54 protein-coding genes and 1 tRNA gene (1 of these 55 running past the window's edge) are annotated in these 48,834 nt (G+C 58.3%); 27 read left to right on the plus strand and 28 right to left on the minus strand.

The genetic code is table 11. The features are described from left to right. On the plus strand, nt 1-73 hold the 3' portion of the coding sequence (locus AC2FGC_RS13990) for an amidase (protein ID WP_496723313.1). It extends 1,322 nt beyond the left edge of the window; 73 of the gene's 1,395 nt are visible here — the last part of the coding sequence; the start codon falls outside the window, past its left edge; it ends in the stop codon at nt 71-73. Nucleotides 74-106: 33 nt separating this feature from the next. Beyond that, complete coding sequence (locus AC2FGC_RS13995) at nt 107-889, plus strand: DUF2189 domain-containing protein (protein ID WP_496723311.1); 783 nt, start codon at nt 107-109, stop codon at nt 887-889. Between the two features lie 5 nt (nt 890-894). On the opposite strand, the gene AC2FGC_RS14000 is transcribed toward AC2FGC_RS13995, so the two are convergent. From AC2FGC_RS14000 to AC2FGC_RS14010, 3 genes are all read right to left on the minus strand, one after another. Further along, complete coding sequence (locus tag AC2FGC_RS14000) at nt 895-1,629, minus strand: helix-turn-helix domain-containing protein (protein ID WP_496723309.1); 735 nt, start codon at nt 1,627-1,629, stop codon at nt 895-897. Nucleotides 1,630-1,918: 289 nt separating this feature from the next. Further along, entirely contained in the window at nt 1,919-2,479 is a 561-nt protein-coding gene (ilvN, locus tag AC2FGC_RS14005; RefSeq protein ID WP_496723307.1) for an acetolactate synthase small subunit, read from the minus strand. 67 nt (nt 2,480-2,546) lie between these two features. Then, complete coding sequence (locus tag AC2FGC_RS14010; protein ID WP_282120496.1) at nt 2,547-4,298, minus strand: acetolactate synthase 3 large subunit; 1,752 nt, start codon at nt 4,296-4,298, stop codon at nt 2,547-2,549. A 422-nt stretch (nt 4,299-4,720) separates the two neighbouring features. On the opposite strand from AC2FGC_RS14010, the gene AC2FGC_RS14015 reads away from it, so the two are divergent. Both AC2FGC_RS14015 and AC2FGC_RS14020 read left to right on the plus strand, forming a co-directional pair. Beyond that, entirely contained in the window at nt 4,721-5,566 is an 846-nt protein-coding gene (locus AC2FGC_RS14015) for a HalD/BesD family halogenase (RefSeq protein WP_496723304.1), read from the plus strand. Nucleotides 5,567-5,614: 48 nt separating this feature from the next. After that, the gene (locus tag AC2FGC_RS14020; protein WP_496782645.1) at nt 5,615-5,998 is read left to right on the plus strand and encodes a bleomycin resistance protein; all 384 of its coding nucleotides are present in this window, start codon (nt 5,615-5,617) and stop codon (nt 5,996-5,998) included. 83 nt (nt 5,999-6,081) lie between these two features. Here the strand turns inward: AC2FGC_RS14020 and AC2FGC_RS14025 are convergent, their stop codons facing one another. Both AC2FGC_RS14025 and AC2FGC_RS14030 read right to left on the minus strand, forming a co-directional pair. Beyond that, nucleotides 6,082-6,729, minus strand: coding sequence for a response regulator transcription factor (locus AC2FGC_RS14025; RefSeq protein ID WP_496767020.1), 648 nt, complete (start codon nt 6,727-6,729; stop codon nt 6,082-6,084). Beyond that, nucleotides 6,726-8,159 (minus strand): cache domain-containing protein, encoded by a 1,434-nt coding sequence (locus AC2FGC_RS14030; RefSeq protein WP_496767021.1) that lies wholly within the window; start codon nt 8,157-8,159, stop codon nt 6,726-6,728. The genes AC2FGC_RS14025 and AC2FGC_RS14030 overlap by 4 nt, the downstream gene beginning before the upstream one ends. 248 nt (nt 8,160-8,407) lie before the next feature. Between AC2FGC_RS14030 and AC2FGC_RS14035 the strand changes: the two genes are divergently transcribed. The 3 genes from AC2FGC_RS14035 (at nt 8,408) to AC2FGC_RS14045 (ending at nt 12,910) form a co-directional block, all read left to right on the plus strand. Beyond that, nucleotides 8,408-9,490: a TRAP transporter substrate-binding protein gene (locus tag AC2FGC_RS14035; protein ID WP_109311369.1), complete on the plus strand. Its 1,083-nt coding sequence runs from the start codon at nt 8,408-8,410 to the stop codon at nt 9,488-9,490. A 121-nt stretch (nt 9,491-9,611) separates the two neighbouring features. Next, a complete protein-coding gene (locus tag AC2FGC_RS14040) occupies nt 9,612-10,538 on the plus strand; it encodes a TRAP transporter small permease subunit (protein WP_496723297.1) in 927 nt (308 codons plus the stop codon). Between the two features lie 17 nt (nt 10,539-10,555). Further along, complete coding sequence (locus AC2FGC_RS14045; protein ID WP_496723295.1) at nt 10,556-12,910, plus strand: TRAP transporter large permease subunit; 2,355 nt, start codon at nt 10,556-10,558, stop codon at nt 12,908-12,910. Between the two features lie 134 nt (nt 12,911-13,044). On the opposite strand, the gene AC2FGC_RS14050 is transcribed toward AC2FGC_RS14045, so the two are convergent. The 4 genes from AC2FGC_RS14050 to AC2FGC_RS14065 form a co-directional block, all read right to left on the minus strand. Continuing rightward, nucleotides 13,045-13,434, minus strand: a complete 390-nt coding sequence (locus AC2FGC_RS14050; protein ID WP_496723293.1) for a VOC family protein — start codon at nt 13,432-13,434, stop codon at nt 13,045-13,047. Nucleotides 13,435-13,440: 6 nt separating this feature from the next. Beyond that, complete coding sequence (locus AC2FGC_RS14055; protein WP_058274522.1) at nt 13,441-14,265, minus strand: arginyltransferase; 825 nt, start codon at nt 14,263-14,265, stop codon at nt 13,441-13,443. A 77-nt stretch (nt 14,266-14,342) separates the two neighbouring features. Beyond that, nucleotides 14,343-14,774, minus strand: a complete 432-nt coding sequence (locus tag AC2FGC_RS14060) for an RDD family protein (protein WP_058274521.1) — start codon at nt 14,772-14,774, stop codon at nt 14,343-14,345. A 65-nt stretch (nt 14,775-14,839) separates the two neighbouring features. After that, on the minus strand, nt 14,840-15,262 hold the full coding sequence (locus AC2FGC_RS14065) for a DUF2852 domain-containing protein (protein ID WP_282151432.1): 423 nt from the start codon (nt 15,260-15,262) through the stop codon (nt 14,840-14,842). Nucleotides 15,263-15,346: 84 nt separating this feature from the next. Here AC2FGC_RS14065 and AC2FGC_RS14070 point away from each other — a divergent pair, with 84 nt between their 5' ends. Genes AC2FGC_RS14070 through AC2FGC_RS14090 form a run of 5 tightly spaced genes read left to right on the plus strand, consistent with a single transcriptional unit; the run spans nt 15,347 to nt 20,624 of the window. Continuing rightward, nucleotides 15,347-15,799: a DUF4440 domain-containing protein gene (locus AC2FGC_RS14070; protein WP_496782646.1), complete on the plus strand. Its 453-nt coding sequence runs from the start codon at nt 15,347-15,349 to the stop codon at nt 15,797-15,799. Next, nucleotides 15,796-18,585: a [protein-PII] uridylyltransferase family protein gene (locus AC2FGC_RS14075; protein WP_496782648.1), complete on the plus strand. Its 2,790-nt coding sequence runs from the start codon at nt 15,796-15,798 to the stop codon at nt 18,583-18,585. The genes AC2FGC_RS14070 and AC2FGC_RS14075 overlap by 4 nt, the downstream gene beginning before the upstream one ends. Continuing rightward, complete coding sequence (locus AC2FGC_RS14080; RefSeq protein WP_496782650.1) at nt 18,572-18,844, plus strand: hypothetical protein; 273 nt, start codon at nt 18,572-18,574, stop codon at nt 18,842-18,844. Before AC2FGC_RS14075 ends, AC2FGC_RS14080 begins: the two co-directional genes overlap by 14 nt. Nucleotides 18,845-18,882: 38 nt before the next feature. Continuing rightward, nucleotides 18,883-20,085: an RSP_2647 family RNA methyltransferase gene (locus tag AC2FGC_RS14085; protein ID WP_496723283.1), complete on the plus strand. Its 1,203-nt coding sequence runs from the start codon at nt 18,883-18,885 to the stop codon at nt 20,083-20,085. Beyond that, nucleotides 20,082-20,624, plus strand: coding sequence for an RSP_2648 family PIN domain-containing protein (locus tag AC2FGC_RS14090; RefSeq protein ID WP_496723281.1), 543 nt, complete (start codon nt 20,082-20,084; stop codon nt 20,622-20,624). The genes AC2FGC_RS14085 and AC2FGC_RS14090 overlap by 4 nt, the downstream gene beginning before the upstream one ends. Before the next feature lie 71 nt (nt 20,625-20,695). On the opposite strand, the gene AC2FGC_RS14095 is transcribed toward AC2FGC_RS14090, so the two are convergent. Further along, complete coding sequence (locus tag AC2FGC_RS14095) at nt 20,696-21,382, minus strand: M48 family metallopeptidase (protein WP_496723279.1); 687 nt, start codon at nt 21,380-21,382, stop codon at nt 20,696-20,698. 191 nt (nt 21,383-21,573) lie between these two features. Here AC2FGC_RS14095 and AC2FGC_RS14100 point away from each other — a divergent pair, with 191 nt between their 5' ends. Together AC2FGC_RS14100 and trhA are read left to right on the plus strand one after the other, a co-directional pair. After that, a complete protein-coding gene (locus tag AC2FGC_RS14100) occupies nt 21,574-22,044 on the plus strand; it encodes a hypothetical protein (protein WP_496782652.1) in 471 nt (156 codons plus the stop codon). Between the two features lie 149 nt (nt 22,045-22,193). After that, nucleotides 22,194-22,862 carry a PAQR family membrane homeostasis protein TrhA gene (gene trhA, locus AC2FGC_RS14105; RefSeq protein WP_496767032.1) on the plus strand — a complete coding sequence of 223 codons (669 nt, stop codon included), beginning with the start codon at nt 22,194-22,196 and terminating at the stop codon, nt 22,860-22,862. 3 nt (nt 22,863-22,865) lie between these two features. Here the strand turns inward: trhA and AC2FGC_RS14110 are convergent, their stop codons facing one another. The 5 genes from AC2FGC_RS14110 to AC2FGC_RS14130 all read right to left on the minus strand — a co-directional run bounded on the left by AC2FGC_RS14110 (nt 22,866) and on the right by AC2FGC_RS14130 (nt 27,003). After that, nucleotides 22,866-24,050 carry a vWA domain-containing protein gene (locus tag AC2FGC_RS14110; RefSeq protein ID WP_058274514.1) on the minus strand — a complete coding sequence of 395 codons (1,185 nt, stop codon included), beginning with the start codon at nt 24,048-24,050 and terminating at the stop codon, nt 22,866-22,868. Between the two features lie 3 nt (nt 24,051-24,053). Continuing rightward, nucleotides 24,054-24,224, minus strand: a complete 171-nt coding sequence (locus AC2FGC_RS14115) for a hypothetical protein (RefSeq protein WP_186437468.1) — start codon at nt 24,222-24,224, stop codon at nt 24,054-24,056. A 3-nt stretch (nt 24,225-24,227) separates the two neighbouring features. After that, complete coding sequence (locus AC2FGC_RS14120) at nt 24,228-25,595, minus strand: DUF2927 domain-containing protein (protein ID WP_496723269.1); 1,368 nt, start codon at nt 25,593-25,595, stop codon at nt 24,228-24,230. Next, on the minus strand, nt 25,592-26,041 hold the full coding sequence (locus AC2FGC_RS14125) for a GNAT family N-acetyltransferase (protein WP_496723267.1): 450 nt from the start codon (nt 26,039-26,041) through the stop codon (nt 25,592-25,594). The genes AC2FGC_RS14120 and AC2FGC_RS14125 overlap by 4 nt, the downstream gene beginning before the upstream one ends. Before the next feature lie 116 nt (nt 26,042-26,157). Continuing rightward, on the minus strand, nt 26,158-27,003 hold the full coding sequence (locus AC2FGC_RS14130; protein ID WP_496723264.1) for an AAA family ATPase: 846 nt from the start codon (nt 27,001-27,003) through the stop codon (nt 26,158-26,160). A 372-nt stretch (nt 27,004-27,375) separates the two neighbouring features. Here AC2FGC_RS14130 and dksA point away from each other — a divergent pair, with 372 nt between their 5' ends. After that, on the plus strand, nt 27,376-27,798 hold the full coding sequence (gene dksA, locus AC2FGC_RS14135) for an RNA polymerase-binding protein DksA (protein ID WP_058274529.1): 423 nt from the start codon (nt 27,376-27,378) through the stop codon (nt 27,796-27,798). A 70-nt stretch (nt 27,799-27,868) separates the two neighbouring features. After that, complete coding sequence (locus AC2FGC_RS14140; protein WP_496782654.1) at nt 27,869-29,020, plus strand: FAD-dependent monooxygenase; 1,152 nt, start codon at nt 27,869-27,871, stop codon at nt 29,018-29,020. Nucleotides 29,021-29,024: 4 nt separating this feature from the next. On the opposite strand, the gene xth is transcribed toward AC2FGC_RS14140, so the two are convergent. Together xth and AC2FGC_RS14150 are read right to left on the minus strand one after the other, a co-directional pair. Further along, entirely contained in the window at nt 29,025-29,804 is a 780-nt protein-coding gene (gene xth / locus AC2FGC_RS14145) for an exodeoxyribonuclease III (protein WP_496723260.1), read from the minus strand. A gap of 60 nt (nt 29,805-29,864) precedes the next feature. After that, nucleotides 29,865-30,188 carry a HesB/IscA family protein gene (locus tag AC2FGC_RS14150; protein ID WP_496723258.1) on the minus strand — a complete coding sequence of 108 codons (324 nt, stop codon included), beginning with the start codon at nt 30,186-30,188 and terminating at the stop codon, nt 29,865-29,867. Between the two features lie 76 nt (nt 30,189-30,264). On the opposite strand from AC2FGC_RS14150, the gene AC2FGC_RS14155 reads away from it, so the two are divergent. Beyond that, a complete protein-coding gene (locus AC2FGC_RS14155) occupies nt 30,265-31,407 on the plus strand; it encodes a deoxyguanosinetriphosphate triphosphohydrolase (protein WP_496782656.1) in 1,143 nt (380 codons plus the stop codon). On the opposite strand, the gene AC2FGC_RS14160 is transcribed toward AC2FGC_RS14155, so the two are convergent. Beyond that, a complete protein-coding gene (locus AC2FGC_RS14160) occupies nt 31,408-31,959 on the minus strand; it encodes a putative pterin-binding protein (protein WP_496782658.1) in 552 nt (183 codons plus the stop codon). It lies immediately after the preceding gene. A 131-nt stretch (nt 31,960-32,090) separates the two neighbouring features. Here AC2FGC_RS14160 and argS point away from each other — a divergent pair, with 131 nt between their 5' ends. The 6 genes from argS to AC2FGC_RS14190 all read left to right on the plus strand — a co-directional run bounded on the left by argS (nt 32,091) and on the right by AC2FGC_RS14190 (nt 37,659). Next, nucleotides 32,091-33,836, plus strand: coding sequence for an arginine--tRNA ligase (gene argS, locus AC2FGC_RS14165; RefSeq protein WP_496782659.1), 1,746 nt, complete (start codon nt 32,091-32,093; stop codon nt 33,834-33,836). A gap of 39 nt (nt 33,837-33,875) precedes the next feature. After that, entirely contained in the window at nt 33,876-34,988 is a 1,113-nt protein-coding gene (locus AC2FGC_RS14170; RefSeq protein WP_496782660.1) for an SPOR domain-containing protein, read from the plus strand. Further along, nucleotides 34,985-35,992, plus strand: coding sequence for a beta-N-acetylhexosaminidase (gene nagZ, locus AC2FGC_RS14175; protein ID WP_496723248.1), 1,008 nt, complete (start codon nt 34,985-34,987; stop codon nt 35,990-35,992). Before AC2FGC_RS14170 ends, nagZ begins: the two co-directional genes overlap by 4 nt. Next, a complete protein-coding gene (locus AC2FGC_RS14180) occupies nt 35,982-36,776 on the plus strand; it encodes a segregation and condensation protein A (protein ID WP_496723246.1) in 795 nt (264 codons plus the stop codon). The genes nagZ and AC2FGC_RS14180 overlap by 11 nt, the downstream gene beginning before the upstream one ends. Beyond that, the gene (gene scpB, locus AC2FGC_RS14185) at nt 36,769-37,425 is read left to right on the plus strand and encodes an SMC-Scp complex subunit ScpB (protein ID WP_496723244.1); all 657 of its coding nucleotides are present in this window, start codon (nt 36,769-36,771) and stop codon (nt 37,423-37,425) included. Before AC2FGC_RS14180 ends, scpB begins: the two co-directional genes overlap by 8 nt. 63 nt (nt 37,426-37,488) lie before the next feature. Continuing rightward, on the plus strand, nt 37,489-37,659 hold the full coding sequence (locus AC2FGC_RS14190) for a hypothetical protein (RefSeq protein ID WP_159089934.1): 171 nt from the start codon (nt 37,489-37,491) through the stop codon (nt 37,657-37,659). Nucleotides 37,660-37,711: 52 nt separating this feature from the next. Here AC2FGC_RS14190 and AC2FGC_RS14195 read toward each other — a convergent pair whose 3' ends face one another. The 8 genes from AC2FGC_RS14195 to AC2FGC_RS14230 form a co-directional block, all read right to left on the minus strand. Beyond that, the gene (locus AC2FGC_RS14195; RefSeq protein WP_496723242.1) at nt 37,712-38,791 is read right to left on the minus strand and encodes a 2'-deoxycytidine 5'-triphosphate deaminase; all 1,080 of its coding nucleotides are present in this window, start codon (nt 38,789-38,791) and stop codon (nt 37,712-37,714) included. A gap of 61 nt (nt 38,792-38,852) precedes the next feature. Next, nucleotides 38,853-38,929: transfer RNA gene (locus AC2FGC_RS14200), tRNA-Pro, on the minus strand. Nucleotides 38,930-38,990: 61 nt separating this feature from the next. Next, nucleotides 38,991-39,623, minus strand: a complete 633-nt coding sequence (locus tag AC2FGC_RS14205; RefSeq protein ID WP_496723240.1) for a MerR family transcriptional regulator — start codon at nt 39,621-39,623, stop codon at nt 38,991-38,993. 18 nt (nt 39,624-39,641) lie between these two features. Further along, nucleotides 39,642-39,944 (minus strand): integration host factor subunit alpha, encoded by a 303-nt coding sequence (ihfA, locus tag AC2FGC_RS14210; protein WP_496723238.1) that lies wholly within the window; start codon nt 39,942-39,944, stop codon nt 39,642-39,644. 96 nt (nt 39,945-40,040) lie between these two features. Next, on the minus strand, nt 40,041-41,012 hold the full coding sequence (locus AC2FGC_RS14215) for a beta-ketoacyl-ACP synthase III (RefSeq protein ID WP_109311337.1): 972 nt from the start codon (nt 41,010-41,012) through the stop codon (nt 40,041-40,043). A gap of 21 nt (nt 41,013-41,033) precedes the next feature. After that, on the minus strand, nt 41,034-42,122 hold the full coding sequence (gene plsX / locus AC2FGC_RS14220; RefSeq protein WP_496723236.1) for a phosphate acyltransferase PlsX: 1,089 nt from the start codon (nt 42,120-42,122) through the stop codon (nt 41,034-41,036). A 24-nt stretch (nt 42,123-42,146) separates the two neighbouring features. Then, the gene (gene rpmF, locus AC2FGC_RS14225; RefSeq protein ID WP_037316137.1) at nt 42,147-42,353 is read right to left on the minus strand and encodes a 50S ribosomal protein L32; all 207 of its coding nucleotides are present in this window, start codon (nt 42,351-42,353) and stop codon (nt 42,147-42,149) included. 206 nt (nt 42,354-42,559) lie between these two features. Continuing rightward, nucleotides 42,560-43,096, minus strand: coding sequence for a YceD family protein (locus AC2FGC_RS14230; protein ID WP_496723234.1), 537 nt, complete (start codon nt 43,094-43,096; stop codon nt 42,560-42,562). Between the two features lie 84 nt (nt 43,097-43,180). Here AC2FGC_RS14230 and AC2FGC_RS14235 point away from each other — a divergent pair, with 84 nt between their 5' ends. The 3 genes from AC2FGC_RS14235 to AC2FGC_RS14245 all read left to right on the plus strand — a co-directional run bounded on the left by AC2FGC_RS14235 (nt 43,181) and on the right by AC2FGC_RS14245 (nt 46,363). Then, nucleotides 43,181-43,654: an outer membrane protein assembly factor BamE gene (locus tag AC2FGC_RS14235; RefSeq protein WP_496723232.1), complete on the plus strand. Its 474-nt coding sequence runs from the start codon at nt 43,181-43,183 to the stop codon at nt 43,652-43,654. A gap of 98 nt (nt 43,655-43,752) precedes the next feature. After that, nucleotides 43,753-44,487: a GNAT family N-acetyltransferase gene (locus AC2FGC_RS14240; RefSeq protein WP_496723230.1), complete on the plus strand. Its 735-nt coding sequence runs from the start codon at nt 43,753-43,755 to the stop codon at nt 44,485-44,487. Nucleotides 44,488-44,554: 67 nt separating this feature from the next. Next, nucleotides 44,555-46,363 (plus strand): ABC-F family ATP-binding cassette domain-containing protein, encoded by a 1,809-nt coding sequence (locus tag AC2FGC_RS14245; protein WP_496723855.1) that lies wholly within the window; start codon nt 44,555-44,557, stop codon nt 46,361-46,363. Here AC2FGC_RS14245 and AC2FGC_RS14250 read toward each other — a convergent pair. Then, entirely contained in the window at nt 46,360-46,911 is a 552-nt protein-coding gene (locus AC2FGC_RS14250; RefSeq protein ID WP_496723228.1) for a sugar O-acetyltransferase, read from the minus strand. The two genes, AC2FGC_RS14245 and AC2FGC_RS14250, sit on opposite strands and share 4 nt — an antisense overlap. Before the next feature lie 9 nt (nt 46,912-46,920). Then, complete coding sequence (locus AC2FGC_RS14255; RefSeq protein ID WP_496723226.1) at nt 46,921-47,676, minus strand: 3-hydroxyacyl-CoA dehydrogenase; 756 nt, start codon at nt 47,674-47,676, stop codon at nt 46,921-46,923. Between the two features lie 499 nt (nt 47,677-48,175). Between AC2FGC_RS14255 and AC2FGC_RS14260 the strand changes: the two genes are divergently transcribed. Continuing rightward, nucleotides 48,176-48,834: hypothetical protein (locus AC2FGC_RS14260; protein WP_496782663.1), on the plus strand; the 659-nt coding region annotated here is incomplete at its 3' end.

Below are 48,834 nucleotides of genomic sequence, written 5' to 3' on the forward strand. Positions count from 1 at the left end.
GGATGCGGATATATTGTCAATCGGGGTCGCGTATCACGACGCAACAAGGTGGCCCCAAAAACAACCGGCTTGAGGAGAGCGCCGGAAACAGGAGGAGAAACAGAGCATGGAAAAACCCTTTGGGGTTCCGGATATGGGACCTGTGGATACCGGAATGCTGCGCGAGGCGTTGCGCCGTGCCTGGGCTGATTTTCGTCGGGCACCAGTTTTTGGCCTGTTGTTCGGTGGGTTCTATGTTTTGGCTGGCTTGGCCATGGCGTGGGTCACGGTGCAGACGCAGACGTCATACTGGCTGGTGTTGGCCACCATCGGCTTTCCACTACTCGGCCCCTTTGCGGCGGTGGGGTTGTATGAGGTGTCACACCGGCTGGAACAGGGTGACCCATTGAATTTCAAAGAGGTTTTCGGCGTGGTCCTGCAGCAGAGCCGCCGTCAATTACCGTCCATCTGCGCGATCATCGTGGTGATTTTTCTGTTTTGGTTTTTTCTTGGCCATATGATCTTTGCGTTGTTCATGGGGCTGTCGACCATGACCAACGTCTCCAGTTCGCTAGAGGTCTTTATGACGCCCAATGGCCTGATTATGCTGGCCGTCGGCAGCGTTGTGGGTGCCATTTTTGCGCTTATTCTATACATGATCACGGTTCTTTCGATCCCGATGTTGCTGGACCGGGAACTGGACTTCGTGACCGCGATGATCGCCAGTTTCAGCTATGTCCGTTCGAACCCGAAAATCATGCTGGGGTGGGGTGTGTTCGTGGCTGTCGTGACATTTTTGGCCATGATCCCGTGGTTTTTGGGGTTGTTGATCCTTTTGCCGTTGCTGGGGCATGCCAGTTGGCACCTGTATCGTCTGATCACTCTGGCAGGAGCCGGGAAAGACGCTTGAAGAGCCTATGCAGCGCTTTGCTTGAGCCGTTTGGCAGCGCGCGCCGCAGGAAGGGCGGCCTTTGCCTGATTGCCCAAATAGTTCAGCGAAATCCGGCGCATTGTGGTCGCCTGAGCGTTGGTCTTGGACAGGCAAATTGCAATGCCACGCCATCGCTCGGAGTTTTCTTCAGCGCCGCGCGTTACAAGGTAGATACGGCTGTTTTGGGCTGCGCGGCTGGACATAAGGATAAAAATCTGCCGTCCGGCGCAAGCCGCGATGCCTTGTACTTCACGTCTGGTGGTGTCGGCCGGTATCCCCTCATTTTCGGGCTCATAGCTGCGCACCAGGGTGCATTGCGGCAAACGGCGCGTGTGGATCAGCCGGTGTCTGGTCATGGGAGATCCGTCCAGTCCCGTTTCCGTCGCATAATAAAAGCCCGCCGGCAGCAGGTTTTCGGTTAGCGTCGAGGGGCCGGACCCCAGGAATTCAGTCAGGGCCGAAGCCGCCGGATGTTCCGGTGGCGTTTCAATTTCCTCCAGAGGCCGCAACAGGATACGGGCGTCGACCTCGAAAAACCGGCACATGCGATCCAGAACATCGGGGCGGGGAAAGCTCTCACCGGCCAGATATCTGTTGAATTGGGTCCTGTTGATGCCCAGCTGGCGGCACAGCTCGGACACGGACGAATATTGCCGCGACAATTGTCGCAGATTGTCGCCGAACATCCGGCGCAATTCATCAGGACTGCGGATACTCATGGTCATTTCTGTCCCAGGTTCCAGAGTGTCATTTCAAAAAGTGCGACGCACCCGACCTTTTTGGCCGTGCATGCATTCACAATCGTACTGGTGACCCCAGCTGGCGCATCCCAACACCACGCTACGCCCCCGAAGTTAACGTAGGGGCAGGCAAACGCAATAGGCTTTACGTCAATTTGTATGATCTTTTTGGGTAACCATGCTCATAAGCAACATACAGCAGTATTGTTTGAGCATGTCCTGGGACTGCGCCTCGCCCCGGTACCAAAAGGGGGGCGAGGCGAAAAAGTCAGTCGCCGCGCAGCAGGGCGGCCACGCCGGTGCGTGCAATCTCGACAAGGCCCAGCGGGCGCATCAGATCGGCAAAGGCATCGATTTTGTCCGGGGCACCGGTGAGTTCGAAGATGAACGAATTCAACGTGCTATCGACAACGCTGGCGCGAAAGATATCGGCCAGACGCAGCGCCTCGACCCGCTTGTCGCCCGCGCCGACAACCTTGATGATCGCCAGTTCCCTCTCGACCGAGGGGCCTTCGACAGTCAGGTCGTGAACATCGTGCACCGGAACGATACGGCCCAATTGGGCTTTGATCTGTTCGATCACCTGAGGGGTGCCGGTGGTGACGATGGTGATGCGGCTTAGGTGGCCAGTGTGATCCACCTCGGCGACTGTCAGGCTTTCGATGTTGTAACCCCGGCCCGAAAACAATCCGATCACCCGGGCCAAGACACCCGGTTCGTTTTCGACCAGGACAGCAATCGTATGGCGTTCCTGCACGTCCGAAAACGTGGGGCGTAGGTTATAGGCGGAATGGCGCGTTGCGCCTTGTTTGATATGTAGGGCAGACATTTATGTCCCTTTCATAATCCTGTGATGGCCGGGTGCCAGAGCACCCAACAAAATCCGTCGAATTGTGTTAGACCAGAACCGAGCCTTTGGAATCGATCACGCCCTGCGTCTCGGCTTCGCCCAGCAGCATCTCGTTATGCGCCTTGCCCGATGGGATCATGGGGAAGCAGTTCTCGTGCTTTTCGACCAGACAGTCGAAGATCACTGGACCGTCATAGTTGATCATCTCCATGATCGCGTCATCCAGATCGGCCGGATCGGAACACAGGATACCCTTGGCCCCAAATGCCTCGGCGAGTTTGACGAAATCGGGCAGGGCTTCGGACCAGGAATGCGAATATCGTTCGCCATGCAGCAGTTCCTGCCACTGACGCACCATACCAAGGCGTTCATTGTTCAGAATGAACTGTTTCACCGGCAGGCGGTACTGCGCCGCAGTGCCCATTTCCTGCATGTTCATCAGCCACGAAGCCTCGCCTGCGACGTTGATGACCAGTGCATCCGGGTGCGCCATCTGCACGCCGATGGAGGCGGGGAAGCCGTAACCCATGGTGCCCAATCCGCCCGAGGTCATCCAGCGGTTCGGATCTTCGAACCCCAGATACTGTGCGGCCCACATCTGGTGCTGACCGACCTCGGTGGTGATGTAACGGTCGTGCTTTTTGGTCAGCTCTTCCAGCCGTTCAAGCGCGTATTGCGGTTTGATCGTCTTTTCGCTGTTGGTGTAGGCCAGACAGTTCACTTTGCGCCATTCGGTGATCTGATCCTGCCACTTGGCAACCGACGCCTCATCTGTCTTGCGGCCACGCGCTTTCCAAACCTTCAGGATGTCCTCCAGCACATGTGCAACATCGCCAACAATCGGGATGTCCACGCGGATCACCTTGTTGATCGAGGACGGGTCGATGTCGATATGGGCCTTTTTCGAATTGGGCGAGAACGCGTCGATCCGCCCGGTGATCCGGTCATCGAACCGCGCACCGATGTTGATCATCAGGTCGCAGTCATGCATTGCCAGATTGGCCTCATAGAGTCCGTGCATGCCCAGCATGCCCAGCCAGTTCTTGCCCGACGCCGGGTAGGCGCCCAGACCCATCAGGGTTGAGGTGATCGGGAAGCCTGTCGCATCAACCAGTTCACGAAGCAACTGGCTGGCCGCTGTGCCGGAATTAATAACGCCGCCGCCGGTGTAAAAGACGGGTTTCTTGGCGGTCTCAATTGCGGCCACCAGTTCGGTGATCTCTTCCAGATCGCCTTTCAGGACCGGCTGGTAATGCGAGGTCGAAGGCTTCGGCGCGCTATATTCGCCCGAGGCGAACTGAACGTCCTTGGGGATATCGACCAGAACCGGACCAGGGCGGCCGGAGGTGGCGACATGGAATGCCTCGTGCATCGTGTCGGACAGCGAGTCGGTATCCTTGACCAGCCAGTTATGCTTGGTGCAGGGGCGGGTGATGCCAACGGTATCGGCCTCTTGGAACGCGTCCGAGCCGATCATGAAGGTTGGAACCTGTCCGGTCAGAACCACAATCGGGATCGAATCCAGCAGCGCATCCGTCAGGCCGGTCACGGCATTTGTCGCGCCGGGGCCAGAGGTCACAAGGGCAACGCCGGGCTTGCCGGTCGAACGGGCATAGCCTTCGGCTGCGTGAACCGCGCCTTGTTCATGCCGCACCAGAATGTGACGAATATCGTTTTGCAGAAAAATCTCATCATAGATCGGTAGCACAGCACCGCCGGGGTATCCGAATACCGTGTCCACGCCCTGATCCTTGAGGGCCTGAACTACCATCTTTGCGCCGGTCATCTCACGTGTCATCTGCTTTGCTCCGTTCGCGACATGTGTCTTGCGTTTGACAAAAAAAAGCCCCCGAGATTTTCGGAGGCGCATGGGTTCGATTATGGTTTACCGTTACCGGCCCATGCGCGTGGTTCCTACGATTACGACTAGCGTTCTCATCGCCAGAGGCTCCTTCTTTGCGTGCAGGGACATTATGAGCCGGGGGAAGGGGCGTCAACAGGCTTTTGCACCAATTTTCTAACTCTGAGGGTGAAATTTGCGACATTTTATTGCGCAGATTGACGCATGCAGGGAATATTCAGGAAAAATACCCCCTTTGACCTCCGGATTTCTGACTTGAGGGTAGTCAAAAAGCGGCATCGCGATGTCCGAAACAAGCATGATGAGCAGTTTTGACTGCGGCACGCTGAGATTGACCGAACAAAAAAGGGAGGCGGAGGATGATCCATGATCTGATAGATCTGGGGCGGTATCCGATCGATTGCCCGGGCTCGCGCGCATATGATCGGTTGATCGGTGATCTGCGCCGCGAGTTGGATCAGGACGGTTGTGCCGTTTTGCCCGGTTTTATCCACCCCGAAGGTTTGGCGCAGCTATTGAAAGAGGCGGATGCCGTGGCCGACCGCGCGCATCGGTCTTTCAACCGCACCAACGCTTATTTCTCAAAGGACGATCCACGGTTGGACCTGAACCACCCGAAACGCAGATTTTATGACCGGTCGAACGCCTTTGTTCCCGCGGACAATTTCCCCAAATCGGGTCCACTGCGCCGAATCTATGAATTCGAGGGCTTCTTGCCGTTCATACGCGATGGGCTGGATGAGCCGGAGGATCGGTTCTTTCGCTATGATGATCCGCTGGCGGATGTGATCGTCAACGTGGTCGAGGAAGGGCAGGGCTTTCCCTGGCATTTCGATACAAACAACTACACCGTGACACTGGCCATCCAGAATGGCGAGACGGGTGGGGCCTTTGAATATGTGCCGAACCTGCGCAGCGCCGAGGACGAGAATTTCTTGTCCGTGGCCTCTGTGCTGGATGGAAACCGGGCACTGGTCAGGACGCTGGAGTTGCAGCCCGGAGACTTGCAGATCTTCAAGGGCAGATACGCCTTGCACCGGGTCGCCCCGGTCCAAGGGGCGCGTAGCCGGTATGTCGGTATCTTTTCCTTTGTGGAAGCCGAAGGCATGTGTGGTGGGATTGAACGTACCAGGCAGCTGTATGGGCGGGTTCTGCCGCATCATCACCAGCGAGTGGGATTGCGCAAGGATCAGTTGTTGGATTGACCGGCTGCAGGTTACAATCGAGAGCAGAGGCTACCGTGGGAGGGGCATATGCCGGAATTGCTACAGCTTACGCCTTTTGTTCTGTGCTCGTCACTGCAAAAGCAGATTGACTTCTATTGCGACCGGTTGGGATTTACCTGCGGTTTCAGGCAGGACAATTATGCCTTTCTGTCGAGTGGTAGGGTCGCCATCCGCTTACTTGAATGCCCGCCGCGCGATGATGGGCGTGCTTTAGGGGATGATCAGTCCTTCTATATCGATGTTGCAGGGATTGATGATCTGTATGAAACCCTCAGGGCAGGGTTGGCTGATTTACCAGAGGGGCGCGTGCGTCCGCCGTTTGATCAGCCGTATCAGCAACGCGAGTTTCACGTCCTGGATGAGGATGGAACACTGGTTTTTTTTGGTGAGGACATTCGGCCAAGGCCCTGAAATCAAAAGCTCCCGCCCGTCGTCGATGCGCCATTGGCGCACCTCCTCCGGTTGGGCCGGGCAGCGCGTTCCGCGCTGCGGGATCAAAAGCCGGGGCTTGTGCCCTGCAAAACGCCATGTTCAAGCGCATAACGGGTCAGGCCGGCGGTGGATGAAATCCCCAGTTTGCGCTTGATGTTCTTGCGGTGCGTTTCAACGGTTCTGACTGATATATCCAGCGCCGCGGCGACTTCCTTGTTGGATTTGCCCTGCGCCAGTTCCAACAGGATTGTCTGTTCACGCGTGGTCAGCGCCTCGCGGGCGCTATCGCCTTTGGGCTGAAGCGATCCGCTGGCCCCGGTGCACAGGTACTGCTCGCCGCGCATCACCGCGTCGATGGCCTGTTTGATCTCGTCCGTGGGAACGTCCTTGAGAACGTAACCGCTGGCGCCGTGGCTGAGCGCGGTCGAGATGTATTCGCGGCTGTCGTGCATGGATAGGATCAGGATGCGCGTCTGGGGCAGTCGTTCCAGAATGATCTCGGTCGCGCTGAGCCCACCAAGACCGGGCATGTTGAGGTCCATCAGGATCACGTCCGGTGCCAGATCGGCGGCCCGATCAACGGCCTCTTGTCCGCTGCTTAGCGTCCCAACCACCTCGATCTCGTCATAGCTTTCAAGGATCGACTGAATCCCTTCGGCGACCATCGGGTGGTCGTCGACGATAAGAACCCGGATTGTCTGATCGCTCATGTACCGGCCTTTCGGTTAGGCGTTGCGTCTTCTTGCGGCGGCAGCATGTGGCTGAGGGGCAGGCTGACCTCAATCACCGTTCCGCTGCGTGGGGCGCGTGATGACAGAATGCGCAACGATCCGTCAAGCTGTTCGATCCGTTCCTGCATGTTGCGCAGGCCGATACCGGGGTTAGCCGGATCAGGAGTGGTGCGTAACCCACGGCCATTGTCGGTTATCCGCATTGTTGCGCCTTTCTTGTGGCCGCGCAGGTCGATTGTAACACGGGTCGCGCCGGAGTGGCGTTCAATATTGGTTAATGCCTCTTGGGCAATACGGTAGAGGGCGATCTTGCTATCCTGATCCAGCCGATTGCGGAACACCACGGTTGAGAATTCGGTCTCGATCCCGGTGCGTTCACAGAAATCGTCGGTCAGAGCCTTGAGGGCAGGGCCAAGGCCCAGATCGTCCAGAACGCCGGGCCGTAGATCTCGGCTGATGCGGCGGACTTCGGTAATGGCGGACCCAAGCGTATCGATCCCCTTGTCCAGCGGCTCGCGCGCACCGTCGTCATCACCGCGCGACAAACGGCGGCGCGCATTATCCAGGGTATAGCGCACGCCTACGAGTATCTGGCTGATGCCGTCATGAAGTTCGCGCGCCACGCGGCCACGCTCTTCTTCTTGCGCGTCGAAAACCCGCTGTGTCAGTTCCTTGAGTTTGGCATCTGCCAGACGGCGTTCGCGGACGTTCAGCAACATGCCCGAGGCGAAGACGACCAACACCGCAGCAAGAACAATTGCGCCAATATACGAGAACGTCCGTTGCACGCGGGCCTCGACCTCGGCCCGCGCGTTGGCGACTGTTGCGACGATATCGTCGATGAAAACTCCTGTGCCGACAGCCCACCGCCAATCTTGCAGGCCGACCACATAGGCGATCATTTGCGCCTCTTCGCCTGTCGAAGGTTTTTGCCACATGAAACTGTGCCAGCCCGCACCTTGACGGGCCAGGCTGATGAATTCGTCCACAACAGGGGTGCCGTCGCTATCGGTTAGCCCCTCCCAGTTCCGGTTGATGAATTCGGTCTGGCGCGGGCTGACGAGATTGTTGCCGTCATAGTCATAGACAAAAAAGAACCCGTCCTTGCCGTAGATCATCGCTGACAGGATTTGCGTCACAAGGTTCTGCGCAACCTTATCCTCTGTGGATGCCCGTCCGTAGATATAGGCAAACCCGTTTCGAGCCTGCGTGACATAGTTCTTAAGCTCTTCTTTCTTGGCTTCAATCAGTCGCCGCTCAAGCGCTTCAATTTCGCGTTCGGCGGTTGCACGGGATTCCTGAACCACAAAGAAAGCAATCGCGGCCACTGCGACGACCAGAGGGATCGCCGCCACAAGCGACAATTTCTGGCCATAGGTCAGCGAGATCAGGTTCCGGAATCCCCTCATAGGCGAATCGATACGCAAGCAGGCGGGAAATTGCAAAATTTTTGGTGAATTGGCGCATATGAGAGGGCCGACGCGCAGAATTATTTTGCATTTGTCACGGTTTGCACCCGGTAAAACACCAAAAACGCGATGCCCTACGTAGTACTAGGTATTCACATTCACATCTTGGTCATTAGGCTGACGCGCACTGAAAACGACTACGCCCGGCAATCGCTCGGGTTTTGAATATGTAGGGGAGGAACACTCATATGGATCGTCGTTCATTTCTGAAAACATCTGCTCTGGGCGGCTCGGCAGCTGCAGCCACCACGCTGGCGGCACCGGCATATGCGCAGGGCAAGCGCACGCTGACCATGGTAACCTCGTGGGGTCGCGGCCTGGCGGGTGTTTTCGACAGCGCACAGCGTTGCGCCGACAGCATCACTGCGATGTCGGACGGCAACCTGACCGTTGACATCAAGGCTGCCGGTGAACTGGTTGGTGCGTTTGAAGTCTTTGACGCGGTTTCGTCGGGTCAGGCCGACATGTATCACGCGGCGGACTATTACTTTGTTGGCCAGCACCCGGGCTATGCCTTCTTCACCGCTGTTCCGTTCGGCATGACCGCTCAGGAAATGGTGAACTGGTACTATCAGGATGGCGGCATGGAGCTGCATGACGAGCTGGGCCAGATCTTTGGTCTGAAGTCGTTCCTGGCAGGTAACACCGGCGCGCAGGCGGGTGGCTGGTACTCGAAAGAGATCAACGGTCCAGAAGACTTCCAAGGTCTGAAATTCCGTATGCCCGGTCTGGGTGGCCAAGCTCTGGGTAAACTGGGCGCGTCCGTGCAGAACATTCCGGGTTCGGAAGTGTATCAGGCGCTGTCGTCCGGCGCGATCGACGGTACCGAGTGGATCGGTCCGTGGGCTGACGAAAAAGCCGGTTTCCAGGAAATCACCAAGGTGTACTACACCGCCGGTTTCCACGAGCCGAACGCAGGCCTGTCGCTGGCAACCAACCGCGACGTGTTCGACAGCCTGACACCTGCTCAGCAGAAGATCATCGAGATTGCCGCTGCCGAAGCACACCAGTGGAACCTGGCACAATTCCTGGCCAACAACGGTGCCGCTCTGCAGCGCCTGCAATCAGGCGGCGTCAAGGTCATGGAATTCCCGGACAGCGTTTGGGATGCGTTTGGTGCGGCCAGCCAGGAAGTGCTGGACGAAAACATGGGCGACGAGCTGTTCAAGAAAATCCACGACAGCGCCATGGCGTCGTCGGCCTCGTCGGCTGGATGGCTGGACCTGTCGTCGGGTGTTTACACCACGCAGCGTAACCGCGTCCGCGGCTAAACGTTTTCCAAACGTTCCATTGGTTTCCCCGCCTTTGCGGGGAAACCTTTCTCTGTTGCGTATGCGCGGACCCATCAAACCGCTATAATCAGCAGTGCAACTGATACGACCTGGGGACAACATGCAGGACGAAAACGGTATCTCGTTCTTCGGCGCCCTGTGGAACGGACTTGTGTGGTTCGTTCAAAACATTGCCGAAGCCTTCTATAATTTCGGATACGCCATAACGCATCCGCAACTCTGGCTGAACTGGTCGGACAAAGAAGCCATCATGCGCTTTGTCTACTATGGCGGCTCGGTCGAGTTCTTCTTTGTGGTTTTCACCCTCTTTCTGGTTCTGACGGCCATCGGGCTGTACTACCGGAATTTCATGTGGGGGATGGTGCGGGGCCTGGAAGGGTTCGCCAACACCACCGGGCGCTTCTTTGCATGGGCCGGTTTGCTGATGGTCATTCAGCAGATCGTTATCGTTTTCATGCAACGCGTGTTTACCCGCCCGGATATGTCCTTTGGTCTGGGTATCCCGTTTCAAATGGATATCAGTTGGTTCGCCGAAGAGCTGAAGCTTTATAACGCGATGGTCGTCTGCCTGTGTTGCACCTACACATTTGTGCAGGGCGGCCATGTCCGTGTTGATCTGATTTATGCCGGCATCAGCCACCGCGCCAAGCGTGTGGTGGACATGTTGGGCGCGCTTTTGTTCATGATGCCGATGGCCGTGCTGACGTGGATGTATGGCTGGTATTTCATGTGGCGGCACCTGATCGTACCGAAACCGTCGGCCAGTGACACGCTGGATCGTCTGGTGATGAAATCCCGTGCGCTGCGCTGGAACATCGAAACCATCGGGTTCAGCCCAAATGGGTTCAACGGATACTTCCTGTTCAAGATCCTGCTGATTGCATTTGCCGGAATGGTGTTCCTGCACGCAATCGCATTCCTGTACCGCTCGTATCTGGAATACGTCGAAGGGCCGGACAGCGTTGGAAAATACCTCGACAAGGACAGCCTTGGCGAGGGTGAAGAAGCCTACGAAGGCGCACATTAGGGACGGAGACCCAGACTATGTTATTCGGACTTGATGGCGTCGAGATAGGCCTCATTATCGTATTCTTCTGCCTCTTCGGGGGCATCCTTTCCGGCTTTCCGGTGGCCTTTGCCATCGGCGGCGCCGGTATCATTTCATTCGGGATCATCGCGGCGCTGGATAGCGCCGGTCTGTTAATACACCAGGCAATTGATACCAGTTCCCAAGCATACCGAGACCTTGTGAATTCGGGCGTCAAACCGGACACGGTGTCGGTGTTCCGCTTCCCGGATTTACCAAGGATCGCCGAGCCGGTGTTTGTGCAAGGCTGGGAAACCGCGCTGGATCGCAACGTGTCGTTCATCGTGAACCGCATGAACGAACGCGTTCTGGCGGGGCAGTCTATTGAGACCCTGCTGGCCGTCCTGATGTTCGTTCTGATGGGCATCACGCTGGAACGCTCAAAGATCGCGAACGATCTGCTGACAACAATGGCGCGCGTCTTTGGACCGTTGCCGGGTGGTCTGGCCGTGTCGATCGTGGTCGTGGGTGCATTCCTGGCGGCCTCGACCGGAATTGTTGGCGCGACCGTGGTAACCATGGGCCTGCTGGCGCTGCCGACTATGTTGCGCAACAACTACTCGCCTGAACTGGCGACGGGTGTGATTGCGGCATCGGGCACGTTGGGGCAGATCATTCCGCCGTCCATCGTGATCGTTCTGTTGGGCACCTTGGCGGGTGATCTCTATTCAACTGCGCAGGAAACGCGCGCTCAGGACGCTGGCTGTACCGATGCGCTGACTTATCTGGGGGAACCGGCTGTGGTTTCGGTCGGGACGCTGTTCCAGGCCGCCTTGTTGCCAGGGATCATGTTGGCCTTGCTCTATGCGCTGTATGCCTTTGGCTATGCGCTGCTGAACCCTGAGAAAGCACCGGCGGTGCCAATGTCGGGTGGCAGTGGTGAGCCGATCACGCGCGGCGAAGGTCTGACCTGGTTGCTTGGTGCACCTGTTGCTCTGATCGTTGGCGCAGTTCTGCTGAGCAGCTCGGGCGTCATTGGCAGCCAGAATATCAACGTCTCGGCGTTCTCGGACATCGGTGAGGGCGCGTCGTTGCGGACCAATGTGTCCGAGCAGTGCAAGGCCTCGATGATCGAACTGCATGGGCAATCTGCCTGGGATCAAGCCGTATCCGAGCAGGAGGCGATTGACGCCGCAGGTGGTGTCGCCAACGCCGAACGACTGAGCGAAGAGGCGCTGGTCGAGGCGCGCGAGGCCAAGATCGCCGCTGCGGCGCCGATTGGTACTGGTGTTGCGGTGATTGTGGTTCTGCTGGGTCTGACACTGGTCATGGGCCGCGGCATTGCGCCGTCCAAACCGACGCAACCGTTAATCCTAGGGGCTATCGGTCTGCTGTTGATGTTGCTGGTTGATGTTCTGTTGATTGCACCAACAACGTCTTCGGGATTGACCTTCGTCCTTCTGGCTTTGCCCTTTGCCTTGGCAATGTACGGCTGCAAGGAGGCGGCAGCCCGGTGTGCCACGAACGATCTGATCCGGGTGGTCTTCCCGCCATTGGTTCTGATTATCGCGGTGCTAGGATCAATTCTGGGTGGTGTGACCAACCCGACACCAGCGGCCGCGTTGGGAGCGGGCGGAGCGATCATGCTGGCAGCCTATCGCAAGCTGCAGGACCAAGAGCGCTCGGGCAAGGTGATCATCTGGGCCACTTTTGCCGTGATCATTGCGCTGCTGATGGGCGTGAACTTTGATTTGCGCATCAATCAGAGCAATGTGAACTTTGAGACCTGGGTCGCCTTCATAATTGCTTACGGTGCTTATCTGTATGCTCTGTTCGGTCTGTTGTTTGGGTGCTGGGTTTTGTTCACCAGCGGTGTTCTGACGCCCGTGGTGCGCGAGACGGCCAAGGTGACCTCGATGGTGTTCACGATCCTGATCGGATCGCAACTGCTGAACCTGGTGGTGATCTCGTTCGGAGGAGAGCACTATATTCAGCAGTTCCTGCGCAGCTTTGACAACGAGTTCACGGTCTTCCTGATCGTGATGCTGGTTCTGTTCATTCTGGGCTTCGTGCTGGATTTCCTCGAGATCATCTACATCGTGATCCCCATCGTGGGACCGGTGATTTACGGTGGCTCGTTCGATCCGAAATGGGTGACGATCATGGTGGCGGTGAACCTTCAGACGTCGTTCCTGACGCCGCCCTTCGGGTTTGCGCTATTCTACTTACGAGGGGTCGCGCCCAAAGAAGTCACAACAGGCCACATCTATCGTGGGATCATTCCGTTCGTGATCATTCAGGTGGTCGGGATTGCGATCCTGTGGTTCTTCCCGTCGATCGTGACCATCGTTCCGGATCTGATCCCGAATTGATGCGACGTTCATAACCAAATTGAAAAGGGGGCCTGTGGGCCCCCTTTGCTTTGGTGTTGGGGGAAGGGGCGCTGCCCCTTCTTGGTCTGCGACCAATTCAACTCCGGGGTATTTTTTGCGAGATGAAGTGCGGATCAAGTGAACTGGATCAGGTCCCAGCGATTGCCGAACGGGTCGCGCCAGACGGCGACGGTGCCATAGGGCTCATTGCGCGGGTCTTCTTCGAAATGGACGCCTGCTGTGACCATTGCGTTGTGGTCACGTTGGAAATCATCTGTTTGAAGGAAAAAGCCGACGCGCCCCCCGGTTTGGTTTCCAACGGCGGCGGTCTGGCTTGGGCCATCGGCCTTTGCCAGCAGCAGGGATGCGTCACCCGAACCCGGCGGGGCAACCCGGATCCAGCGTTTGCCGCCGCCGAGGTCAATATCCTGCAGCAGGGTGAAACTGAGTGTTTGGGTATAGAAGGCGATCGCGTCGTCGTAGTCCGGCACCACGAGGGTGACGGCGAAAAGACTTTGGGTCATGGGGTGTCAGCCCTTGGTGGGGTGGCGGTCGGGCAGTTGAATGCTGGCAACCTGTTCCGCGATTGGCGCGGTGGACAAAGGGTGGCGGCTGGAATCCGTCAGTTCAGATGGATTGTTTACGCTGATCCATTCGCCCTGGTAATAGGCTTCAAGCCCCGAGAAGCGCGCTTTGTAACCCATCTTGGGGCTGCCCGGCACCCAGTATCCAAGGTAGACATAGGGCAACCCGGCTTCGCGCGCGATGTCGATGTGATCGAGGATCATATACGTGCCCAGCGAGTTCTGCGGTTGCTGGGGGGTATAAAACGAGTAGACCATGCTGAGGCCGTCATCCAGGACATCTGTCAGGCTGACGCCGATCAGATCCCCGGATTTAGGGTCGGCATATTCCACGACCCGGCTTCGGATCGGGGTTTCTTCGATCATCGCGGCGAATTCGAAAACGTCCATATCGGCCATTCCACCATCCGCGTGGCGAGTGTCCAGATAGCGGCGGAAGAGTTCGTATTGCTCGTCCGTGGCCCAGGGTGAATTCGCCCTGCGTTGCAGGTACGCGTTGCGTTTAGCCGCACGTTTCTGGCTTTTGCTTGGGCGGAAGGCCGTCACGTCGATCCGGGCCGACAGACAGGCCGCGCAATCGGAGCAGGACGGGCGGTACAACACGTTTTGCGATCGGCGAAACCCTTGTTGGGACAATGAGTTATTTAGCTGATCTGCACCTTCCCCCTGAAGGGCAGTGAACAATTTACGCTCCATCCTGCCCTCAAGATAAGGGCAAGGCTGTGGGGCCGTCACATAGAATTGTGGCGCGATTGGCAGCGTGTGTCGCATGAACGTTCCGTGTTTCCTTGGACCGGATGATAACAACCGATCCTAAAACCGCCAAGTGATTCACGTCGTTGAATTTTTTACGCGCGCTGGTTGATCATGACAGTTCCAAGGAACGCATCAGTAAGTCCCTGGCCACGTGCGCTGGTCAGCATCATGATGACTGAGATGATCTGTATGACCGGAAAGGCCATGCTGACAAAATACCCGGCCGTGTGGGCCACCGCTTTGCCCAAATCCATCCGGGATCCGAATGAATCGCGCAGTTCGATCCCCATAAAGCGCATGCCCAGTGTGGCCGAGCCATTGGCGATGGTAATCACGCGGTAGACGAAACTGACGACGGCGTAGATCAAGGCCAGGACGAAGAAGCCCAGACCAAAGGTCAGCAGGATGGCCACCGTACACAACAGCGAGATAAAGGCGATGTCGAAAAGCCAGGCGATAAAACGCTTGGTCGCGACAGACTGGTAAAACTCCGGCTGTCGGTCTGGGTCGGGCAGGTGGGTCATATGTTGATTTCCGGCTGAGAATTTAGGACACCCTGTCCCGAATGTTGGGACAGGGCAAGGTCGGCTTAGGCGCGTTCGCCGTTTTCAGCCTCATCGTTGTTTTCACGGGCGCGTTCGTCCATGAACTGGTCAAACTCGGCCTTGTCTTTGGCGTCGCGCAGGCGGCGCAGGAAGGATTCGAATTCCTGTTGTTCGCGCTCGAGCCGGGCCAGGGTGTCGGACTTGTAGGCGTCAAACGCGCTATTGCCGGATGGCTTCATCGCACTCATGTGGCTGTGCCAGGATTTGCGACTGCTGCAGGATTTGCTAAACATGCGTTTGCTCCAGATCATATAGGCAAGAAGCGCCAGGCCAACGGGCCAGAAAAAGATGAAACCAAGGACCATGGCGGCGATCCAGGCCCCTTTGCCCTTGTCATCCATCCAGGCTTCGGCACGAGAGAGCCACCCCGGATTTTGTGGGACGGCGTGGTCGGACAATGCGGTCATTTGGGTTCTCCGGGTTTGATGTAAATTGCGTTCACATTGTCTAGATGGGGACTGAAGCGGGGGTTGCAAGGGGTCGATGTAAAAATGATTTACATTTTGGTTTTTGCGACGGTTGACCTTGCTGCGGAACGGGCGCACTTTCCGCCTATGCAACATGTTGAAAATACGACACCTCCGACGCTGGATGAAATTCTAAACCTGGAAAAGCAGGTTTGGACCGCCCTGATGGAAGGCAACGCGGCTGCAGACCGGGCCTTGCTGAGCCCAGATTTTCTTGGGGTTTATCCGACGGGGTTCGCGAACCGGGATGATCACGTGGGACAGTTTGCCGACGCGCCGACGATGGCGCGCTATGAGCTAAGCGACACCCGGTTGCGAGTTTTGACCTCGGATATGGTTCTGCTGTCGTACCGGGCCGACTATCAGCGACCCAAGGCCGAGGGTTGGGAGGCGATGCTAATCTCGTCGCTTTGGGAGCGGCGGCATGACGTCTGGGTCAACAGTTTCAGTCAGGATACGCCCCTGGAGGGGAAATGACCGGGCCTCTTTCCATTCAGCGCCTGCCACGTGCATTCGACCAGTCGCTTGGCGATGATGCGCGCGCGGCGGTCAGCGGCATTACATCCGAACAGGGCGAGTTGATCGCTGGGGCAGCAGGGTCCAGCCCCTATCTGAAAAACTTGATCGATCACGAAAACGATTGGTTGGCCTCAGCGCTCCAACACCCCGATGACGCGCTGGCCGACGTTTTGCAGGCTGCGCGAATGCTACCGCCGGATCAGTTGAAACCGGGGCTGCGGCTGGCCAAGCGACGGATGGCGTTGCTAACCGCTCTGGCCGATCTGGCGGGCGCGTGGCCGTTGGAAAAGGTGACCGCGGCGCTAACCGATTTTGGCGCGTTGGCGGCGGATGTGGCGGCCAAGGCCGAGATCGCCAACCTGATCCGGCGCGGCAAACTTCCGGGCATGGGGCCGGACGATGTCGAAACCGCCGCCGGGATGATTATCCTGGCGATGGGCAAGATGGGCGCGTACGAGTTGAATTACAGCTCGGACATCGACCTGATCGTCCTGTTCGATGAGACGCGGTTTGATCCCGATGACTTCTACGAAGCGCGGCAAGGCATGGTGCGGGCGACACGCAATTTCTGCGCCACGCTCAGCGATAAGACGGCGGATGGGTATGTATTCCGCACTGATCTGCGCCTGCGCCCGGATCCGGCTGTGACGCCGGTCTGTATGGCGGCTGAGGCAGCCGAGCGGTACTATGAAAGCCTGGGCCGCACGTGGGAGCGCGCGGCCTATATAAAAGCACGCCCATGCGCTGGCGATATTGTGGCAGGACAACGGTTTCTGGATACGCTGCGCCCCTTTGTCTGGCGGCGTCACCTGGATTTTGCTGCCATTCAGGACGCCCATGACATGCGGCTGCGCATACGTGAAAATAAGGGAACCGGCGGTGCTCTGACCATTCCGGGTCATGACATGAAACTGGGGCAGGGCGGCATTCGCGAAATCGAGTTCTTTACCCAGACCCGCCAGTTGATCGCTGGGGGTCGAGACCCTGACTTGCGCGTGCGCGGCACGGTGCCCGGATTGGCGGCGCTTGCCGAAAAAGGCTGGGTCCCGCAGGACGTGGCAGACAAGCTGACCGACCACTACCGCGCCCATCGTGAGGTCGAACACCGTATCCAAATGGTCCATGACGCTCAGACCCACAAGGTGCCGCAATCGCCGGACGGGATAGAACGCGTCGCTTGCCTGATGGGAGTAGACGTCGACGAACTGACCCGTGACCTGACCCACAGGCTGACCGAAGTGCACGACCTGACCGAAGGCTTTTTTGCGCCCGGTTCCTCGACGCGAGCGCCAGTTGGCGAGGTGGATTTTGACCAGAACGTTCTGGCCCGCTGGACGACATATCCTGCACTGCGATCGCAACGCGGCGCGCGGATTTTCGAACGTCTCAAGCCCGAGTTGCTATCGCGTTTGGCAAAAACGGCGCAACCGGACGAGGCGCTGCGGGCGCTGGATGGTTTTCTGTCAGGCTTGCCCGCCGGCGTTCAGCTGTTCTCACTGTTTGAGGCCAACCCCCACCTGATCGACCTGCTGATTGATATCGTCGGGACATCCCACGCGCTTGCGGCGCATCTGTCGCGCAATGCATCGGTGTTTGATGCGGTGATCGGCGGCAGTTTCTTTAGCGACTGGCCGGGGCAGGCTACACTGCAGGCGGATCTGGATCAGGCCCTTTCGGAGGAATCAGATTACGAAAGCCAGTTGGATCTGGCCCGCCGCTGGTGCAAGGAATGGCACTTTCGCGTTGGCGTTCATCACCTGCGCGGGCTGATCGATGGTGAACAGGCGGGGCAGCAATACGCTCAGCTTGCAAGCGCGGTGATTGCCGCGATCCTGCCGCGCGTATCGAATCATTTTGCCCGTAAACACGGCCCTGCCCCGGGGCGCGGTGCAACCGTGCTGGGCATGGGGTCACTTGGGGCTGGGCGGATCAACTCGCAATCCGATTTGGATATGATCGTGATCTATGACCCGCTGGATCAGGATATGTCCGAGGGGCCACGCCCCTTGGCCACTCGCACTTATTATGCACGGTTTACGCAGGCGCTGATCACGGCCCTATCAGCGCCGATGTCGCAAGGGCGGCTGTATGAGGTCGATATGCGCCTGCGTCCGTCAGGCAATCAGGGGCCGGTGGCGACAAGTTGGGCCAGCTTTACAAACTATCAGCAGAACGAAGCGTGGGTTTGGGAACATCTTGCCCTGACACGGGCCCGCGTTATCGCCGGAGACGATGGTTTGGCCGAAGATATCGAGACGTTCCGCACAACCCTGCTGTCGCAACCGCGTGACCAGCAGAAGGCCCTGCGCGAAGTGGCCGAGATGCGCGCCCGCTTGGCCGCAGCCAAATCACCTGCGGGGATCTGGGACGCCAAAAACGGCCCCGGCCGGATGATGGATATCGAACTGATGGCCGAAACCGGGGCGCTGTTGTCAGGCGTCGTACAGCGCGATGTGCATTCCGGTTTGGATGGCGCCGTCGCTGCTGGTTTGCTGGACGTCGCTCAGGCGCAAACGCTGAAGGACTGCTACGACCTATGCTGGTCCGTACAATGCGCGGCGCGCTTGTTGTCCGGCAAGGTCATCGAAGCTGACAAGGTCGGCGAGGGCGGATCTGCCTTCCTGTGCCGCGCGACTGGATTTGAACAGGTTGAACAGCTGCAAAGCGCGCTGCAAGACAACTACAGCACGGCCGCCGAGATTATTGGCGGCGTGATCAGGGACGAAGATGATGGCGCAGAGTAAAGATCCAAATGATCACAAGGGGTTGATCCGCGAAGCGTACCGGATCGCAGGCATCACGTTGCCTGAATGCCGCAGCATCTTTCTGGACTGGGCTCTCAGCCTGCCTGCTGAACGGGACCAATCCCAGGCGTTGATCGACCTGCATGCCGCCTATTCCCAGCAGGACGCCGATCACCCGATGACGCAGGTGCTGGCAGAGGGATTACAAACTGCCCAAGCGCCCAAGCGCCGGGGCGGTTGGCGGTCCCGCGACCGCTAGGGCTTTTCCCCCGGGGTATTCGCGACTATGAGGGCTTCATGACCCAAACTGCCGATCACTCCCGTATCCGCCTGAAACCCAAAGCCAACGCACGTGGCCTGCGCCACGGTTTTCCGTGGGTGTATGCCAATGACATCGTGACGGATCGCCGGACGCGTAAAATCCCGGCAGGGGCGCTGGCGGTGCTTGAGGATGACAAACGCGCGCCCATAGCGCTGGTTGCGGTGAATCCTGACTCCAAAATCATGTGCCGCGTTCTGGACCGAGATCTGGACGTGCAACTGGACGCCGCGTGGTTCGAAACCCGCCTGCGTCGCGCGCTTGAGATGCGCGAACGCCTGTTCGACGCACCCTATTATCGCCTGATCCATGCCGAAGCGGACGGCTTTCCCGGCGTCATCATCGATCGGTTTGGCGATGCCTGTGTGATCCAGCCCAATGCCGCGTGGGCCGAGGCGCATCTGGAAACTCTGACCGAGGCTCTGGTCACTGTTACCGGCGTGACAACCGTGCTCAAAAACGCGTCGGGCCGGACACGAGGGCTGGAAGGCCTGGATGATGTGAACCTCACCCTGCGTGGCACCGCCCCCGGTGCGCCGCTGCCGGTGCCGATGAACGGCGCCACGTATATGGCCGACCTGACAGGCGGCCAAAAAACCGGGCTGTTCTACGACCAACGGCCCAACCACGCCTTCGCCAAGCGACTGGTGCAGCCCGGCGCGCGGGTATTGGACGTCTTCAGTCACGTGGGCGGATTCGGGCTGGCCATGTTGGCCGGTGGCGCGGGGCAGGCGCTGTCCGTAGATGGATCTGCAGCCGCGCTGGACCTCGCGGCCAAAGGGGCCGAGGCCTCTGGTTTTGCTGACGCGTTCCAAACCAGACAAGGCGATGCCTTCGATGCCCTGACCCAATTGGGTGAAGAGGGCGCGCAGTTCGACGTCGTCATCTGCGATCCACCCGCCTTTGCGCCTTCGAGACAAGCGCTGGACGCTGGCCTGCGCGCCTATGAACGTGTGGCCCGCTTGGCGGCAGCTCTGGTCAAACCCGCCGGTTATCTGGGCCTGTGCTCGTGTTCACACGCGGCTGATCTGGGCCGGTTCCGCGACGCGTCGTCTCGTGGGATTGGTCGGGCGGGGCGACAGGCGCAACTGATCCATACGGGCTTTGCCGGACCCGACCATCCGCAACTGCCGCAACTGGCGGAAAGCGGCTATCTCAAAGCCGTGTTCTACCGGCTGTGAAGGCGGTTCTGGATACCTGCGTAATCTACCCTACGGTGATGCGAGAGATGCTGCTCGGCGCTGCCAAACTAGGCCATTTCACGCCCGTATGGTCGGCGCGCATCCTCGGGGAATGGGCGCGCGCGGCCCGCAAGCTGGGCCCTACAGGCGAGGCTCAGGCTCGTGCTGAAATTGCACTGGCGCAAGCCAATTGGCCGAAAGCCGAGTTTCCTGCAGCAACCAATGTCGAACAGCGGCTCTGGCTGCCGGACAGCGCGGATATCCACGTTCTGGCAACGGCCGTTGCATCCTCGGCGGACGTGATCGTTACCGTCAACGCCAAAGACTTTCCCCGAAACATCCTGTCCGAGGAAGGGCTGGACCGCCGCGATCCGGACAGTCTGCTGCACGGATTCTGGCAATCCGATCCCGGGGGCATAAGCGACACAGCCAACCGTGTCCTGGCCGAGGCCAACCGCCTGTCGGGCGACCAATGGACCTTGCGCCCGCTGATGAAAAAAGCCCGTCTCCCACGTCTGGGCAAAGCGCTCGCCGCGTAACCGGGATTCAGCTTCATCCGGCTAAAAATATCCCGGAGAGCGCGAGAGGCTGGCCTCTCGCTGCCTTTAAATCAGCCACGGGTCCAACGCTGCTCTAATGCCTCCAGGGCCGCGATCCGTTCGTCTGTTTTTGGATGGCTCATCAACCAGGCGGGCACAACGCCAGCACGCTGCTGCGTCAGGTCTTCCAGCTTGTGAAACAACGACTTCTGCGGTCCGATTCCGATCCCGGCTTTGGTCAGCAAAGCGGCGGCATACTCATCAGCTTCATACTCATCACTGCGCGACAGGCGCGACGCCAACAGGTGTGTCAGCATATTGGCAATCCACGCGCCGATGAACGGGATAAAGCGGTTCAGCAGCATCATCAAAGCGGCCCGCAGCGCATTCTGCCCGGAAAAATCGATCATCCGGCGGCGCGCATGCCCCAGTGCCACATGACCCAATTCATGCGCGATGACGCTGGCCATTTCCTCGGCGGAAACCTCGCCACTGCGAAATTTGCGGTAGAATCCACGCGTGATGAAAATCCGCCCGTCAGGTGCTGCCAAACCGTTCACCGGGTCAATCTCATAGATGTAGACCGGCACCCGGTCGATCTCTAACGCTGCAGCCAGCCGGTCGGTCATGCGTTTCAGGGCAGGGTCGGCCAGCTCGGTGGATTTTGCATCCAGATCCTTATGTGTGCGCCAGACGGAAATCCGGTACATCACAAGGGCATAGGCAATGGCCAGCAGGATCGGGGTCAGACGTAGCATCTTACAAATATGGTTCCGGGCCGGGGATTAGGCAACCGCGCTTGAGCTTTTGTGCCATAAAGGTGAATGGGTCCAATTCTCGCCCATTTTCCCGCATAGCACGAATTCGATGCAAGGTTTTCAACAAGGTAGATTTTGTTATGAAGAGTTTCTGTTTGCGGATGTACATATTTTGCCTGCGATCATTGGGGATGTACGGCATTCTTGTGTCTGTAGCATCGGCCGGGGCGCTGGCCGTCGGCTTTTCTAAGGGGTTCCACATTGGACCGTTGGTTTTGTCCACATCGATTGCGTTAGCTATCAGTTTGGCGATGGCCATTTCGAAGCTGACGCCAAGTTGGCTGGCTGACCCCGCTGGAATGATCAAAGCCTTTGTCATTTTTGTGGGCTCGGGGCCGCTCGTTCTTCTATTCGGGATCGTCAGTATGACCGTAGTTCTGCCCATGGAACTAGACGCTTCACTGGGTAAATCGCTTTCTATTCTGATCGCGCTTCCCGCATGGGCTTTGGGGGTTGGTTTGGGCTGGACCGCCCTAATTTATGGAATTCTGCCGGACAAAAGCCAGCCCGGTCCTTCACCGCTGCCCGGCGCAGCACCTCCGCCGCCACCGACTACAAGCGCTGATTTGCGAAGCCTACGTCAGTCCCGTATGAGTCGATGAGTACTGAAGAAACGCGCCCATTCATATCGGCTTAGTCGTCGTTTCGGCGGCTTGCGCGGCGCATTTTTACAATCAATATATCGTCACAGTGTGAAACACAGTGGCTGCCAGACTTGTCGCAGGGCAGGTCGCGCCATAACTTTGAAATTATGTGGTCATTTGCCGATATCCGCCCGGCCTATAGCAGGGCTGAACGTGTCAGTGATGGCGTTGTTCATATCCTTGGCGTCACTGCGGCTATCGTTGCCGTTCCGGCGCTGATCGCGTTGACCGCCCTATACCGGACTGAGCCTGCTGCGGTTCTTGGGGTCTCGGTCTACGGCTTCACTCTTATTCTGATGCTGTCGTTTTCGGCTTTGTACAATATGGTACAATCTGATCGATGGAGTGAGTTGCTGCGCCGCCTCGATCACTCGGGGATTTACGTCAAAATTGCAGGTACTTACACGCCATTCATCTTACTTTCCGGTGCCCCAATGACCGGACTCATGATCGGTCTTTGGTCATCTGCGACCCTTGGATCAATCCTGAAAATGATCGACCCTCACCGGTTCCGTTGGTTTGGTTTGGCGCTGTATGTGTTGATGGGATGGGCGTCCGTCTGGGCGGGTCAATCGCTGCTGGCCGACTTGTCGCAGCCTGTTGTGGCGCTGATGATCACCGGAGGCATCGTCTATACCGCGGGCATCGCCTTTTATCTTCTGGATTGGTTGCCGTTCCACAACACAATCTGGCATGTCTTCGTTCTGACAGGCAGCGTGTTGTTTTTCCTTGCGGTTTCGTTCCGTATTGCCTGGGCGCCGGTCCTGCAGATATGACGGTCAGCGGGTCAGTTCCCGCATCCCCTGTTCCAAACCGGCCAGCGTCATCGGCACCATGCGGTCCTCGAAAACCTCGCGGATCATGCCGATGGAATGGGTGTATTCCCAGTACTTTTCCGGCACCGGATTGATCCACAGATTTGATGTCCACTGCTCGCGCGCGCGCTGCAGCCAGACCTGACCGGCTTCTTTGTTCCAATGTTCGTTCGCGCCTCCGGGATAGGCAATCTCATAAGGGCTCATCGAGGCGTCGCCGACGAAGATGCACTTGTAGTCTGAACCATAGGTGCGCAGTACTTCGTGGGTCGGAGTCTGCTGATCCCATCGGCGGTGATTGTCACGCCAGACGCCTTCATACAGGCAGTTGTGAAAGTAGTAATATTCCAGATGCTTGAACTCGGTTCTTGCAGCGGAAAACAGCTCTTCGACAACTTTGATATGTGGATCCATCGAGCCGCCCACATCCAGAAACAACAGCACTTTGACTGCGTTGTGACGCTCGGGGCGGGTTTTGACGTCGAGATAGCCATGTTCGGCGGTGGCGCGGATGGTGCCGTCCAGATCCAGTTCCTCGGCCGCACCTTCGCGGGCCCAGCGACGCAGGCGCTTCAGCGCGACCTTGATATTGCGCGTACCCAGTTCAACCGTGTCGTCCAGGTTCTTGAATTCACGCTTGTCCCACACCTTGACCGCGCGCTGATGGCGGCTTTCCTTTTGGCCGATACGCACACCTTCGGGGTTATAGCCATAAGCCCCGAACGGCGACGTCCCGGCGGTGCCGATCCACTTGTTGCCCCCCTGATGGCGGCCTTCCTGATCCTTGAGACGCTCGCGCAGCGTCTCCATCAGTTTTTCAAAGCCGCCCATGGCCTCGATCTCGGCTTTTTCTTCGTCTGAAAGGTGTTTCTCGGCCATCTTGGCCAGCCATTCGGCAGGGATATCGACAGCTTCGAGCACCTGATCAAAGCTGATCTCTTCCAGACCTTTGAAGCTGGCGGCAAAGGCCTGGTCGAACTTGTCGATATTGCGCTCGTCCTTCACCATCGACACGCGGGCGAGGTAATAGAACGCCTCAACATCATAGGTCGCCAGCCCCTTTTTCATGCCCTCCAGAAAGGTCAGGTATTCGCGCAGTGATACGGGAATGCCAGCTTTGCGGAGGTTTTCGAAAAAGGGCAGAAACATGCGTTAACCCACCAAACGAACCAGGATCAGGGAAAGCACCAGACCTACAATGGCAAATGCGATGCCGTAACCGGCCGCATATTGGGCAATATCTGCGCCGCTGCCATTGCGTTTGCGAGCCTTCATCGCGCCAAGGATCGCCCCTAACAACGCCATTCCCAAAACTACGACCATGCGTTACCCGCCTCTGTTGTTGGTGGGCGGACCTTCCGCAACTTCCTGCATCAGCGACCGGACCACGACTTCCGAGCCAAAGCCGTATCGCGCCCATGCAAGACTGTCCAGTCTGACGGTACGTGCCTGATTTGGTCGTCCGGCCTGATTGAGCGCTTCTGATTTCAACAAAAGTAGAGTAGCCAACTGAGCGGCGTTTTCGGCCTGCGACATGACAGCTATTGCCTTGTCTAATTCAGGCAGGACCTCCGGTCCCTTGCCCTGCGCAAGTGCGAAGGCAGCAGTTTGCGTAGTCACATAGGCCTGATGGATTTCGGTTCCCGGCGTCGCACGCAGATACTGCATGGCAATGTCGTATTGTTTGATCGCTTCGCGGGAATCGTCGAATTGTGCCATTCGGCCGAGGATATAGTACGGATATGCCCGCCGGTGGTCGGTCCAACCCTGTTCACGTCCGATCTGGACCGCTCTTTCCGCAGCTTTCACTCGGTTGCGGGTGCTTGGCCTTGATCCAAGCGATTTTTGGACGGCGTTGATCCACTCGCGCGGGGTGTCCGAAACGGGTTGCGCGGGTAAAGTGTCGCCGCGCGGGTTCAGTCGGCGAAGGATGCCGGGCAGGACGGACTGGACTTGTTCGCGAGTCATGCCGCTGCGCAGTTGGGGCGAGTAAGCCGTGCGCAGGATCAGCATGTCAAAGCCGGTCAGAATGGTGTGGATATTGTCGTCGTTGAACACAGAATCCGGCAGGTGGTACAGATCATTCAGCGGCCCCAGAGCCTGCGCCAGTTCCTCGTGCAGGCAGTCGCGTTTTTCCTGAGGGCTGACGTCATAGGGAATGAAAATGCCCAGCCGTTCACGGCTGCGCAGCGCGGTCCAACTGCTTTTGCGTTTGCGCCGGTCCTGTCGGTATTCCTCAAAGCTTGAGGCGTTGGGAACCACGAAACAGGCGGCTTGGGGCAGGATGCGTTGGATCTGCTCCTGGCTGACGGCCTCAATGGTGATATTGGCCTGGCCCTCCGTTATCTGGCGAATGTCGATCCCGGCCTCGCGTTGTAGACGCGTCAACAACCGGGTCAGATCGCGCTGCATTGACGGTGTGGGTGATCCCGTAAGTCGAACGGTGACGGGGACCTCGAACCGAGTGAAGACGGGTAATGTGGCGCCGCCTTCGAGCGCGAAGTGCAAAGAAAGGAAATCGGCTGCAATATTAGCGTTCGACCGGGCGGGTGGTCTGGGTCGGGTTGACGTGAACGCTTTGGCGGGCGGCAGGTTTGCCTCGATCGCCTTAACGCGTGATGGCGGTTCAGGGGGGGTAACCGCGGTGCATCCGGCGACGGCAAAGCCAAACAGGACCGCAGCGACCCTGATCATGGACGTTGATACCGGATAAAGGGCGTTTGTTTGCCGATCCGATCATAGAGCTTGCGCGCTGTGTGATTGAACTCTTGCGTCAGCCAATAGACGGATGGCGCTCCTCGCCGGTCGGCCTCATCATACACAGCTTGAATCAACGCGCGGCCAACACCGGTTCCGCGCGCCTCGGGCCGGGCAAACAGGTCTTGCAGATAGCAAACGCTTTCCTCTTTCCACGCATGGCGATGAAACAGGTAATGGGTCAGGCCAACAAGATGACCATCCGCTTCGGCCACGAAGCAGGAAAAATCGTTGGGATCATTACCCAGCAACCGTGCGAAGGTGCTGTCATATGTCTGCTCTGGCACTGTCGTTTCATAAAACGCCAGATAGTCGCGCCACATTCCGGCCCATTCGGCGCGGTCCTCGGGCTGCAACGCTCGGATATTGAGGGCGTCAGGCAAGCAATGGCTCCTATGTTGTCAGGTCGGAATGCCCGACAACGCCGGACGGCCTTTTGGTCAATGCTGACACCCGGCCCCCCGCAAGGCAAGCGGGGATCACCAAGTGTTCAATATTCTCAGCGTTTGCTGCGTGCCATGAAGGCGAGACGTTCAAACAGGTGAACGTCCTGTTCGTTCTTCAGCAATGCCCCATGCAATTTGGGCAACGCATTGGCCCCGTCGCGTTTGAGATCCTCGGCGGTCAGGTCTTCGGCCAGCAACAGCTTGAGCCAGTCCAACACTTCCGAGGTCGACGGTTTTTTCTTCAACCCCTGCGTTTCACGGATTTCGTAAAACTGGGTCAGCGCTGTGGTCAGCAATGCATCCTTGATGCCCGGGTGGTGAACTTCAACGATCCGGCGCATGGTCGCCTCATCCGGAAAGCGGATGTAATGGAAGAAACAGCGCCGCAGGAACGCGTCGGGCAGTTCCTTTTCGTTATTCGACGTGATGATCACAATCGGTCGGATTTTGGCTTTGATGGTGTCCCCGGTTTCGTAGACGTGGAACTCCATCTTATCGAGCTCTTGCAGCAGATCATTGGGAAATTCGATATCGGCCTTGTCGATCTCGTCGATCAGCAGCACGACTTTCTCATCAGATTCAAAGGCCTGCCACAGTTTTCCCTTGCGAATATAGTTCGACACGTCATGCACGCGCTCGTCGCCCAACTGGCTGTCGCGCAACCGGCTGACCGCGTCATATTCGTACAGGCCCTGCTGCGCGCGGGTGGTGGACTTGACGTTCCACTCGATCATCTTCAGCCCCAGCGCACCGGCAACCTGCTTGGCCAGTTCGGTCTTGCCGGTTCCGGGTTCACCCTTGACCAGCAGGGGGCGTTCCAGCGTAACGGCGGCATTCACCGCAATTGTCAGGTCATCGGTGGCAACGTATTCAACTGTACCTTGGAAACGTGCGGTCATGGGCCCCTCATTCAATATCGCGCGGCATGTGTCCTTGGGGTTATAGCGGGGTGAAAAATTTGACAAGACAGGTCGCTGCGTCGCGCAGGGCGAAATTGGTGTGCGACTCCAATGCCTTTGGTTGATTCGGGCGCTAACATAGGGCGCGACAATTTTGGGAGCGCCCAAAAAAAGCCTGCCAATTTTCACAGAAAAACAAGGATTTGTTGTTTTAAGTCTCACATTTAGATGACCTGAAACAGCACGCAGCCGGGCTAAGTTTCCATAGTGACATTCCCCCCGCTGTCGGATAAACGCTCCGCAGAAGGGGATTGCCGCATGTCAGGTGAAGCAAAGGTGACCGGCGTTGCAGGCCACACCGAGGGAGCAAAAATGAAGCAGGAAGTATTTCTGCCAGAGGATTATCGTCCAGCCGAAGACGAACCATTCATGAACGACAAGCAGTTAGAGTATTTTCGTCGTAAGCTGCTGGATTGGAAAACTGAACTTTTGGCAGGCAGCCGCGATACGATCGAAGGGCTGCAGGACAACACTCGCAACATTCCGGACGTCGCAGACCGCGCAAGCGAGGAAACTGATCGTGCGCTGGAACTGCGGACACGTGATCGCCAGCGCAAGCTGGTGGCCAAGATTGACTCGGCCCTGCGCCGGATCGACGAAGGCGAATACGGATATTGCGAGAAGACGGGCGACCCGATTTCGCTGAAGCGTCTGGATGCGCGCCCAATTGCGACCATGACGCTTGAGGCGCAGGAACGCCACGAGCGCCGCGAAAAGGTCCACCGCGACGATTGATCGCTGGAAAAATCAGAATTCTCAAACGCCGGGGTCTTTTGCTCCGGCGTTTTTGCTTTAAGCCAGTGATATGAATATCAACGGTCTGAAATTTGGCATCATCGGTGGTGGTATCGGTGGGATTGCCGCCGCTCTGGCGTTGCGGCAACGCGGCGCTCAGGTCGTGGTTTTTGAGCAGGCAGCCGAATTGACCGAGGTCGGCGCCGGTTTGCAGATCAGCGCCAACGGAATGGTTGTGCTGCGTGCCCTGAACGTTGTGGGTGAAACACCCGAGGCGAGCCAGCGGTCCTACGGAACGGTATTGCGCGACTACCGGGCAGGGCGGTCTGTCAGCGAGATACCGGCACCAGCCGCTGGACCCACCTACTACTACCATCGTGCTGACCTGCTGGGATTGCTGCGCAAAGCAGCGCTTCGGGACGGTGTCGAGTTTCGACTGGGCGCACGAGTTGCGCAGGTGCGCAAACATCCCTACGAAGCCGAGATTATTCTGGAAGATGGTGCAAACCTGCGCGTTGATTGTGCGATTGCCGCCGACGGTGGGCGAAGCACGATCCGCGCAGGCCTGAACGGGCCCGAAGCACCAAAATTCACTCATCAGGTGGCCTGGCGCGCGACGATTCCTTGGGCGCGTCGCGATCCCAAACCGCGCGCCGTTCTGACGATGGGGCCGAGCCGACATGTTGTCACGTATCCTCTGCGCGATCACACTTTGATGAACGTTGTCGCGATCGAGGAACGATCCGATTGGCAGGAAGAAGGCTGGCGCCGACGCGGCGACCCCGAGGAACTGCGCGCTCGATTTTCCGACTTTGGCGGCGTGGTCGGGGAAATTCTGGGGCAGGTACAGGAACCTCACATCTGGGCGTTGTTTCTGCGACCCGTCGCAGAACGCTGGCAGAACGGGCGCATTGCATTGTTAGGGGATGCGGCTCACCCGACACTCCCATTTATGGCGCAGGGTGCCTGTCTTGCGCTTGAAGATGCGTGGGTCCTGGCCCGATCTTTTGGTGACCAATCCGGGATAGAGGAGGCGCTGTCCACCTATGAAACCCGCCGTCATCAAAGGACGCAACGCGTGGTGGCTGCGGCTGGGTCCAATGCCCGAAATTTCCACCTGCGCGGCCCGATGCGCTTGGCCGCACAGGCCGCTCTGATGGCGGTCGGGCCACGGTTGTCCCGGAAATACGACTGGATTTACAGCTACGACGCGACGGCCTGAGGTTTCACAGGTCCAAGTCGACCCAGACCGGGACATGGTCCGAGGGCTTTTCATGCCCGCGAATCTCGGCATCAATCCTGCAATCGCGCAACAGATCGGCGGCCTGCGGCGTAAGAAGGAAATGGTCGATACGGATCCCGTCATTCCGGTTCCAGGCACCGGCCTGGTAGTCCCAGAACGAATAATGCTCAGGACCTTGGGTGACGGCGCGGAACGCTTCCGTGAACCCCAGATTCAGGATTTTGCGAAACGCGGCGCGGCTTTCTGGCCGGAACAGAGCGTCCTCGCGCCACGCATCTGGACGTTTGGCGTCTTCGGCCTGCGGGATGATGTTGTAATCCCCAGCCATCAGCGCGGGCTCTTCGCTCGTCAGCAAATCGCGCGCGCGGTCATATAGCCGCTCCATCCAGGACAGCTTGTATTCGTATTTCGGACCCGGCACCGGGTTACCGTTCGGCAAATACAGACCGCAGATCCGAAGGGCTTTTTTGCCAATGACGGTCGCCTCAATCCAACGGGCCTGTTCGTCCTCGTCGTCACCAGGAAGGCCCCGAGTCACATCTTCAAGTGGCAGCTTGGACAGGATCGCCACGCCGTTGAAGCTCTTTTGCCCGTGGGTTTCGACGTTGTAACCGCGCTCTTCAAACAGCTCGCGGGGAAAATTCTCGTCGATCGACTTGATCTCTTGCAGCAAAACGACGTCCGGCTGCGCGTCATCCAGCCAACGGGGCAGGGCTTCGGCTCGCGCTTTGATGCCGTTGATGTTGAACGTGGCGATTTTCATGCGCGATCCTCCGGCTGGCTGCCGGTTGATCTATCCCTCAACCGCGCGGGCAGGGCAAGGTCACATTGAAAATGAAGTGCCGCAGCCGCAGGAAGAGGTAGCGTTGGGGTTTTCGATCACAAACCGCGCGCCGATCAGTTCCTGCGTGAAATCGATCACCGCGTTTTCCAGAAACGGCAATGAAATCGCGTCGACGATCACTTTCTGGCCTTTGCCTTCTAGCACAAGGTCGTCCTCTTGCGGTTCGTCCAGCGCGATTTCGTATTGAAATCCGGAACATCCGCCGCCTTCCACTGCGACGCGCAGGGCTTGTCCCTGATCGGCTGCGCCGATCTCGGCGAGACGTTCAAAGGCGCGTTCTGTAACTGTGGGGGGCAGATTCATGCCAAACTCCAAAGGTTTATTTCCTTTACGCCTTACAATATAGAAAGTGCAAGGACAGGCGACAAGGACAAGGCCTTTGAACATAGCGGGTTTTGCCTCGAACCCAGGCCGCGCAAGGGGGCGGCTTGTGCCAGAGGAGGAAAGCAGTTTCCGGTCATGCTTTCAACGCGACAGGGACCGGATCATTCACGCCAGCGCGTTTCGGCGGCTTAAGCACAAGACACAAGTGTTTGTAGAGCACGAGGGCGACAGCTATCGCACGCGCCTGACCCATTCTATCGAAGTTGCACAGGTCGCGCGAACAATCGCCGGAGCTTTGGGCTTGAACGGCGAACTGACCGAGGCCGTGGCATTGGCGCATGATCTGGGACACACACCGTTCGGACATACGGGCGAAGATGCCCTACATGCGCTCATGGAGCCTTACGGCGGATTTGACCACAACGCACAGGCCATTCGCATCGTCACGAAGCTGGAACGCCACTATGCCGAGTTTGACGGATGCAACCTGACATGGGAGTGCCTAGAGGGGATTGCCAAGCATAACGGGCCGGTCACCGGTGATTTGCCGTGGGCGCTGGCCGAGTGCAACGCGGGTTTCGATCTTGAGCTTTACACTCATGCCAGTGCCGAAGCACAAGTTGCCGCCCTTTCGGATGACATAGCCTATAACAACCATGACCTGTTGGACGGGTTGAGGGCGGGTCTGTTCACGGATGATGAAATCGGGCAATTGCCTATCGTCGCTGACTGCTATGCCGAGGTGGATCGGAGATATCCGGGTTTGGATTCTTATCGGCGCCGGCATGAGGCGCTGCGCCGTGTTTTCGGCGTCATGGTTTCCGATGTGATTGTCACGTCGCGTGGGCTGATCACGAGTTCGGGCGCGGCGACCGTCGAGGAAATTCGCAATCTTGGTTATCCGGTGATCCAGTTCTCGGGCGGTTTGTGGGCGCAACTCAGGGAAATCCGCGCCTTTTTGTTCAAGCAGATGTACCGCGCGCCCAGCGTCATGGATGTGCGCGCCGAGGTTAGCAAAGTCGTGGAAGATCTGTTCCCAATCTACATGAACGATCCGAAACAGATGCCCGCGCGCTGGCATGAGGATATTGAGGCGGCCAGCGATGAAACCGCGCTGGCGCGGATTGTCTCGGACTACATTGCAGGAATGACCGACCGATTTGCCCTGCAGGATCATGCAAGGCTGGCTGGTGCCTGATCACTCGACCCCGATGTAAGCCAACGCCCAGACCTGCTGGCCCGACTGTTCGGCGGCTAGGTCGGGGTCATCGGTTGGGGGGAAGACGATCATAGTGGGGCCATAGCCGCCAACGCCCATCGGTGAGCCGTCGGCATGGGTCGCGACGATAGGTTGATGGGCGGTGATGCAGTCCCAAGGAATTTCAGACTGATAGCCATCCATGGCCATTGGCTTGGCAGTTTTTCCTTCAGCCCCAGCCATGATCAACAGGTCCGACAGGCGTGGCCCGGAAAAGGCGATGTCACGCTGATTGTCTTCTGGACCGTAAGGAATAGTGATTTCAACTTGCTCCAGACCGTCCAACATGGCCGCATCAAAGCCCGCGGCCCCGTCGTGCTGAACCTCCAAGTATCCCAGCAGACCGCCATCGTTTTCGCCGCGGGCAGACAGGTTGGTTTCCGTGATTGCTCCGCCAAGGGTCAAAAGTACATGGCCTTGCGGTTCTGGCATGTCGGCCCAAAGCGGCAGGGCAGAAGTCAGAACAAAGGCGATGGGCAGGGCAAGGCGCATAGGGGTGTCTCCGGCTTGAATTTCCACCGACGTTAGCTGAGTCTACCGCTAATCCAAGCCCAAACTGATCGCTTCCATTGACCTTGCCGCTTTGCGTGGTAAACCGCCGGGCAAGCAAAAGGACATCCGAAATGAACCTGTTTTCCGAGATCCGCGGCCTCGTGCTGGACGCGCTGGCACAGATGCAGTCCGAAGGCGTATTGCCCGAGGGGCTGAGTTTTGACAACGTAGCGGTCGAACCGCCGCGTGATGCAGCGCATGGCGATATGGCAACCAACGCCGCGATGGTGCTGGCGAAACCGGCCAAGATGAAGCCGCGCGACATCGCTGACGTGTTGGCCGGAAAGCTGGCTGCTGATGATCGGATCACCAGCGCCGAGGTGGCCGGGCCGGGGTTCTTGAACCTGCGGCTTGCGCCGTCTGTGTGGCAGAGCGTTCTGGCCGCTGTGCTGGAAAAGGGCACGGATTATGGCCGTTCCAACATGGGGCATGGCCAGAAGGTCAACGTCGAGTATGTCTCGGCCAACCCCACAGGCCCGCTGCATGTGGGCCATACGCGTGGTGCCGTGTTCGGTGACGCGCTGGCAAGCTTGCTGGCGTATTCGGGCCATGACGTGACACGTGAATACTACATCAACGACGGGGGCGCGCAGGTAGATGTACTGGCGCGGTCCGCGTATGAGCGCTATCGCGAGGCCAACGGTCTGAGCCCCGAGATCGCCGAGGGGCTGTACCCCGGTGACTATCTGATCCCGATCGGTGAAGCGCTGAAAGAGAAATACGGCGACAGCCTGATCGACAAGCCGGAAAGCGAGTGGCTGGAAGAGCTGCGCGAGTTCTCGACCGACGCGATGATGGATCTGATCCGGGCCGACCTGAAGGCGCTGGGTGTCGAGATGGATGTGTTCTTCTCGGAGAAATCCCTCTATGGCACAGGCCGGATCGAAGCTGCGCTGCAATCCCTGACCGACAAGGGCTTGATCTACGAAGGCGTGCTGGAACCACCCAAAGGCAAAAAGCCCGAAGATTGGGAGCCACGAGAGCAGACCCTGTTCAAGTCCACCGAGCATGGCGATGACGTCGACCGCCCGGTCAAGAAATCGGACGGTAGCTGGACCTATTTCGCCCCGGATATCGCCTATCACTATGACAAGGTGACCCGTGGTTTTGATGCGCTGATCGACGTGTTTGGTGCGGACCATGGCGGCTACGTCAAACGGATGAAAGCAGCTGTTTCGGCCCTGTCCGATGGCAAGGTTCCGTTGGATATCAAGCTGACGCAGCTGGTAAAGCTATGGAAGAATGGCGAGCCGTTCAAGATGTCCAAGCGGGCAGGGAACTTTGTCACTCTGCGCGATGTGGTCGATCAGGTTGGCCCGGACGTGACCCGGTTCGTAATGCTGACCCGCAAGAACGACGCGCCGCTGGACTTCGATTTCGACAAGGTGTTGGAACAAAGCCGCGAGAATCCTGTGTTCTACGTGCAATACGCTCATGCCCGTGTCATGAGCGTACTGCGCCGTGCCGCCGAGGCGGAAATCGCTACGGATGACGCGACTCTCAAGGGGGCTGATCTTGGCAAGATCGACCATGCCTCAGAGCTGACGGTGGCCAAAAAGCTGGCTGAATGGCCGCGTCTGATCGAAATTGCCGCACGCACCAATGAACCGCATCGGGTTGCCTTTTACCTGTATGAGCTGGCGGGTGACTTCCACGCGCTATGGAATAAGGGCAACGATGAAACGCAACTGCGGTTCATTCAGGATGGCGATGTTGCCACAAGCCAATCAAAAATCGCATTGGCCCGGGCCGTTTCTGTTGTGATTTCAGCGGGCTTGGGTATTCTTGGCGTCACTCCGGCGCAGGAGATGCGGTAACTAACACCGCCCGACGCGCCGGTACGAGGTAGGCAAGAAATGACCCGCGCGCCACTTTTTAAGGCGCAATCGGGCGGTGAGGCGGACATGGCAAGTTACGATTACTCGGGGCAGATGCGCCCTGAGGAGATGCATTACACGAATCAGCCGCATCCTGAGGATGGGTATGAGTATCCCGACGACTCCTATGGCTATGAACAGGCTCCGCGAGGGGCAGGGCTGGGCCGTATCGTCAATGTCATGGGCGCAGTAGCGTCGCTGGCATTGGTCGCCGGGATCGGTGTCTGGGGCTTCAAACTGGTGATGCGCGACGTTAGTGGCGTGCCTGTTGTTCGCGCCATCGAAGGGCCAATGCGCATTCAGCCGGAAAACCCCGGCGGCACCCCGGCCGATCACCAGGGTCTGGCCGTCAATGCCGTGGCAGCCGTTGGAACGGCAGCGCCGCCAGCAGATCGCCTGATCCTCGCGCCGCGCCCGGTTTCGCTGACAGACGAAGATACGCCTGTTGAACCGCTGAAGCCGACGCAGGCCGTGCATGTCGTCGAAGAAGAGATCTCGGATCAAGAGGCCGCGCAGCTGCGCCAGAATACAGTCGATGCCCTGGTTGCCGAATTGGCCGGTGGGGCGGCGAAAGCGAATGAACCGGCAGAGCAGGGCGTACAACTCGCCTCGTTGGCACTTCCCGAGGAAGAGCCCGCCATTGATCCTGCTGATCTGGCCGCACAATTGCCGGACCCGGAACTGGCGGCGCTGCCCGGTGTTCGCCGGTCCCTGCGTCCGTCCACGCGGCCAGCCCGAGCGACGCCAAGCGGGATTTCATCCAACAGCAGTACCGAAGCTGCGATCAACGCCGCTGTCAAAGCTGCCGTTGGGGTGGACGTGGATCCGAATACTCTTTCCAAAGGCACGCGCATGGCCCAACTGGGTGCGTATGAAAGCTCGGATGTGGCCCGTGTGGAATGGGATCGCATAAATGGCCGTTTTGGTGAGTATATGGATGGAAAACAACGTGTTATCCAGAAAACTTCAAGTGGCGGTCGGACATTCTATCGTCTGCGTGTCCTTGGGTTTGATGACCTGAGCGACTCGCGTCAGTTCTGTGCCGCTCTGGTCGCACAAGGTGCAGACTGTATCCCGGTTGCCGTTCGGTGACATTCGGAGCTGCGATCACCGATGCCGAAGGGCTGCGCCTGACGTCAGAGGAAAAGAGACTATTCCAGCAAATGAACCCATTCGGGTTCATTTTGTTTGCGCGCAACATAGATACAGCTGAACAAGTTCGTGCTCTGTGCGATGACTTTCGTGATGCCGTAGGGCGCAATTGCCCTATCACCATCGATCAGGAAGGTGGCCGTGTGCAGCGTCTGCGCGCGCCATTGGCACGCGAATGGATGCCGCCCCTGGATCATGCGGGCCGCGCCGGGGATCAGGCGGAACGCGCCATGTATCTGCGGTATCGATTGATCGCAAAAGAGCTGTTCGAGCTTGGCATTGACAGCAACTGCGCCCCGATGGTCGATTTGGCGCGCGACGATACCCATGCGTTTTTGAAGAACCGCTGTTATGGCTCTGACCCCAAACGGGTTTCAGTTCTTGGGCGTGCGGTTGCCAAAGGCCATCTGGATGGGGGTGTTTTGCCGGTGCTTAAGCACATGCCGGGGCATGGATTGGCAACGCTGGACAGCCACCATGACCTGCCGCATGTGGACCTGACACAGGACCAGCTAGAGCAAGCGGATTTCGAACCGTTTCGGGCGCTGAACGATCTGCCGATGGGGATGACGGCGCATCTGGTCTATGACCGGATTGATCCGCAACCAGCTACGATTTCATCTGCGATGATCGGGCTGATCCGCGATAAAATCGGTTTCGACGGTCTGATCATGACCGACGATATCTCGATGAAAGCGCTGAGTGGCGCGCCAGAAGACATTGCGCGTCAGTCACTGGCCGCGGGTTGCGACGTTGTTTTGCATTGCAACGGAACGTTCGATGCTCGCGCCAAGGTGCTGGAAGCCGCCGGAGAAATGACTGCTCAGGCACAAAAGCGCGCGGAAAGGGCATTGTCGATGCGACAAAAGCCTGTGGAACTTGACATCCAAGCGACTGAGGCTGAACTATCTGCCCTAATGGGCAGGCAGGTATATGAACGATAATCTCTTCAGCGAAGACCCGGCCTCGGTCGCGGATCGTCTTGCGGCAGAGGCGCTGATTGTTGATGTCGATGGGTTCGAAGGCCCGTTGGATGTATTGTTGACCCTGTCGCGAACCCAAAAGGTCGACCTGCGGAAAATCTCGGTTTTGGCTTTGGCGCAGCAGTATTTGGCCTTCGTGGAAAAGGCCCGCGCGCTGCGGATTGAACTGGCTGCCGACTATCTGGTGATGGCCGCCTGGTTGGCCTTCCTCAAATCCCGGCTTTTGTTGCCACCGGACCCGGATGATGAAGGACCTTCGGGCGAGGAACTGGCCGCACACCTGGCGTTCCAGTTGGAACGGCTGCAAGCCATGCGCGACTCAGCCGCGCGTCTGATGGCGCGTGATCAACTGGGGCGCGATTTCTTCAAGCGCGGGCAGGGTGAGGATATCACTCGTATCCGTACCGTAACGTACTCTGCCACGCTGCTGGATCTGATGCAGGGCTACGCCCGTATCCGCACCCGTGACGAATTCCGCCCCTTTGTCATGGACCGCGATGCGGTGTTTACGATGGAACAAGCGCTGGAGCGAATGCGTCCGCTGATCGGGTTTGCGGGGACGTGGACCGATATGGAAACCTATCTGCCCGAGGGCTGGGACGCTGACCCGGTGCGTCGCCGTTCGGCCACGGCAGCGACCTTTGCCGCCTCGCTGGAGCTGGTGAAGGAAGGACATATGGAGATGAAGCAAACCGAGACGTTTGCTCCGATCCATTTGCGCAAAAGGACTGACACACGTGACTGACGAACCGCAAGACGAAGGCACCGGTACCCTGTTCGAAGCGCCACCCTTGGCGGAACAGGAACGCATGGTCGAAGCCGTGCTTTTTGCCAGTGCCGAGCCGGTAACGGTCGCCGATCTTGAGGCGCGGATGCCCCATGGAAGCGATGCGGCGCAAGCGGTTGAAATTCTTCAGAAACGGTATGAGGGCCGGGGTGTCCGTGTTGTGCGCGTGGGTGAGGCCTGGGCCATTCGCACTGCGCCCGATCTGGGTTTTCTGATGCAAAAGGAAACGGTCGAAACCCGCAAGCTAAGCCGCGCCGCCATCGAAACGCTGGCCATCGTCGCCTATCATCAGCCCTGTACGAGGGCTGAAATCGAAGAGATCCGGGGCGTCTCGGTCTCGCGCGGTACAATCGACCAACTGTTGGAAATGGAGTGGATCCGTCTGGGCCGTCGCCGGATGACACCCGGCCGGCCGGTCACCTTTGTTGTGACGCCACAGTTTCTGGACCATTTCGGTCTGGAAAATGCCCGCGACCTTCCGGGGCTCAAAGAATTGCGGGCTGCTGGGTTGCTGGAAAACCGGCCGCCCCCGGGCACGATGCCATTGGGCGAGGGGCGTGATGACAGCGAAGATGAGGACCAGACCGAGCTGTTCGAGGAAGAGTGATAACTTGGCCCTTTTGTTGCCGTTGGAATCACCTATGTTGTGGCCAAGCTGGGGAGTTGAGCAATGAATATGAATCGCATCATCGACATGATCATTCGGCAGATCATGCGGCGGGTCGTCAACAAAGGCATCGACAAGGGCTTTGATGTGGCGGGCCGGATGGGAAAGCCGAAACAAAGATCGGCTGTGCCTCATGACTCGGGCGCAAATGACGACAGCAACCGTCAAGCCTAGCAGATAACCCCGGCGCAGCGCGTGAAACGCATATGCGCCGGTTCAAGAAGTGTTAACCAACAGCCTTGAAGTGTTTGGACAGTTTCAGCCCCTGTCCCTGATAGTTTGACGCGATACCCGCACCGTAAAGCTGCGTGGGCATTTCGGACATCTTCTCATAGACCAGCCGTCCGACGACCTGCCCGTGTTCCAGAACAAACGGCGCTTCGTGGCAGCGTACTTCCAGCACGCCACGTGATCCCGCTCCGCCCGCTGCGGCGTGACCGAAACCGGGATCAAAGAATCCGGCATAGTGCACCCGGAATTCACCCACCATTGCAAGATAGGGAGCCATTTCAGCCGCATACATGGGCGGGATGTGGACTGCTTCGCGGCTGACCAGGATGTAAAATGCGCCGGGGTCAAGGATGATGCGACCGTCGGTGGTGCGTACCTCTTCCCAGTATTCCTGCGGATCATATTCGCCAATCCGGTCCAGATCGATCACACCGGTATGCGGCTTGGCCCGATAACCAACTAGATCAGTGTCGGGCAATTGCAGATCGACCGAGAACCCCAGCCCATCCTGAATGACTGCGGGTCCGTCGACCAGCGGCGAGTCGTTGTGCAGTGCGGTCAGTTCCGCGTCACTGAGCACTGCCTGACCCTGACGAAAGCGAATCTGGTTCAGCCGCATGCCCGGTCTCACCAGAACCGAGAATGAGCGTGGACAGATCTCGGCAAAAAGCGGCCCGGTATAGCCTGCCGGTACCCGGTCAAACTCGGTGCCACCATCGGTGATCGTGCGGGTCAGAAGATCCAACCGCCCTGTCGAGCTTTTGGCATTTGCTACCGCGCTGGTATCGGCGGGCAGGGCCAGCGATTCCATCAGCGGCACCAGATAGACGCAGCCTTTTTCCAGAACGGCTCCGTCGGTGATGTCGATGCGGTGCATCTCAAATTCAGCCAGACGATCCGCGACCGTGCGTCCTTCACCGGATAGAAATGAGGCGCGAACCCGGTAAGCAACTGTACCTAAACGTAAATCAAGGCTAGCGGGTTGGATTTGTGCCGGGATAACCTCGGGGCTTGCGGTGATCTCACTGCGGCCGATCATCGCCTCGATCTGTTGGTTTGGGCATACACCTGTCATTCCGATCCCCTCTGTTGCCAGAGCGGGATCTGGCCTGTCTGCCATAAACGTCGGTGTGATTTGGTCGGGCTAGCAGGACTCGAACCTGCGACCTTCCGTCCCCCAGACGGACGCGCTACCAGGCTGCGCCATAGCCCGACGTTGAGGTGTTCATAAAGACTTTCCCGGCAGGGGCAAGAGGAAATCATCGCCTTTTTTCTTATCCTGCCGACCGGTTCTCAATTCGGTTGATGACAGCGCGCAAGTCCTTGGCGATAGGCGCGATCCGACGCAGGAGGTCGTCGTCAAAATCGGTCCGTTCCCACGCTTGTGTGGCGATTCCGCCTATCAAGGGAGCTTCATCCAGATACTCGGGCGCGGGCTGAGGTGGCTCTGCTTTTGATTGCTGCGGGGGCGTCTCAGCTTGAGGGGCTTGTTCAGCCGGCGCAGTCGCCTTGGCCATCGGGGCCGGTTCGCCCAGGTCCAGATCGATCTGATCGCTGGGCGTGGCAGGCTTGGCGGAAAAGGGCACGACAACAGTGTCGTCTGCCGGGGCGCTTTCAGGCGCAGCGGGCTCATCCAGGCTGGGCGACAGCGAGGACACATAGGCCACGCCTTGTTCGCGCAGGATGCGCTGGACACCTTTGATGGTGATCCCGTCCTCGTGCAGCAGTTTCTTGATACCGCCCAAAAGGCGCATATCGTTTGGCCGGTAATACCTGCGGCCACCCGCGCGTTTGACGGGTTTTACCTGGCTGAAACGGCTTTCCCAGAAGCGCAGGACATGAGCTTGAACGCCCAACCAGTCCGCAACTTCACTTATTGTGCGAAAGGCGTCGGGGGACTTGCTCATGACCGTTTCGTCCCGAATTTACTTGCGATTCCCTGCGGCGACGCGATCCTTCATCAGGTGCGACGGGCGGAACGTCAGGACGCGGCGAGGCTGAATTGGCACCTCTTCGCCGGTTTTTGGATTACGGCCGATGCGGGCGGTTTTGTCCCGAACACTGAACGTGCCAAACGATGAAATCTTGACCTGTTCACCTTGGACCAGTGCGTCCGACATGTGGTTTAAGACGCTTTCGACAAGCTGCGCACTTTCATTACGTGAAAGGCCAACCTCGCGGAAAACAGCCTCGCTCAGATCCATTCGCGTCAGTGTTTTATCGCCCATACCATTTCCCCTGTTGATATAAGAGAATATGGTGATGGCAAATTCGCTGTCAATATCAATGAATTGCACGAGGCTGTGTAAGCCGTTTTGCGCCGGTTACCAGCGCAGAACCACCGCGCCCCAGGCCAAGCCGCCACCGATAGCCTCGGTCACGATCAGATCGCCGGTCTTGATCTGGCCCCGTTGTTTGCCCACGGACAGGGCCAGGGGAATCGATGCGGCAGACGTGTTGCCGTGATCCTGGACCGTTACGACGACGTTATCCATCGGCAGGCCCATTTTTTTAGCAGTGCCCTGAATGATGCGGATGTTGGCCTGATGTGGCACGATCCAATCGACGTCCGCGTTGGTCAGACCGGCACGCCCCAGAGCGGTTTCAGCGGTCTTCGCCAGCTTTTCGACCGCGTGGCGGAACACCTGATTGCCCTGCATTCTTAGATGCCCAGTCGATTGGGTCGACACACCGCCGTCGACATAGAGCAAATCCTTGTAGCGTCCGTCAGAATTCAGGTCGGTCGAAAGAATGCCGCGATCCTGCGCGGTTCCTTCGCTGTCCTGCAGCTCAAGAATCAACGCGCCGGCACCGTCGCCAAACAGCACACAGGTGGATCGATCTGTCCAATCCATGATGCGCGAAAACGTCTCGGCGCCGATGACCAGCACACGTTTGGCCTGACCGGACACGATCAAAGCGTTGGCGTTGCTGAGGGCAAAGACAAAGCCTGCACAGACGGCTTGCACGTCAAACGCGAATCCATGGGTCATGCCCAGGCGCGCCTGCACCATCGTCGCGGCAGAAGGGAAAGTCAGGTCAGCCGTTGATGTCGCCAGAATGATGGCGTCGATATCCTCGGCCTTCAGGCCAGCATCGGCCAGGGCGGCCAAGGCAGCGTTGGTCGCCAGATCGGACGTGGTTTCGCCATCGGCGGCAAAGTGGCGGCGTTCGATTCCCGAGCGAGCTTTGATCCACTCGTCCGACGTATCTAGCGTCTTTTCAAATTCAGAGTTCGGAACGATGCGCTCTGGCAAATAGTGTCCGACACCTACAACAACTGAACGGCCTGCCATTTGGGGGTACTGCCTTTATTGTTATTCGCCCGCCTTTGGCGGTACGTGCGCGGCATCTTGTGCAAGCTGGGCTGTCGATGCAACCCGTGCCGCCAATTTTTCGGCAAAACCCGACTCGGCCAGGGTAAAGGCCAGTTTGATCGCCGCCGAAACTCCGGTGGCATCTGCGCCACCATGTGATTTGACCACGGTTCCGTTGAGGCCAAGGAAGACACCACCATTCACGCGGCGTGGGTCGATGCGTTTCTTCAACCGTTGCAGCGAGGTGATGGCCAAAACCGATGCGAGCCGGGACAGGGGGGAATATTTGAAGGCCTCGCGCAACAGATCACCAATCAGGCTGGCCGTGCCTTCGCCGGTTTTGATCGCGACGTTTCCGGTAAAGCCATCGGTAACAATGACATCCGCCTTGTCGCCGGGAATGTCGCTGCCTTCCACGAAGCCTACGAAGTCAAAATTCGCCTGCTCTGCGAATTCCGTGATCATCGCGTGGGCTTCTTTCAGTTCGGCCCGACCTTTGTGTTCTTCGGTGCCGACATTCAGCAAACCGATACGGGGCCGATCCAGCGCCATGCCGTTGCGGGCATAAGACGCCCCCATCAGCGCGTATTGCAGCAGATCTTTGGCGTCGGCCCGCACATCGGCGCCGACATCCAGCATTACGTTGAACCCTTGCGGGTTGCGCGACGGCCACAGAATCGCAATTGCCGGGCGGTTCACACCTGGCAATTTGCGCAATCGCATCATCGACAGTGCCATCAGCGCGCCGGTATTGCCGCAGGAAACAGCGCCGTGGGCTTCGCCTTTGCGCACTGATTCCAGTGTCGACCACATTGACGTCTGCTTGCCGCTGCGGACGACCTGACTGGGCTTGTCCTCCATCGTGACTACGTCAGGGCAATCACGAAAAACGACGCGTCCCTGCAGGACACGCCGTTTGGCGACAAGTTTGCGCAGCTTTTGCTCGGGCCCGTGCAGAACGAAGGCGATATCGGGGTTCTTATTTGCCGATTTGGCAATGCCCGCAACAACAGTCGCGGGCCCCGAATCTCCGCCCATAGCGTCAACCGAGATGGTAATCCGTCCGGTTTGCGTGGGCTGTTCCGTCATGCCTTGGCCTACGAGTTATGAGGCTTAGGCCGCGTCTTCGTCCAGGTCGATTTCGTCGGCCTGAGCGACGACTTCACGGTCATCATAATGGCCGCAGGACGCGCAGACGTGGTGCGGGCGCTTCAGTTCGCCACAGTTTGCGCATTCGTTCGGGTTTGCAGCAACCAGAGCGTCATGTGCGCGGCGATTGTTGCGGCGCGACTTGGAAACTTTGTTCTGTTGGACAGCCATGGTCTCAACCTTTGTTTATTAGGGGTCAGCAGATTCGCTGCTGGCCGGGTTTCATTCTTCGTTTTTCTAGTGGTTTGACGCGCGTTTAGGGGACGGGCCCCGCAATGTCCAACCCAAATTCCGTTGAGCGCGCGAAAATACTGCGATTCTCGGCATGTTCAAGCGATTTTTCTGGAGGCCTGCTATGACAGGAAAACAGACCTATGTCACTCGTCTTTTTTCAAAGCATCGCGCAAATTCGCCAGTCCGGCAAACGGCTTTGCGTCTTTGTCCGTCATCGCCTGTTTGCCCGGCTCAGTATAGCCGGCCTGTTCCAATTCTGCGCCGTCCTTCCGTGGGTATTGGGGCAGGGCAAGCGACAGCGCCTCAATCATCACCAATGCAGGGTCGATTTCCGCGCCCAGTGCTTCGGTCTCATCGCCTTCGGGGATTTCGAATTCAGGCTCGTCGGGGTTTTGCCAGTCTTTCAGATAGACCCGTGACACAGGGATATCGATGCGCGTGGTTACGGGTTCAAGCGTCACGACACAGGGTTGAATCACCGTCGCCCCCAGTTTTCCGGCAAGAATCCAATCGCGTTTACCTTGTGCCCTTACGTCACCCACAAAGCTGAGCTTGCGCAGGCCCAACAATCCCAGTTCGGTTTTGATCGCGTCCAGGCCCTTGCTATCGGGGCGCAGATCAAACGGCGTGGGCGCGTTTTGGGGCAGGTCGGCCACCCGCAGAGATGTATTAGTCGTCATTCGTGACCCTTTCGTGTGTTGAACCGGGGCTGCGGTTTATGTAATCGGATAGGGTCCGCAAGGTCCCAAGGCAAGAGGATGTAAATGTTGAAGGTTGTGAACAGGTTGAAACCGGCGTCCAAAAGGCTTGTCTTTGCGGCCTGTTTGGTTGCGGCTGGCGCTTGCACGCCAATCTTCAAGAATCACGGATACGTCCCGCCGGCTGACCAACTGGCTGAGATCAAAGTGGGCGTCGATACCCGCGACAGCGTTGTTGAAACAATCGGAGCGCCCACCTCTGCCGGGCTGGTGAAGGATTCGGGTTTTTACTATGTCCGTTCTCGCGTGCGCCATTACGGTCCGAAGCGCCCCGAAGTGGTGTCGCGCGAACTGGTTGCGATCAGCTTTGACCAGCGTGGTGTTGTGCGGAACATAGAACGTTTTGGTCTTGAGGACGGATATGTGGTGGTACTGGACCGCCGCGTGACCGAATCCAGCGTTCAGAACCGTGGCTTCCTGCGCCAGCTGCTGGGCAATATCGGCAACTTCAACCCTGCGAACATTCCGGGCGCGAATTAAGTCTGCACTGCCTCTTGCGACGGTCACAGGACAGTCACATGTTCTGTGGTAGAACCGTTGCAACATGAAGCAGGTCAGCAACCGCGGAGGATGCGACCATGGCATTATTGCTGGGCAAGGGCAGATACCGGGCTCGTTTGGCGCAGTTCCCACAGGATGTGGCGGCGGCGCAGAAACTGCGAACCCTGGCATTCGGGACGGATCAGATTGACCGGGATGAATTTGATCCGGTCTGCGCGCATATCCTTGTTGAAGATTCGCGCTCCGATGGACGGCTGGTGTGTTGTTTCAGAATGCTGACAATGGAGCACGGGACCGAGGTTGACCGCAGTTACTCTGCCCAGTTCTATGACCTGTCTGCCCTCAAAGGGTTCGACGGCCGCATGGTCGAAATGGGCCGTTTCTGCATTCACCCGGAATGGACAGACCCGGATATCCTGCGGGTCGCCTGGGGTGCGATGACCAATTACGTGGACCAGAACAACGTCAAGATGTTGTTCGGCTGTTCATCCTTTGCAGGAACCGAAACGGTCGAGTATCTGGACGCCTTTGCTATGTTGAAGCAACGGCATCTGGCACCAAAACGTTGGTTGCCGCGGGTCAAGGCCCCCGATGTATTCAAGTTTGCCTCTCGCCTGCGACGCAGGCCCGATGTGAAAAAGGCGATGTTGCGGATGCCTCCATTGTTGCGCACCTATCTGATGATGGGCGGCTGGGTCAGTGACCATGCGGTGGTTGATCGGCATATGAATACGCTGCACGTATTCACCGGGCTTGAGATCGGAGCGATCCCCCCGGCCCGTAAACGGTTGCTGCGCGCAGTGGTCCGCTAGATTGAGTATTTTCGAAAAGGTGAAACAGGGACGTTGACGCCTTGTGCCCACCGGTTTAGCTGGCGGCATGGCGAGAATTCCTTTGTTGCAGATGTCCGGCATATCCCTGACTTTCGGGGGCGATCCGGTGTTTTCGGGGCTGGACCTGGTGGTTCAGCCGGGCGACCGCGTGGCCTTGGTTGGGCGAAACGGGTCGGGAAAGTCGACTCTGATGAAAGTCATGGCCGGTCTGGTCGAGCCTGATCAGGGTGACATCGTGGTTCCGCCTGGAAAATCTGTTGGCTACATGGAGCAGGACCCCGGCATGGAAGGGTTCGCGACATTGGGCGATTACGCGTCCAGCGGATTGGAGCCGGGCGAGCTGTACAAGGTCGAACGTGCGGGCGAGGGGCTGAAGTTCGATCCGTCACGCCCTGTTGAAACCGCTTCGGGTGGCGAACGTCGCAGGGCCGCCTTGGCGAAACTGATGGCCGAAGCGCCCGATCTGATGCTGCTGGACGAGCCGACGAACCATCTGGATATCGAAGCGATTGCCTGGCTGGAACGCGAATTGGGATCGACCCGAGCAGCCTTTGTTCTGATTTCACATGACCGTGCGTTTTTACGCGCTTTGACCCGCGCGACGTTGTGGATCGACCGCGGCATGGTACGGCGGCAGGAGCAAGGGTTCGAGGCTTTTGAAACCTGGCGCGACAAGATTTGGGAAGAAGAGGATCAGCAGCGTCACAAGCTGAATCGTCTGATCAAGTCCGAGGCCAAATGGGCTGTCGAAGGTATCAGTGCACGGCGCAAGCGGAATCAGGGTCGGGTGCGGGCTTTGCAGGCTTTGCGCGCTGAAAAGGCTGCGCAGATCAAGCGTCAGGGATCAGCGGCAATGTCGCTGGAAGGCGGACCAAAGTCTGGGCGAAAAGTGATTGAAGCCAAGGGTTTGTCCAAGACCTTTGGCACGCAGCAGATCGTTAGAAACTTTGATCTTCTGGCACAACGTGGGGATCGCGTGGCTTTTGTCGGGCCCAACGGTGTGGGCAAGACGACGTTGCTTAAGATGTTGCTCGGACAGGAACAGCCCGATGAGGGGACGGTGACGCTGGGCACCAACCTTGAGATTGCGGTGTTCGATCAGGCCCGCGCGCAGTTGGACCCCGAAATGACCCTGTGGGACAGCCTGACCGGGGACCCCGAAATGCGGGTATCAGGCAAAGCGGATCAAGTGATGGTTGGGGGCCAGCCCAAGCATGTGGTCGGTTACCTCAAGGAATTCCTGTTTGATGATGCGCAAGCAAGAGCGGCCGTTAAGTCATTGTCAGGTGGGGAAAAAGCGCGTTTGCTGTTGGCGAAACTGATGGCCAAATCCTCGAACCTGTTGGTGCTGGACGAACCGACCAACGATCTGGATGTCGAAACGCTGGACCTGTTGCAGGAACTGCTGGACGACTATGACGGCACCGTCCTGCTGGTCAGCCACGACCGTGATTTTTTGGACAGGGTTGCCACCACGACGATTGCGATGGAGGGCAATGGCCGCGCGACCGTCTATGCGGGCGGTTGGTCGGACTACATCGCGCAACGGGGTGACGTTTCCGAAAAGAAAGCTGAAAAAGCAAAGACTTCGAAGTCAAAGCAAAAGCAAGAAGCGCAGCCGAAATCCGGGCTATCTTTCTCGGAAAAGCATCGGCTTGAGAAGTTGCCTGCCGAGATTGCCCGCCTGGAAGCCGAAATCGGCAAGCTGGAAGAGCTTATGTCAGATCCTGAGCTGTTCACCCGTGAACCAGTCAAGTTCCAGAAGGCGACCGATGCGCTGGTCGAACGACAAGAGAAACTGGCCGCCGCCGAAGAAGAGTGGCTGGTGCTTGAGGAAAAGGCCGAAGGCGCCTAGCGGCGCGTCAACGGTCGGGCAGGGTTGCCGACAACCGTTTCCCCGTCCGCGACGTCTTTGGTTAAAACGCTGCCTGCGCCAATAATGGCGTTGTCGCCGATGGTGACACCGGGCATCACGATGGCACCTCCGCCAACCCAGACGTTTCGGCCAATGGTCACCGGTATCCCGATTTCCAAACCTTGTGCGCGTTCTGCCGGGTCTTTGGCGTGCTGAGCACAGTAGATCTGGGCATGCGGGCCGAACATCGAGTCATCACCGATCTGAACCTGTGCGGTGTCCAAAATTACGCAGCCCGCGTTGAAATAGACACGCGCGCCGAGGTGGATGTTAAGCCCGTAGGCGCAATGAAACGGAGCCTCAAGTAAGCAATCCGGCCCGACGCGAGCGAACAACGCCTGCAACTCGGGTGCCATGGCACCACGGGCGTCAGGCGGGCAGGTGTTATGTGCGTGGACTGCGTGCCGGGCGCGGGTGCGCAGCGCCTCAAGTTCCGGGTCCAGGCAGTTATACCACTGCCCGGACTGCATCTTTTCCCGCTCTGTCATGGGACAGGCTTAACGCATACGAAGGGCTCCGTCGATGCGGATGACTTCCCCGTTCAAGTAGCCCATCTCGACGATGAAACCGGCCAACCGCCCGTATTCTTTTGGATCACCCAGACGTGCAGGGTTTGGGACATCTGCCGCCAGTTGTTGTTGAACCTCTTCGGGCAGACCGGCCAGCATCGGTGTCATGAAAATCCCCGGAGCGATGGTCATCACGCGAACGCCGGTTGAGGCCAGATCGCGCGCCATTGGCAGCGTCATCCCCACGACACCGCCTTTCGAGGCTGCATAGGCCGCTTGTCCTTTTTGTCCGTCGAAGGCTGCGATTGAGGCCGTGTTGATGATCACCCCGCGCGCGCCGTCCGGTTCGGGTTCGTTCTTAGCCATTTCAGCTGCGGCAAGGCGCGAGACGTTGAACGTGCCCACCAGATTGATGTCGATTGTGCGCTGAAACGCGTCCAACGGGTGGGGGCCATCCTTGCCGACTGTCTTGATCCCATATGCGATCCCGGCGCAGTTCACGGCAGCCGTAATGCGGCCCATCTTGCCCTTAGCGTGCTCGATGGCCGCCGCAACCGATTCTTCATCGGTTACATCTGTTTGTACGAAATGCCCGCCGATGTCCTCGGCGACCTTGGGGCCACGCTCGGCGTCGCGATCCAGGATCGTGACCTGCGCGCCTTGTTCGGCGAAGTACCGAGCCGTCGCCTCACCCAACCCCGACGCCCCGCCGGTGATAATTGTGGCTGAATTTGAAAGTTGCATTAGGCGACCTCTCAAGATTTTGACATTTTCCCGCCTCATTTAACTTTGCGGCTTGGGTAGATGTTGTATATTCACGACAAGAGATCGTCACAACTAGTGCCGTGATCATTGTAACGAGTTGTGGCGAGCCTTCATTAACGCATCTTTAGCGGGAACTTACCTGCGCTTCATTTGCGGCTCCCACAGTGTAACCGAAGACCCTGACGCACCTGGGTATTAAGGCGCAAGGAGCTAAGTGATGCGAATTAAACTGAAATCCACTGTTTCGGCATTGGTGGCCTCTCCATTCATAGGAGCTATGATAGTAACCACTGCGTATGCTGCGACGGATGTGTGCAATGCGAGAACTGCGCGGATAGCAGCCAACGCCGGCGACTATCAGACGCTTTGTGATTGTACGCACGTGACACCCAGTTTTTTGAAGCGGCTACAAACACGGTCAGATTTCGAATCAACACTAGCTTACACTGGCGAACAATGCCCGGGTTTGGCCGTATTGTTGACGGATTTGGAGACAGCTTCAGTCCGCGGAAATTCGGCACGAGGTGGCGAAGATCGGGACAGCGATCAAATTGCACAAGCTGACCCAAGCCCGCGCGGTGAGTCTGGTTCTGGCGATACCAGCAGTGGTTCGACCGGAGGTAACAACAACGGTGGCGGAAGCAACAGCCCTGGCGGTGGCGGAAGCAACAGCCCTGGCGATGGCGGAAGCAACAGCCCTGGCGGCGGTGGAAGCGACAGCCCTGGCGGCGGTGGCGGAAGCGACAGCCCAGGCGGCGGCAACGATGGCGGCGGCAACGATGGCGGCGGCAACGATGGCGGCGGCAACGATGGCGGCGGCAATGATGGCGGCGGCAATGATGGTGGCGGCAACGATGGCGGCGGCAATGATGGCGGCGGCAACGATGGTGGCGGCAATGATGGCGGCGGCAACGATGGCGGCGGCAACGATGGTGGCGGCAACGATGGCGGCGGCAATGATGGCGGTGGCAATGATGGCGGCGGCAATGATGGCGGCGGCAACGATGGCGGCGGCAATGATGGCGGTGGCAAGGGCGGCGACGGTAAAGGTGGCGGCAAAGGCGGCGACGGTAAAGGTGGCGGCAAGGGCGGCGACGGTAAAGGTGGCGGCAAGGGCGGCGACGGTAAAGGTGGCGG

Source organism: Ruegeria sp. CDSC054 (genome assembly GCF_059610645.1).

Coding starts and splice junctions, on each gene's coding strand:
- AC2FGC_RS14060 (WP_058274521.1), bottom strand. CDS start 14,774: ATGACCCACCTGCCCGACCCAGACCGACAGCCGGAGTTTTACCAGTCT.
- AC2FGC_RS14240 (WP_496723230.1), top strand. CDS start 43,753: ATGGCATTATTGCTGGGCAAGGGCAGATACCGGGCTCGTTTGGCGCAG.
- AC2FGC_RS14190 (WP_159089934.1), top strand. CDS start 37,489: ATGAATATGAATCGCATCATCGACATGATCATTCGGCAGATCATGCGG.
- AC2FGC_RS14250 (WP_496723228.1), bottom strand. CDS start 46,911: ATGACAGAGCGGGAAAAGATGCAGTCCGGGCAGTGGTATAACTGCCTG.
- AC2FGC_RS14170 (WP_496782660.1), top strand. CDS start 33,876: ATGACCCGCGCGCCACTTTTTAAGGCGCAATCGGGCGGTGAGGCGGAC.
- AC2FGC_RS13995 (WP_496723311.1), top strand. CDS start 107: ATGGAAAAACCCTTTGGGGTTCCGGATATGGGACCTGTGGATACCGGA.
- AC2FGC_RS14075 (WP_496782648.1), top strand. CDS start 15,796: ATGACCGGGCCTCTTTCCATTCAGCGCCTGCCACGTGCATTCGACCAG.
- AC2FGC_RS14130 (WP_496723264.1), bottom strand. CDS start 27,003: ATGACCGCACGTTTCCAAGGTACAGTTGAATACGTTGCCACCGATGAC.
- xth (WP_496723260.1), bottom strand. CDS start 29,804: ATGAAAATCGCCACGTTCAACATCAACGGCATCAAAGCGCGAGCCGAA.
- argS (WP_496782659.1), top strand. CDS start 32,091: ATGAACCTGTTTTCCGAGATCCGCGGCCTCGTGCTGGACGCGCTGGCA.
- AC2FGC_RS14140 (WP_496782654.1), top strand. CDS start 27,869: ATGAATATCAACGGTCTGAAATTTGGCATCATCGGTGGTGGTATCGGT.
- AC2FGC_RS14030 (WP_496767021.1), bottom strand. CDS start 8,159: ATGAGGGGATTCCGGAACCTGATCTCGCTGACCTATGGCCAGAAATTG.
- AC2FGC_RS14255 (WP_496723226.1), bottom strand. CDS start 47,676: ATGCAACTTTCAAATTCAGCCACAATTATCACCGGCGGGGCGTCGGGG.
- AC2FGC_RS14230 (WP_496723234.1), bottom strand. CDS start 43,096: ATGACGACTAATACATCTCTGCGGGTGGCCGACCTGCCCCAAAACGCG.
- AC2FGC_RS14235 (WP_496723232.1), top strand. CDS start 43,181: ATGTTGAAGGTTGTGAACAGGTTGAAACCGGCGTCCAAAAGGCTTGTC.
- AC2FGC_RS14020 (WP_496782645.1), top strand. CDS start 5,615: ATGCCGGAATTGCTACAGCTTACGCCTTTTGTTCTGTGCTCGTCACTG.
- AC2FGC_RS14215 (WP_109311337.1), bottom strand. CDS start 41,012: ATGGCAGGCCGTTCAGTTGTTGTAGGTGTCGGACACTATTTGCCAGAG.
- rpmF (WP_037316137.1), bottom strand. CDS start 42,353: ATGGCTGTCCAACAGAACAAAGTTTCCAAGTCGCGCCGCAACAATCGC.
- ihfA (WP_496723238.1), bottom strand. CDS start 39,944: ATGGGCGATAAAACACTGACGCGAATGGATCTGAGCGAGGCTGTTTTC.
- AC2FGC_RS14245 (WP_496723855.1), top strand. CDS start 44,555: ATGGCGAGAATTCCTTTGTTGCAGATGTCCGGCATATCCCTGACTTTC.
- AC2FGC_RS14085 (WP_496723283.1), top strand. CDS start 18,883: ATGACCCAAACTGCCGATCACTCCCGTATCCGCCTGAAACCCAAAGCC.
- AC2FGC_RS14100 (WP_496782652.1), top strand. CDS start 21,574: ATGTACGGCATTCTTGTGTCTGTAGCATCGGCCGGGGCGCTGGCCGTC.
- AC2FGC_RS14180 (WP_496723246.1), top strand. CDS start 35,982: ATGAACGATAATCTCTTCAGCGAAGACCCGGCCTCGGTCGCGGATCGT.
- AC2FGC_RS14000 (WP_496723309.1), bottom strand. CDS start 1,629: ATGAGTATCCGCAGTCCTGATGAATTGCGCCGGATGTTCGGCGACAAT.
- ilvN (WP_496723307.1), bottom strand. CDS start 2,479: ATGTCTGCCCTACATATCAAACAAGGCGCAACGCGCCATTCCGCCTAT.
- AC2FGC_RS14045 (WP_496723295.1), top strand. CDS start 10,556: ATGTTATTCGGACTTGATGGCGTCGAGATAGGCCTCATTATCGTATTC.
- AC2FGC_RS14050 (WP_496723293.1), bottom strand. CDS start 13,434: ATGACCCAAAGTCTTTTCGCCGTCACCCTCGTGGTGCCGGACTACGAC.
- trhA (WP_496767032.1), top strand. CDS start 22,194: ATGTGGTCATTTGCCGATATCCGCCCGGCCTATAGCAGGGCTGAACGT.
- AC2FGC_RS14065 (WP_282151432.1), bottom strand. CDS start 15,262: ATGACCGCATTGTCCGACCACGCCGTCCCACAAAATCCGGGGTGGCTC.
- AC2FGC_RS14110 (WP_058274514.1), bottom strand. CDS start 24,050: ATGTTTCTGCCCTTTTTCGAAAACCTCCGCAAAGCTGGCATTCCCGTA.
- AC2FGC_RS14095 (WP_496723279.1), bottom strand. CDS start 21,382: ATGCTACGTCTGACCCCGATCCTGCTGGCCATTGCCTATGCCCTTGTG.
- AC2FGC_RS14205 (WP_496723240.1), bottom strand. CDS start 39,623: ATGAGCAAGTCCCCCGACGCCTTTCGCACAATAAGTGAAGTTGCGGAC.
- AC2FGC_RS14055 (WP_058274522.1), bottom strand. CDS start 14,265: ATGCGACACACGCTGCCAATCGCGCCACAATTCTATGTGACGGCCCCA.
- AC2FGC_RS14040 (WP_496723297.1), top strand. CDS start 9,612: ATGCAGGACGAAAACGGTATCTCGTTCTTCGGCGCCCTGTGGAACGGA.
- plsX (WP_496723236.1), bottom strand. CDS start 42,122: ATGACGGAACAGCCCACGCAAACCGGACGGATTACCATCTCGGTTGAC.
- AC2FGC_RS14015 (WP_496723304.1), top strand. CDS start 4,721: ATGATCCATGATCTGATAGATCTGGGGCGGTATCCGATCGATTGCCCG.
- AC2FGC_RS14010 (WP_282120496.1), bottom strand. CDS start 4,298: ATGACACGTGAGATGACCGGCGCAAAGATGGTAGTTCAGGCCCTCAAG.
- dksA (WP_058274529.1), top strand. CDS start 27,376: ATGAAGCAGGAAGTATTTCTGCCAGAGGATTATCGTCCAGCCGAAGAC.
- AC2FGC_RS14160 (WP_496782658.1), bottom strand. CDS start 31,959: ATGCGCCTTGCCCTGCCCATCGCCTTTGTTCTGACTTCTGCCCTGCCG.
- AC2FGC_RS14070 (WP_496782646.1), top strand. CDS start 15,347: ATGATTTACATTTTGGTTTTTGCGACGGTTGACCTTGCTGCGGAACGG.
- AC2FGC_RS14025 (WP_496767020.1), bottom strand. CDS start 6,729: ATGAGCGATCAGACAATCCGGGTTCTTATCGTCGACGACCACCCGATG.
- AC2FGC_RS14195 (WP_496723242.1), bottom strand. CDS start 38,791: ATGACAGGTGTATGCCCAAACCAACAGATCGAGGCGATGATCGGCCGC.
- AC2FGC_RS14150 (WP_496723258.1), bottom strand. CDS start 30,188: ATGAATCTGCCCCCCACAGTTACAGAACGCGCCTTTGAACGTCTCGCC.
- AC2FGC_RS14115 (WP_186437468.1), bottom strand. CDS start 24,224: ATGGTCGTAGTTTTGGGAATGGCGTTGTTAGGGGCGATCCTTGGCGCG.
- AC2FGC_RS14035 (WP_109311369.1), top strand. CDS start 8,408: ATGGATCGTCGTTCATTTCTGAAAACATCTGCTCTGGGCGGCTCGGCA.
- AC2FGC_RS14120 (WP_496723269.1), bottom strand. CDS start 25,595: ATGATCAGGGTCGCTGCGGTCCTGTTTGGCTTTGCCGTCGCCGGATGC.
- AC2FGC_RS14080 (WP_496782650.1), top strand. CDS start 18,572: ATGGCGCAGAGTAAAGATCCAAATGATCACAAGGGGTTGATCCGCGAA.